Source organism: Aquibium sp. ELW1220, from assembly GCF_030398385.1.
GTDB lineage: Bacteria > Pseudomonadota > Alphaproteobacteria > Rhizobiales > Rhizobiaceae > Aquibium.
This window is the reverse complement of the sequence record NZ_JAOAOQ010000041.1, coordinates 1-50,407: the sequence shown is the minus strand read 5'-3', so window position 1 is coordinate 50,407 and position 50,407 is coordinate 1. Positions and strand designations below refer to the sequence as shown.

General features: G+C 68.0%; 52 protein-coding genes and 2 pseudogenes. 22 read left to right on the top strand and 32 right to left on the bottom strand.

From position 1 onward, the window contains the following. Positions 1-547: 547 nt before the first annotated feature. A complete protein-coding gene (locus tag N1F91_RS25490; protein WP_289996336.1) occupies positions 548-2,128 on the bottom strand; it encodes a FadD3 family acyl-CoA ligase in 1,581 nt (526 codons plus the stop codon). 233 nt (positions 2,129-2,361) lie between these two features. Between N1F91_RS25490 and N1F91_RS25485 the strand changes: the two genes are divergently transcribed. From N1F91_RS25485 to N1F91_RS25460, 6 genes are all read left to right on the top strand, one after another. Next, positions 2,362-3,177 (top strand): SDR family oxidoreductase, encoded by an 816-nt coding sequence (locus tag N1F91_RS25485; protein WP_289996335.1) that lies wholly within the window; start codon positions 2,362-2,364, stop codon positions 3,175-3,177. Then, positions 3,174-4,022: an SMP-30/gluconolactonase/LRE family protein gene (locus tag N1F91_RS25480; protein WP_289996334.1), complete on the top strand. Its 849-nt coding sequence runs from the start codon at positions 3,174-3,176 to the stop codon at positions 4,020-4,022. Before N1F91_RS25485 ends, N1F91_RS25480 begins: the two co-directional genes overlap by 4 nt. A gap of 65 nt (positions 4,023-4,087) precedes the next feature. Next, on the top strand, positions 4,088-4,993 hold the full coding sequence (locus N1F91_RS25475) for an NAD(P)-dependent oxidoreductase (RefSeq protein WP_289996333.1): 906 nt from the start codon (positions 4,088-4,090) through the stop codon (positions 4,991-4,993). 1 nt (position 4,994) lies between these two features. Beyond that, positions 4,995-5,432 (top strand): nuclear transport factor 2 family protein, encoded by a 438-nt coding sequence (locus N1F91_RS25470; RefSeq protein WP_289996332.1) that lies wholly within the window; start codon positions 4,995-4,997, stop codon positions 5,430-5,432. Between the two features lie 9 nt (positions 5,433-5,441). After that, on the top strand, positions 5,442-6,320 hold the full coding sequence (locus tag N1F91_RS25465) for an SDR family oxidoreductase (RefSeq protein WP_289996331.1): 879 nt from the start codon (positions 5,442-5,444) through the stop codon (positions 6,318-6,320). Further along, positions 6,317-7,039, top strand: coding sequence for a glutathione S-transferase C-terminal domain-containing protein (locus tag N1F91_RS25460; RefSeq protein ID WP_289996330.1), 723 nt, complete (start codon positions 6,317-6,319; stop codon positions 7,037-7,039). Before N1F91_RS25465 ends, N1F91_RS25460 begins: the two co-directional genes overlap by 4 nt. A gap of 13 nt (positions 7,040-7,052) precedes the next feature. Here the strand turns inward: N1F91_RS25460 and N1F91_RS25455 are convergent, their stop codons facing one another. Together N1F91_RS25455 and N1F91_RS25450 are read right to left on the bottom strand one after the other, a co-directional pair. Then, positions 7,053-7,535, bottom strand: coding sequence for an IS5 family transposase (locus N1F91_RS25455; RefSeq protein ID WP_289996338.1), 483 nt, complete (start codon positions 7,533-7,535; stop codon positions 7,053-7,055). Positions 7,536-7,599: 64 nt separating this feature from the next. Continuing rightward, positions 7,600-7,725: pseudogene (locus N1F91_RS25450) on the bottom strand (transposase); the annotation flags it as partial. A 194-nt stretch (positions 7,726-7,919) separates the two neighbouring features. On the opposite strand from N1F91_RS25450, the gene N1F91_RS25445 reads away from it, so the two are divergent. Then, positions 7,920-8,453 (top strand): GNAT family N-acetyltransferase, encoded by a 534-nt coding sequence (locus N1F91_RS25445; protein WP_289996328.1) that lies wholly within the window; start codon positions 7,920-7,922, stop codon positions 8,451-8,453. A 71-nt stretch (positions 8,454-8,524) separates the two neighbouring features. Here the strand turns inward: N1F91_RS25445 and N1F91_RS25440 are convergent, their stop codons facing one another. From N1F91_RS25440 to N1F91_RS25395, 10 genes are all read right to left on the bottom strand, one after another. Continuing rightward, positions 8,525-9,430 carry an SDR family oxidoreductase gene (locus tag N1F91_RS25440; RefSeq protein ID WP_289996327.1) on the bottom strand — a complete coding sequence of 302 codons (906 nt, stop codon included), beginning with the start codon at positions 9,428-9,430 and terminating at the stop codon, positions 8,525-8,527. Positions 9,431-9,433: 3 nt separating this feature from the next. Next, positions 9,434-10,033: a DapH/DapD/GlmU-related protein gene (locus N1F91_RS25435; RefSeq protein WP_289996325.1), complete on the bottom strand. Its 600-nt coding sequence runs from the start codon at positions 10,031-10,033 to the stop codon at positions 9,434-9,436. Positions 10,034-10,042: 9 nt separating this feature from the next. Next, entirely contained in the window at positions 10,043-11,194 is a 1,152-nt protein-coding gene (locus N1F91_RS25430) for an acetyl-CoA C-acetyltransferase (protein WP_289996324.1), read from the bottom strand. Next, positions 11,187-12,248 carry an acyl-CoA dehydrogenase family protein gene (locus N1F91_RS25425; protein WP_289996323.1) on the bottom strand — a complete coding sequence of 354 codons (1,062 nt, stop codon included), beginning with the start codon at positions 12,246-12,248 and terminating at the stop codon, positions 11,187-11,189. The genes N1F91_RS25430 and N1F91_RS25425 overlap by 8 nt, the downstream gene beginning before the upstream one ends. Before the next feature lie 17 nt (positions 12,249-12,265). Next, positions 12,266-13,426 carry an acyl-CoA dehydrogenase family protein gene (locus tag N1F91_RS25420; protein WP_289996322.1) on the bottom strand — a complete coding sequence of 387 codons (1,161 nt, stop codon included), beginning with the start codon at positions 13,424-13,426 and terminating at the stop codon, positions 12,266-12,268. Between the two features lie 6 nt (positions 13,427-13,432). Then, positions 13,433-14,329, bottom strand: a complete 897-nt coding sequence (locus N1F91_RS25415) for an enoyl-CoA hydratase (RefSeq protein ID WP_289996321.1) — start codon at positions 14,327-14,329, stop codon at positions 13,433-13,435. Positions 14,330-14,437: 108 nt separating this feature from the next. Next, positions 14,438-15,154 (bottom strand): ABC transporter ATP-binding protein, encoded by a 717-nt coding sequence (locus N1F91_RS25410; protein ID WP_289996320.1) that lies wholly within the window; start codon positions 15,152-15,154, stop codon positions 14,438-14,440. Then, a complete protein-coding gene (locus N1F91_RS25405; RefSeq protein ID WP_289996319.1) occupies positions 15,147-16,931 on the bottom strand; it encodes an ATP-binding cassette domain-containing protein in 1,785 nt (594 codons plus the stop codon). Before N1F91_RS25405 ends, N1F91_RS25410 begins: the two co-directional genes overlap by 8 nt. A gap of 8 nt (positions 16,932-16,939) precedes the next feature. Further along, positions 16,940-17,818: a branched-chain amino acid ABC transporter permease gene (locus tag N1F91_RS25400; RefSeq protein WP_289996318.1), complete on the bottom strand. Its 879-nt coding sequence runs from the start codon at positions 17,816-17,818 to the stop codon at positions 16,940-16,942. Between the two features lie 98 nt (positions 17,819-17,916). Continuing rightward, positions 17,917-18,732 (bottom strand): TIM barrel protein, encoded by an 816-nt coding sequence (locus N1F91_RS25395; RefSeq protein ID WP_289996315.1) that lies wholly within the window; start codon positions 18,730-18,732, stop codon positions 17,917-17,919. Between the two features lie 151 nt (positions 18,733-18,883). Here N1F91_RS25395 and N1F91_RS25390 point away from each other — a divergent pair, with 151 nt between their 5' ends. Continuing rightward, complete coding sequence (locus tag N1F91_RS25390; RefSeq protein ID WP_289996313.1) at positions 18,884-20,110, top strand: ABC transporter substrate-binding protein; 1,227 nt, start codon at positions 18,884-18,886, stop codon at positions 20,108-20,110. Between the two features lie 318 nt (positions 20,111-20,428). After that, entirely contained in the window at positions 20,429-21,484 is a 1,056-nt protein-coding gene (locus N1F91_RS25385) for a helix-turn-helix transcriptional regulator (protein ID WP_289996312.1), read from the top strand. 162 nt (positions 21,485-21,646) lie between these two features. On the opposite strand, the gene N1F91_RS25380 is transcribed toward N1F91_RS25385, so the two are convergent. The 10 genes from N1F91_RS25380 to N1F91_RS25335 all read right to left on the bottom strand — a co-directional run bounded on the left by N1F91_RS25380 (position 21,647) and on the right by N1F91_RS25335 (position 30,161). Continuing rightward, positions 21,647-22,765, bottom strand: coding sequence for an NADH:flavin oxidoreductase (locus N1F91_RS25380; protein WP_289996311.1), 1,119 nt, complete (start codon positions 22,763-22,765; stop codon positions 21,647-21,649). Then, positions 22,746-23,375, bottom strand: coding sequence for a nuclear transport factor 2 family protein (locus N1F91_RS25375; protein WP_289996310.1), 630 nt, complete (start codon positions 23,373-23,375; stop codon positions 22,746-22,748). Before N1F91_RS25375 ends, N1F91_RS25380 begins: the two co-directional genes overlap by 20 nt. 7 nt (positions 23,376-23,382) lie before the next feature. Continuing rightward, positions 23,383-23,847, bottom strand: a complete 465-nt coding sequence (locus tag N1F91_RS25370; protein ID WP_289996308.1) for a MaoC family dehydratase — start codon at positions 23,845-23,847, stop codon at positions 23,383-23,385. Further along, positions 23,844-24,632, bottom strand: a complete 789-nt coding sequence (locus tag N1F91_RS25365; RefSeq protein ID WP_289996307.1) for an SDR family oxidoreductase — start codon at positions 24,630-24,632, stop codon at positions 23,844-23,846. The genes N1F91_RS25370 and N1F91_RS25365 overlap by 4 nt, the downstream gene beginning before the upstream one ends. Positions 24,633-24,642: 10 nt before the next feature. Further along, positions 24,643-25,407: an enoyl-CoA hydratase family protein gene (locus N1F91_RS25360; protein WP_289996306.1), complete on the bottom strand. Its 765-nt coding sequence runs from the start codon at positions 25,405-25,407 to the stop codon at positions 24,643-24,645. Then, positions 25,404-26,498 (bottom strand): nitronate monooxygenase, encoded by a 1,095-nt coding sequence (locus N1F91_RS25355; protein WP_289996305.1) that lies wholly within the window; start codon positions 26,496-26,498, stop codon positions 25,404-25,406. The genes N1F91_RS25360 and N1F91_RS25355 overlap by 4 nt, the downstream gene beginning before the upstream one ends. 69 nt (positions 26,499-26,567) lie before the next feature. Next, a complete protein-coding gene (locus N1F91_RS25350; RefSeq protein WP_289996303.1) occupies positions 26,568-27,326 on the bottom strand; it encodes an SDR family oxidoreductase in 759 nt (252 codons plus the stop codon). A gap of 17 nt (positions 27,327-27,343) precedes the next feature. Then, positions 27,344-27,886 (bottom strand): nuclear transport factor 2 family protein, encoded by a 543-nt coding sequence (locus tag N1F91_RS25345; protein ID WP_289996301.1) that lies wholly within the window; start codon positions 27,884-27,886, stop codon positions 27,344-27,346. Then, entirely contained in the window at positions 27,886-29,070 is a 1,185-nt protein-coding gene (locus tag N1F91_RS25340) for an acyl-CoA dehydrogenase family protein (protein WP_289996300.1), read from the bottom strand. Before N1F91_RS25340 ends, N1F91_RS25345 begins: the two co-directional genes overlap by 1 nt. After that, on the bottom strand, positions 29,067-30,161 hold the full coding sequence (locus N1F91_RS25335; RefSeq protein WP_289996299.1) for an acyl-CoA dehydrogenase family protein: 1,095 nt from the start codon (positions 30,159-30,161) through the stop codon (positions 29,067-29,069). The genes N1F91_RS25340 and N1F91_RS25335 overlap by 4 nt, the downstream gene beginning before the upstream one ends. Before the next feature lie 115 nt (positions 30,162-30,276). Between N1F91_RS25335 and N1F91_RS25330 the strand changes: the two genes are divergently transcribed. From N1F91_RS25330 to N1F91_RS25315, 4 genes are all read left to right on the top strand, one after another. After that, entirely contained in the window at positions 30,277-31,029 is a 753-nt protein-coding gene (locus tag N1F91_RS25330; RefSeq protein WP_289996298.1) for an SDR family oxidoreductase, read from the top strand. 2 nt (positions 31,030-31,031) lie between these two features. Then, positions 31,032-31,505, top strand: coding sequence for a nuclear transport factor 2 family protein (locus N1F91_RS25325; protein ID WP_289996297.1), 474 nt, complete (start codon positions 31,032-31,034; stop codon positions 31,503-31,505). 59 nt (positions 31,506-31,564) lie between these two features. Further along, the gene (locus N1F91_RS25320) at positions 31,565-32,437 is read left to right on the top strand and encodes an SDR family oxidoreductase (protein ID WP_289996296.1); all 873 of its coding nucleotides are present in this window, start codon (positions 31,565-31,567) and stop codon (positions 32,435-32,437) included. A gap of 110 nt (positions 32,438-32,547) precedes the next feature. After that, positions 32,548-33,309, top strand: coding sequence for a TetR/AcrR family transcriptional regulator (locus N1F91_RS25315; RefSeq protein ID WP_289996295.1), 762 nt, complete (start codon positions 32,548-32,550; stop codon positions 33,307-33,309). Between the two features lie 16 nt (positions 33,310-33,325). Here the strand turns inward: N1F91_RS25315 and N1F91_RS25310 are convergent, their stop codons facing one another. From N1F91_RS25310 to N1F91_RS25270, 9 genes are all read right to left on the bottom strand, one after another. Further along, positions 33,326-33,901, bottom strand: a complete 576-nt coding sequence (locus tag N1F91_RS25310; RefSeq protein WP_289996337.1) for a VOC family protein — start codon at positions 33,899-33,901, stop codon at positions 33,326-33,328. Positions 33,902-33,903: 2 nt separating this feature from the next. Then, positions 33,904-35,109: an acetyl-CoA C-acyltransferase gene (locus N1F91_RS25305; protein ID WP_289996293.1), complete on the bottom strand. Its 1,206-nt coding sequence runs from the start codon at positions 35,107-35,109 to the stop codon at positions 33,904-33,906. Between the two features lie 84 nt (positions 35,110-35,193). Next, positions 35,194-35,976 carry an SDR family oxidoreductase gene (locus tag N1F91_RS25300; RefSeq protein WP_289996292.1) on the bottom strand — a complete coding sequence of 261 codons (783 nt, stop codon included), beginning with the start codon at positions 35,974-35,976 and terminating at the stop codon, positions 35,194-35,196. After that, entirely contained in the window at positions 35,973-37,049 is a 1,077-nt protein-coding gene (locus N1F91_RS25295) for a phosphotransferase family protein (protein ID WP_289996290.1), read from the bottom strand. The genes N1F91_RS25300 and N1F91_RS25295 overlap by 4 nt, the downstream gene beginning before the upstream one ends. A gap of 9 nt (positions 37,050-37,058) precedes the next feature. After that, the gene (locus N1F91_RS25290) at positions 37,059-38,264 is read right to left on the bottom strand and encodes an acyl-CoA dehydrogenase family protein (protein WP_289996286.1); all 1,206 of its coding nucleotides are present in this window, start codon (positions 38,262-38,264) and stop codon (positions 37,059-37,061) included. A 1-nt stretch (position 38,265) separates the two neighbouring features. Beyond that, positions 38,266-39,057 (bottom strand): ketoacid CoA transferase, encoded by a 792-nt coding sequence (locus N1F91_RS25285; RefSeq protein ID WP_289996284.1) that lies wholly within the window; start codon positions 39,055-39,057, stop codon positions 38,266-38,268. A 13-nt stretch (positions 39,058-39,070) separates the two neighbouring features. Then, positions 39,071-39,949, bottom strand: a complete 879-nt coding sequence (locus N1F91_RS25280; RefSeq protein WP_289996282.1) for a CoA-transferase — start codon at positions 39,947-39,949, stop codon at positions 39,071-39,073. 21 nt (positions 39,950-39,970) lie between these two features. Further along, the gene (locus tag N1F91_RS25275; protein WP_289996281.1) at positions 39,971-42,052 is read right to left on the bottom strand and encodes a 3-hydroxyacyl-CoA dehydrogenase NAD-binding domain-containing protein; all 2,082 of its coding nucleotides are present in this window, start codon (positions 42,050-42,052) and stop codon (positions 39,971-39,973) included. Further along, complete coding sequence (locus N1F91_RS25270) at positions 42,049-43,065, bottom strand: NADPH:quinone oxidoreductase family protein (RefSeq protein ID WP_354670563.1); 1,017 nt, start codon at positions 43,063-43,065, stop codon at positions 42,049-42,051. Before N1F91_RS25270 ends, N1F91_RS25275 begins: the two co-directional genes overlap by 4 nt. Positions 43,066-43,300: 235 nt before the next feature. Here N1F91_RS25270 and N1F91_RS25265 point away from each other — a divergent pair, with 235 nt between their 5' ends. From N1F91_RS25265 to N1F91_RS25230, 9 genes and pseudogenes are all read left to right on the top strand, one after another. After that, positions 43,301-44,488, top strand: coding sequence for an ABC transporter substrate-binding protein (locus N1F91_RS25265; RefSeq protein WP_289996278.1), 1,188 nt, complete (start codon positions 43,301-43,303; stop codon positions 44,486-44,488). An 86-nt stretch (positions 44,489-44,574) separates the two neighbouring features. Further along, complete coding sequence (locus tag N1F91_RS25260; RefSeq protein ID WP_289996275.1) at positions 44,575-44,865, top strand: DUF1330 domain-containing protein; 291 nt, start codon at positions 44,575-44,577, stop codon at positions 44,863-44,865. Next, the gene (locus tag N1F91_RS25255; protein WP_289996274.1) at positions 44,862-45,623 is read left to right on the top strand and encodes an ABC transporter ATP-binding protein; all 762 of its coding nucleotides are present in this window, start codon (positions 44,862-44,864) and stop codon (positions 45,621-45,623) included. Before N1F91_RS25260 ends, N1F91_RS25255 begins: the two co-directional genes overlap by 4 nt. Continuing rightward, positions 45,620-46,318: an ABC transporter ATP-binding protein gene (locus N1F91_RS25250; RefSeq protein ID WP_289996273.1), complete on the top strand. Its 699-nt coding sequence runs from the start codon at positions 45,620-45,622 to the stop codon at positions 46,316-46,318. The genes N1F91_RS25255 and N1F91_RS25250 overlap by 4 nt, the downstream gene beginning before the upstream one ends. A 7-nt stretch (positions 46,319-46,325) precedes the next feature. Beyond that, positions 46,326-47,231, top strand: a pseudogene (locus N1F91_RS31185) (branched-chain amino acid ABC transporter permease); the annotation flags it as partial. A 27-nt stretch (positions 47,232-47,258) separates the two neighbouring features. After that, positions 47,259-48,266 carry a branched-chain amino acid ABC transporter permease gene (locus N1F91_RS31180; protein ID WP_354670562.1) on the top strand — a complete coding sequence of 336 codons (1,008 nt, stop codon included), beginning with the start codon at positions 47,259-47,261 and terminating at the stop codon, positions 48,264-48,266. After that, positions 48,263-49,018 (top strand): SDR family NAD(P)-dependent oxidoreductase, encoded by a 756-nt coding sequence (locus tag N1F91_RS25240; RefSeq protein ID WP_289996270.1) that lies wholly within the window; start codon positions 48,263-48,265, stop codon positions 49,016-49,018. Before N1F91_RS31180 ends, N1F91_RS25240 begins: the two co-directional genes overlap by 4 nt. Continuing rightward, complete coding sequence (locus N1F91_RS25235) at positions 49,015-49,812, top strand: SDR family oxidoreductase (RefSeq protein ID WP_289996268.1); 798 nt, start codon at positions 49,015-49,017, stop codon at positions 49,810-49,812. Before N1F91_RS25240 ends, N1F91_RS25235 begins: the two co-directional genes overlap by 4 nt. 93 nt (positions 49,813-49,905) lie before the next feature. After that, a partial coding sequence (locus tag N1F91_RS25230) for an ISAs1 family transposase (protein ID WP_289996267.1) occupies positions 49,906-50,407 on the top strand: 502 nt, incomplete at its 3' end.

Below are 50,407 nucleotides of genomic sequence, written 5' to 3'. Positions count from 1 at the left end.
TCTTCCGATATCTCGGCGATCGCCTCGGCATACCCGCCCACCAGCCGATACCGCGACTCCCCGATCTCGTCAGGCAAGCCGCTCAAGCCTGATCGCCCGGAAATCTGCCCCGGTTACGGTGTGCATTATGAGACCCGACCGGTGACGGCGAAGGATGCCTGGTTGGCGCGCGGAATTGTGGTGCGGGTTGTTGATGGTCCGGTCGCTGTGTCTCACGTTGCCGGCTTGGCCGACTCGTCCTTGGTGTCGCGGGCCAGGAATTGCCGATCCGACGCCCGTGGGGTCCGGTGTGAAGGGAGCGGCGATAGTAAAGTCGGCCACGTAGCGGCGGGATGATCCCGCTGCGGGCGGCGCAGCAGTCATCGACTTTTTCCCTCTCTGGAGATGGAGGGAGGGCTGGAGGGTTTTCGCTGTGGACATACATCGGAAGGCTCGTCTGGCCTTCGCGGAGGGATGACCCACCGCGAGGCGTCGCGGCGTTTCGACATCCCGTGCGACAGCGTCAGTAAGACGATGGCGTGTTTGGTTCCGTGCCCCTGCGATGGGCTCAGCAGGCCTCGGCCCTGAGCTGGGTCTTTTGCACCTTGCCCTGCGGGCTCGTAGGCAGGATCTCGCGAAACTCGACCGATCGAGGCACCTTGAAGTTCGCGATGTTGGTGCGCGCCCATGCTATGAGTTCGGCTTCCGTCGCGGTCTGGCCCGGCCGAAGCACGACATAGGCCTTGCCGACCTCGCCGAGGCGCTCGTCCGGCACACCGATAACGGCGATCTGGCCTATGGCGGGGTGTGCGCTCATCAGCCGCTCGATTTCCGCCGGATAGCAGTTGAAGCCGCCGGTGATGTACATGTCCTTCAGGCGATCCTCGATCCGCAGGTCGCCGTTCTCGTCGAAATAGCCGATGTCGCCCGAATGCAGCCATCCGTCCTGGTCTATGGTTTTCGCCGTCGCGTCCGGATCGTTGAAATAGCCCTTCATGACGATGTAACCGCGCAGCACCACCTCGCCGCGCTCGCCGTCGGGCAGAAGGCGCCCTTCGCTGTCCATGATCCGCACCTCCGTGTCCGGGAAGGGCTTGCCTGCGGTATTGGCGATCCGGTCGTCGGTGTCGTCGGCGCTGCACATGGTGCCGTAGCCGCCGCATTCGGTAAGGCCATAGCCGTTGACGACGCCTGCGAAGCCCAGGTCCTCGCGCATGCGGCGGATCAGGGTCGCGGGCACGACGGCGCCGCCGGTGATGCCGAGGCGAAGGCTGGAGCGGTCGAACGCCGCCATCCCCGGATGCTGCAGCATCGAGTGGAAGATGGCCGGCGGGCCGGGGATGACGGACACCTTCTCGCGCTCCACCCGCCGCAGGATTTCCTCCGCATCGAAGGCCTGGTGCGGCAGGAGCAACGCCCCGCGCATCAGCGACACGATCGCTCCGGAACGATAGCCGAAGGCGTGGAAGAAGGGCGGGATGACCAGCACCCGGTCGTGGCGCCTGATGCCGACGCGTGTCGCCCACGCGTCGATCGCCATCAGGCACTGGCGGTGCCCGTACATGACACCCTTGGGATGTCCCGTGGTCCCGGAGGTGAATAGCATGTCGCAGAGATCGTCCGGGCCGACGCTCGCCTGTCGCTGCGAAAGTTCGGCATCGCTGACACCCTCCCCGCCCGCCAGAAAATCCTGCCAGGCCGTCTCGGTCGCGCGGGCGCCGTCGAACACGACGATCGTGTGCAGGAGCCGGCGTGCCTCCGTTCCGAGTTGATCAGGATAGTAGGCGCCGAGGAACTCGCCGCACGAGAACATCATGGTCGCGCCGCTGCGCCGCATCAGTTCCTCGACTTCCGTCCCCCTGAACCGGGTGGACGTCGGGATGAGCACCCCGCCCACGCTGGCGATGCCCAGGGCGGCGACGAACCACTTCCAGCCGTTCGGGGCCCAGATCATCACCCTGTCGCCCTTCTTCACACCGGCCGCCATCGCCGCCTTGGCGGCCTGCCGCCGCGCGGCGTCGAGTTCGATGAACGTCATCCGGACGGTGCCGTCCTCGATTGCGACCTCGTCGCGATATGTTTGCGCGGCGCGCTGAGCGAGTGCGGGAATTGTGGTGAACTGCCAGCCGGAATCGAAGATGCTGTCCATGGGAACCTGACGAGCGACGCGCTGCCGCGAAGGATGCGCGGACACTAAAGTGCCCCGGGGCAAGGGCATCGTCCGAAAGGACGAATGCCGCAGGACGGCCGCGGGCTAGACGGTATGGCGCCCGACACCGCCCGCCTGCGGCCGAACCTTTCTGGCAGGTCGTCCCGCCATGCGTCAAACGGTAGGAGCAGGACCGGGAGCCACGGTCCCGGCGTGCAGAAGCGGAGGAGCCGATGACAGAAGACGTCCATGTGCCGATCGACCTGTCGATGAAGGGCATGGTGGCGCTCGTGACCGGCGGCACCAGGGGAATCGGAAAGGCCATCGCCGAGCGCCTGCTGGAGGCGGGCGCCGAGGTGGCGGTCTGCGCGCGGAGCGAGCCGGAGACGCTTCCGGGTTTTGCCGGGCGGGACGCCGTCTTCTTTGCCGGCGACGTGCGCAGGGCCGACCAGTGCAGGACCATCGTGGACCAGGCGGCGGCGCATTTCGGCCGTCTCGACCTGCTCGTCAACAATGCCGGCGGCTCGCCAGCGGCGGACGCCGCGACCGCTTCGCCGCGCTTCTCGGAATCGATCGTCGCGCTGAACCTGCTGGCGCCGATCCACCTGTCCCAGGCGGCGCACGGCGTCATGGCGGGCCAGCCCGGAGGCGGCTCCATCATCAACATCGCCAGCGTCGCTGCCCGGCGTCCGGCTCCCGGCACGGCGGTCTACGGCGCCGCCAAGGCGGGGCTGCTGGGGCTGACGGTCAGCCTGGCGCAGGAATGGGGGCCGCGCGTGCGGGTCAATGCCATCGTCGTCGGCCTTGTCGAAACCGAAAACGCGGAGCAGACCTACGGGTCCGCCGCAGCGCTGCACGAGATCGCGGCGGCGACGCCGATGGGCCGGATGGGACGCGGAGCCGACGTCGCCGATGCGGTGCTCTACCTTGCCAGCCCGCTGGCGCGGTTCGTTTCCGGTGCGTCCCTCGAAGTGCACGGCGGCGGCGAGAAGCCGCATTTCCTCGACATCGTCGCCCGCAGCATGTCGAAGTCCCGGGGCGGCTCATGAAGCGGTTCGCGGCGCGGACGCTGGCGACGGGGTTCGCCTATCCCGAAGGCCCGCGCTGGCACGACGGCGCCCTATGGTTCTCCGACCAGCATGCGGGCGTGGTCCACAAGCTGTCGCCCGCCGGCGCGCACCTGGACAGCTTCGTCGTGGAAGGCGGCCCGTCCGGGCTCGGCTGGATGCAGGACGGGTGCCTGCTGGTGGTGTCCATGGATGGGCGCAAGGTGCTGCGCCGCAGCGCTGGACGGCTCGAGGTCCACGCCGACCTGTCGGCGCTCCATCGCGCCCAGAGCAACGACATGGTCGTTCTGCCGTCCGGCCGCGCCTATGTCGGCAACATCGGCTTCGACTTCGACCACGGCGAGGCGCCGGCCGCGACGATGCTGCTGCTTGTCGAAGCCGACGGGACGGTGCGAAACGTCGCCGACGGCCTCTCCTGCCCGAACGGGATGGTGGTGACGCCGGACGGGAAGGTCCTGATCGTCGCCGAATCGCTGGCGAGCCGGCTCACTGCGTTCGACATCGCGGCCGACGGAGGGCTCTGCAACCGGCGGGTCTTCGCCGACCTGCCCGGCCATGTTCCGGATGGCATCTGCCTCGACGCGGAGGGGCAGGTCTGGTGCGCATCGCCCTTCACCCGTTCGGCGGTGCGGGTCCGGCGGAGCGGCGACATCACCGCCAGGGTCGATGTCGACGCCGGCGTGTTCGCCTGCATGCTCGGCGGCGCCGACGGGCTGGATCTCTTCCTCTGCTGTTCCTCCAGTCACGCCCGGCACGAAACCGTCCACCTGATGACGGGCCGGATCGACGTCGCGCGCGTAGACGTCGCGCGCGCCGGCTGGCCGTAGTCGCAACGGACGATGCCGCGGGATGGCGCGCGCCTAAGCTGCGCCTCCCGATTGGAGGAAAGCGCGTGAAGATACTCATCGTCGGCGGAACGGGCATGATCGGCGGCCATGCCGCCATGTACCTGCGATCGCTTGGCCACGACGTGACGCTCGCCGCGCGCAAGCCCGCGCCCGAGGGCACGCCGATGGCGGATATGCCGACGATTCTGGGCGACTATTCGCAGGGCACCTTCACGGAGCGCGACCTCGAACCCTTCGACGGGATCGTGTTCGCCGCGGGGCAGGATATACGCCACATCCCGAAGGGCACGGACGAAGGCGCATTCTGGCGCACGATGCAGATCGAGGGCGTGCCGAGCTTTGCCCGGCTGGCGAAGAGCGCCGGCGTCGGGCGGTTCGTCCAGCTCGGCAGCTACTACCACCAGGTCATGCCGCATCTGATCGACAAAGTTCCCTATGTCCGTGCGCGCGCGCTGGCCGACCAGGGCGCGCGGGCGCTGGCTGATGCGAGCTTTTCGCCGGTGACGCTCAATCCGCCCTCCATCGTCGGGGCGGTTCCGGGCGTTCCGGCGCGGCGTTACGAGACGCTCGTCGCCTGGGCCAAAGGGCTGCGGCCGGACATTGCCGACTACGCGCCGGCGGGCGGCACCAACTACATGTCGGTGCGGTCGCTGGCACAGGCCATCGCCGGCGCGTTGGAGCGAGGCGAGGCCGGCAAGGCCTACCTGATCGGCGACGCGAACCTCTCGTTCCGGGATTTCTTCCAGAAGATCTTCGACGCCGTCGGTTCGCCGCGCAGGCTGGTCGAGCTCGACAGGGAGCACCCGCTCCTGCCGGATGCCTTCATCGTGCCCGGACGGGGAGTGCGGCTGGCTTACGAGCCGGACACGGCCGGGACGGCGCTGCTCGGCTACCGACGCGGCGAAGTGGACCGGGCGGTGGCGGACGTCATCGCGGCGGTCGGCGGCTGACATGACGCTGGGCGCCGATGACCTCGTCGCGATCCGTCGGACAGCCGATCTCTATGCGGTGGCGGTGGACCGGGGCGACGCGGAGCTGTTCGTGACCCAGTTTACGCCGGACGGGGTGCTCCTGGCACCGCGCGGCCGCTTCGAGACGAGGGACGCGCTGGCGGGCGTGCCGCCGATGATGAAGCAGCTCTACGAACGCACGTTCCATGCCGTGCTGACCCAGGCCCTGAACGGGGACGGCGACCGGGCGGCGGGCGAGACCTACTGCATCGCGCGCCACTGGTCTACCGACAGCTCCGGCCAGCGAACCTGCTTCGAGATGACGATCCGCTACCAGGATCGTTTCGAACGCCGCGACGGACGCTGGCTGATCGCGACGCGCGGACTCGTGGTCGACGCCACGCATAGCTATCACGTGGACATGCCGAGAACCGCCTGAGGAGGAGACATGACGGACGAAATTTCGATACTGGGCCTGTCGGGCAAGGTAGCCCTGGTCACCGGGGGCGGCGCGGGCATCGGACGCGCGACGGCCGGGCTGTTCCGGACGGCGGGCATGCGCGTCGCGGTGGCCGAGATCGACGCGGCGCGCGCCGAGGATGTGCGCGCCGCGCTCGGCGCCGAGCATCTCGTCGTTGCGGCGGACGTGCGCAAGGCCGGCGACGTCGCCCGGCTGGCGAAGGCCGTAGACGAACGCTTCGGACGCCTCGACGTGCTGGTCAACAACGTCGGCGACTATCTCGGCTACAAGAAGCCCTTCGAGGAGTCGACCGAGGCGGAGTGGGACGCGCTCTACGCCGTCAACCTGCTCCACATGTTCCACGTCACGAAGGCGGCGATCCCGCTGATCCGGCGCGGAGGCAAGGGCGGCGCGATCATCAACGTCTCAACCATCGAGGCCTTCCGGGGGATCCCGCACACGGTGGTCTACGCGGCCTTCAAGGCGGCGGTCACCGGCTTCACGCAGAGCCTTTCGGTGGAGCTCGGCGCGGACAACATCCGCGTCAACGCGGTGGCGCCGGAGACGACCGACACCGCTCAGATCGTCGCGACGCCTCGCGTACCGCCCGAGAACCGCGACTACCTCAAACGCTGGTTCCCGATCGGCCGCTTCGGCGAGGGCGAGGATTCGGCCGGCGCGGCGCTGTTCCTCGCGTCCGAACGACTGTCGGGATGGGTGACCGGCTCCACCATCGTCGTCGATGGCGGGGCGCTCGCGGCCGGGGCATGGATGCGCCTGCCGGACGGCCGCAACTTCACCCACCTCCCGATCATCGTCGCCGACGGATACACGCCGCGGCCCGACGCGAGGAACGCCGGCGAATGATCGACCTCTACGCCTCGACGACGCCCAACGTGATGAAGGTGACGCTGGCGCTGTGCGAACTGGATCTCGAATTCCGGTTCCTGCCGATCAACGTGTGGAAGGGCGAGCAGTTCACCGCCCGGTTCGAGGCGCTCAACCCCAACGCGAAGGTGCCCGTGCTGGTGGACCGCGCCGATGCGGCGAACCCGGTCACGGTCTTCGAATCCGTGGCCATCCTGATCTACCTCGCCGAGAAGACCGGCAGCCTCCTGCCGCGATCGGGATCGGCGCGGTACGAGGCGATCGAGTGGGCGGTCTGGCAGGCGGCCAATCTCGGGCCGGCGAGCGGCCAGCTCAATCATTTCCTGCTCTATGCGCCGGCGGGACAGGACTATGCCCTGAGCCGGCATCTGACCGAGCTGCGGCGCTGCTACGGCGTCATGGAAAGGCGGCTCTCGCGGACGCCCTATCTCGGCGGAGACGAGTTCTCGGTCGCCGACCTCGCCTGCTTCCCGTGGGTCTGGTCAAGCTCGAACCGGCTGCGCGAGCGGTTTGCCTTCCTCGACCGGGATTCGCCGGAGGCTCCTGGGATTGCCGCCTGGTTCGAACGTTGCGCCTCGCGCGCCGGCGTCCTCCGCGGCATCGAGCGGCATGCTCAACTGACGCCGCTGCTCGCGACCGCCTCGCCCGACGACCTCGACCGGATCTTCGGCCGCGGGCGATACGCCTACGGACCCTAGGGTTCAGACTCATTCAGACCCAGAATGCGACGAGGGTTGCAAGCGCAACGGCCGAGAGGAAGTTTCTGGCGAGCTTGTCGTAGCGGGTGGCGATGCGGCGGAAGTCCTTCAGCCTGCAGAAGGCGGCCTCGATGCGCCATCGGCCCTTGTAGCGGGCTTCGTCGTAGTCGATCGGCACCTTTCGGTTCGAGCGCCCAGGGATGACGACCTCGGCGCCTTCGGCCTTCAGTCGTTTGCGTGGCGCGTTGGCGTCGTAGCCTTTGTCGGCGATCAGGCAGCGCACCCGGCCGGCCGCGTCCAACAGCGGCCCGGCCACGGTGACATCGACGACGTTGCCGGCCGTGAGCCGCAGAATGGCCGGACGCCAGAGAAGGTCAGTTACGGCATGGATCCTGGTGGTCTGGCCGCCGCGCGAGGGTCCGATTGCCTGCGCCTTCGCCCCCCTTTTCCGCCATGGGCGGAGCGATGGGCCTTCGCGTAGCTGGAGTCGATCGATGCTGACTGCGCGAGCACGCCCTTGGCAACAAGAGCATCAAGGACGCGGCTCCAGAGCTGGGGCGGGACCAACGGTTGAAGCGGTTGTAGATCGTCGTGGGCGGACCGTATTCGGCCGGGCAGTCCTGCCAGCGGCAGCCTGTCTTCAGCACATGCAGGATACCGCTGATGACGCGGCGATCATCGACCCTGCGCGCGCGCCTGGCTGGTTCTTCGGAAGGTGCGGCTCGATCGCCGCCCACGCCTCGTCGTCCAGCCAGAAAAGCCTGCTCGTCCTCGCCTCCGTCGCAAAACGACGCCAGGGAATCTGATTTACGGCATGGCTTCAATGCAATATCCTCTCGGCAGCGCAGCGGGATACCATCCACGGCGGCACACATCCACCATGACGCAAGTTCTTCAGACTGACCGCATACTACTGCGACGCTTCGTCGAATCCGATCTCGACGACCTCTGCCGGCTCTACGCCGACCAAGAGGTTCGGCGCTTCTTTCCACAAGTCTTCCTTTCACGCGCGGAAGCCGAGGAAGAACTTGCCTGGTCGATCCACGGAAGTGACGATTTGCACCCGAACCTCCGGCTGTATGCAGCGATAGATCGGCGGACGGGATCCTTCATAGGTCGTGGCGGATTCGTGCGGTGGGAATTCGACGGAACTGTTGAAGTCGAGATCGCCTACATGATCGACAAGGATTTGTGGCGTAGGGGAATGGGGTCAGAGTTGGCGCATGCGCTCTTATGCTATGGATTTTCCACGCTCCCCGTTCAGCACCTCATCGCGGTGATCGATGCCTCGAACACCGCTTCAATCAAGACCGCCGAGAAGATCGGCATGTCTCGACGGCGCTCGATCTTTCATGCTGAACGGGAGTGCAGCGTCTTCGCCGTATCGGCGACTGATCACAAGCCGTCTACGTGAACCCATGCCACCCCATCCCAGGGTGAGCGGTCTCGACGCTCACCGCTGATTGGGTTTTGACCTAGGCTCCGTCAGGCCGTGCCGTAGACCTTTTTGGGCGCGGGACGGTCGGCGAGAAGTTCGATGATCTTGTCGCCGATCGCCGCCGGCTCCCAGCGCCGGCCGAGATCGTATTCCGGTCCGTCGGTCCAGCCGAGGCAGACGCGAACCAGCCCGCCGATCAGCTCGAAGATCTGCCCCGTCACGTCGCGGGAGCGCTCGCTGACGAGCCAGGCCACCAGCGGCGCGGTGTTTTCGGGCGCGAAGACGTCCATCTCGCCCTGCTTTGCCTGCATCGCCTCTCCGAACGCCTGCTCGGTCATGCGGGTGCGCGCGTTAGGCGCCAGGCCGTTGACGGAGATGCGGTAGCGCGCAAGTTCGGCCGCCTGCACCAGGGTCAGCGCGGCGATGCCGGCCTTGGCCGCCGAATAGGCGCTCTGGCCGACCGAGCCCTGGAGACCGGCGCCCGACGAGGTGTTGACGATGCGCGCGTCGACGGGCCGCCCGGCCTTGGCTTCGGCGCGCCAATGGTCGACGGCATGGCGCGACACGCAGAAATGGCCGCGCATGTGGACACGGATGACCGCGTCCCATTCCTCCGGCGTGCACGAGACGAACATGCGGTCGCGGACGAAGCCGGCATTGTTGACCACGGCATCGAGCCGGCCGAAGGCGTCGATCGCCGTCCGGACGATGCGTCCGCCGCCATCCCAGTCGGCCACGTCGTCGAAGCTGGCGACGGCCTCGCCGCCGGCCTTGCGGATTTCGGCGACCACTTCGTCGGCGGGGCGCTCCGTCGTCGCGTCGCCATGGGTGCCGACGCCGAGATCGTTGACGACGACCCTGGCGCCCTCGGCGGCAAGCCCGAGCGCGTAGGCCCGTCCAAGCCCCCTACCCGCTCCGGTGACGATGACGACACGGCCTTCACAGATACCCATTCGCTAGCTCCTCACGCTCAGCCGCACCGCCCGGGCCTGACCCGACACGCGCCTGCGGTCGGGCTCGGGCGCGGTCAGCGGCTCGCATTCCTCGAAATCGGCGACCGACTGGCGGGCCAGCCGCTGGTATTCGCCGTCGCCGTCGTTCTTCCAGACGATCGCTTCGGGCGGAAGCTGGCGCACGATTTTCGCCGGGTTGCCGGCGATCAGGCTGCGTTCCGGCGCACGCATGTCGGACTTCACGAGCGACAGCGCGCCGATCAGGCTCTCGTCGCCGATGACGGCTTCGTCCAGCACGACAGCGTTCATGCCGACGAGCGCGTTCACGCCGATGGTCGCGCCGTGCACGATGGAACCATGGCCGACGGTCGCGCCGCGGCCGATGACGCAGTCGGAGCCGGCGCCGGTGTGCAGGGTGCAGTTGTCCTGGATGGAACTGTCGCCCTCGACGACGACGCGCCCGAAATCGCCGCGCAGCGCGGCCCCGGCGCCGATGTAGCAGCCCGGCCCCACCTGCACGTCGCCGATCAGGGAGGCGGTCGGGTGGAGGAAGCTGGTCGGGTGCACGACCGGGCGGATCCCCTCGAAAGCGTAGCAGGGCATGGCCGTCTCCTAAAGCCGCTCGATGATGGTCACGTTGGCCTGGCCGCCGCCCTCGCACATCGTCTGCAGGCCGTAGCGGCCGCCGCGCCGCTCGAGCTCGTGGAGCAGCGTGGTCATCAGGCGCGCGCCGGTGGCGCCGAGCGGATGGCCGAGCGCGATGGCGCCGCCGTTGACGTTGACCCTGTCGTGCGGGATGTCGAGTTCCTTCATCCAGGCCATCGGAACCGAGGCGAAGGCCTCGTTGCACTCGAAGAGGTCGATGTCGGCGATCCCGAGCCCGGTCTTTTCCAGGGCGTGCCGCGTTGCGGCGATCGGCGCCGTCAGCATCCAGACCGGGTCGTCGGCCCGCACCGTCAGGTGATGGATCCGGGCGCGCGGCGCGAGACCGTGATCCTTCACCGCCTTCTCCGACGCGATCAGCAGCGCGGCGGAGGCGTCGGCGTTCTGGCTCGACACGCCGGCGGTCACGCGCCCGCCTTCGACCATCGGCTTGAGCGTCGCCATCTTCTCCCGCGACGTGTCCCGGCGCGGGGTCTCGTCCTCGGCGAAGTCGCCCACGGGAGCGATCTCGGCGCCGAAGCGGCCCTCGTCGATCGCCGCGATGGCGCGGCTATGCGATTCGAAGGCGAAGGCCTCCATCTCGTCGCGGCTGATCCGCCACTTCTGCGCGATCATCTCGGCGGAGCGGAACTGGCCGACCTCCTGGTCGCCATAGCGGGCCTGCCAGCCGGGCGAGGTCGAGAACGGGTCGGGAAAGCCGAAATGCTGCCCCACGATCATGGCGGCGGAAATCGGCAGGGCGTTCATGTTCTGCACGCCGCCAGCCACGACCAGGTCCTGGACGCCGCTCATCACGCCCATGGCCGCGAAATGCACCGCCTGCTGCGAGGAGCCGCACTGGCGATCGATGGTGACGCCCGGCACGTGCTGCGGCAGGCCGGCGACCAGCCATGCGGTGCGCGCGATGTCGCCCGCCTGCGAGCCGATCGTGTCGACGCAGCCGAAGACGACGTCGTCCACCGCTCCCGGATCGATACCCGTCCGTTCGATCAGCGCCCTGATGGCGTGGCCCGCGAGGTCGGCGGAATGCATCGCGGCGAGCGCGCCCTTCTTGCGGCCGACCGGCGTGCGGACCGCGTCGATGATGTAGGCTTCAGTCATGGGCGGCCTCGCTGGCAAAAGTCTGGTCCGCGCCGAGCGGACGATCGAAAACGCGCGCGGCGACCCGCTCGCGGTGGAACCGCGCATCGCCCCACCAGGAGGCCAGCGCCAGCGCGCGCTTCAGGAAGAAGTGCACGTCGACTTCCCAGGAATATCCCATTGCGCCATGAACCTGCACGGCCGTGCGGCAGGCGAGGTCGGCCGCCTCGCCTGCGGCGAGCCTGGCGTGCGAGATGCGCGCGCGGGAAAACGCGTCGGCATTCGCGAGCTGCGCCGCGGCCGCGTGCACGACCGGCCTTGCGAACTCGATCCTGACCTGCACCGTCGACAGCATGTGCTTGACGGCCTGGTAGGAGCCGATCGGCTTGCCGAACTGCTGGCGTTCCTTCGCATAGGCGACGGCCAGATCGACCGCCCGCTGGGCGATGCCGAGCAGTTGCGCGGCGGTGAACAGCGCGCCGCGATCGAAGGCCAGGTCGACGGCGGCGCGGGCGTCGGAGGCGCCGGCGACCGGGGCGGCCGCCGGCATGGCGGCCAGGGTGAAGAGCCGGCGGAAGGGATCGACGGAATCCTGGCGGACGAGCCCGACAGAACCGGCTTCGAGCAGGGAGACGCCGTCGTCGCGCACGACGAGAAGCGCGCCTGCGTTATCGGCTTCGGCGACGAAAAGGTTTGCCGGATGAGCGGTCGCGACGGTGACGTCGCCGGCCAGCGCGCGATCCAGGAGTGTCGCCGCCCGGCGATCGGCGGCCAGCGCGGCGAGCAGCGGCAGGGATATGCCGGCATTCTCGACCAGCGGCTCGGGCAGTCCCGCGTAGCCGCAGGCTTCGGCCACCAGAACGAAATCGACCGCTCCGAGCCCCAGGCCGCCCATCTCCTCCGGCACGAGCGCCCCGGCCAGTCCCATCCCGGTCAAGGCGGTCCAGCGCCTGTCGTCACGCGCCGCGCCGACCTGCATCAGCCGTCGCAGGTCGGCCGGTTGGCACAGATCCGCCAGCAGGCCCTTCACGGCTTCGGCTGTCATCGTCTGCTCTTCGGTGAACCGGAAATCCATGGCGTCGACCGCGGCCCCTACCTCGGCAGGCCGAGCATGCGCTCGGCGATGATGTTCTTCTGGATCTCGTTGGAGCCCGCGTAGATCGGTCCGGCGAGCGAGAAGAAATAGCCGTCGAGCCAGCGGCCGACATCGCCCGCCGCCGGTGCGCTTCGCATCAGTTCGGCGCGCGCGCCGAGGATGGACAGCGCCGTGCGGTGGAGCTGGATGTCCAGTTCCGACCAGAAGATCTTGTTGGTGGACGCCTCGGCGCCGATGTGCCCGCCGGCGATGAGCCGGGACGCCGTCGCATGGATCGACAGCGCATAGGCCTCGGCGTCCATGAAGGATTGCAGCACGGCGGCGCGCGTCTCGGGCGCGCATTCGGGCTCATGGGCGCGATAGAGGTCGACGAGCCGCTTTGCCGCCATCTGGAACCGGGCGGGGCTGCGCAGCATCAGACCGCGCTCGAAGCCGGCCGTCGCCATGCAGATGGACCAGCCCTGCCCGTCCTCGCCGAGCCGGTTGAAGGCCGGTACGCGAACGTCGTCCAGGAAGATCTCGGCAAAGCCCGTCTCGCCGTCGATCTGCGGAATCGGCTGGACGCGTACGCCCGCCGCGTCAAGGGGAAAGAAGATGAGCGACAGGCCCTTGTGCCGGCCCGAAGCGGGGTCGGTGCGGAACAGGCCGAAGGCCCAGTCGGCGAAGACCGCGCGCGAGGACCAGATCTTGTGGCCGTCGAGGACGTAGTCGTCACCCTCGCGGCGGCCGGTGGCCCGGACCGCGGCCAGGTCGCTGCCCGCCTGCGGCTCCGACCAGGCCTGCGCCCAGATCTCGTCGCCCGATGCCATGCGGGAGAGGAAGCGCGTCTTCTGCTCCTCCGTGCCGTATTCCATCAGGGTCGGGCCGAGCAGGAAGATGCCGTTCTGGTTGACGCGTAGCGGCGCGCCCGCCCGCCAGTACTCCTCCTCGAAGATCAGCCACTGGATGAGGTTCAGCGCCCGCCCGCCATAGGCCTGCGGCCAGGTCACCATGCCCCAGCGGCCCTCGGCCAGCTTCCGCTCCCACGCACGATGCGCCTCGAAGCCCTCGCGGGACGCGTCGAAGGACGGCAGCGGCGCGGAGGGCACGTTGGCCTCCATCCACGCCCGTACCTCCGCCCGGAAGGCTTTCTCCGTGTGGCTGTAGGTGAGATCCACGTCCGCTCAGCCCTCGCCGGCCTGCTTCTTGTTGGCGGCCACCATCGTCCTGGCATCCTGGCCGCCGAGCGAGTCGCCCCGCGTGAGGTCGCTCTGCGCGTGGGCGAAATGATGCATGTGGAACACGGCGTCCATCGCCGCGCGCTTGCCGCGCAGTTCCTCGACATGGTTGACCGCCTGCTTGGTCAGCCAGAGGCCGAGCCTCGGCTGCTCCGCGAGTTTTTCCGCCATGGCCTGCACGTCGGCCTTCAGGGCGTCGCGGGTCGAAAGCCGGTTGACCATCCCGAAATGGTGCGCCCGCTCCGCGCTCATGCGTTCGCCCAGCATCAGGAATTCCTTGGCGACGCGCGGCGGCAGTTCGAACGCGTGGGCGAAGTATTCCACGCCCGGAATGCCCATCCGCACCACCGGGTCCTGGAAGAAGGCATCGTCGGTCGCGACGATGAAGTCGCACACCCAGGCGAGCATGAGGCCGCCGGCGATGCAGGCGCCCTGCACGGCGGCGATGGTCGGCTTGGGCGCGTCGCGCCAGCGCCGGCACATGCCGAGATAGACCTCCTGCTCGCGTGTGTAGAGCATCTCCGCGCCGGGCTTGTTGACGTGATCGGCCCACAGGAGCCGGCGCTCGAAGCTCTTCGCCACGTCCCGACCCGGCGTGCCGATGTCGTGGCCGGCGGAGAAGTGCTTGCCCTCGCCCGCGAGCACGATGACCTTGATCGCGTCGTCGTCGATCGCCCGCCGGAACGCGTCGTCGAGCGCGTAGGTCATCTGCGAGTTCTGCGCATTGTTGTATTTGGGCCGGTCCATGACGATCCACGCGACCGGCCCCGCCGTCTCGTAGCGGACGGGGTGCTCGGTCTCGTAGGAGATGTCCGCCTGGCGCGGGGGGACGAGATCGTCCATGACGGTGGCCTTTCCTGGTTGCCGGGACGCTATGCTTCTCATGTTGCAGCGCAATCGTCCAAAGGGACTAACGGCGCCACCCGCGCCGCCGCCCCACCGTCGCGCCGCTCACGCCGAAGCGGCGGCCGGCGCCGCTTCGGGAGCCGAAAGCCTTGCCTCGAGTTCCGACGCGGCGCAGGCGAACTTCACGCTACCGCGTTCGATGATCATGGCGCGGTCGGCATAGGGCGCCGTGACCTTCAGGTGCTGCTCGACGATGACGACGGCGGTTCCGGTCTCGGCCCATTTGCGCAGGAAGGCGAGGATCTGGGGAAGCAGCGCCTGCGCCAGGCCCATGGACGGCTCGTCGCAGAGCAGCACCTTGGGCTGCGCGACGAAGGCCTGGCCGAGCGCCAGCATCTGCTGCTGGCCGCCGGAGAGGTCGCGCGCATATTTGCGGTACTTCTCCTTCAGGATCGGGAACACCGCATAGATCTCGTCGACGGCCGCGGCGAAACCGGCGCGGTCGCCCTTGCGGGCGGCGGCGCCCATGCGCAGGTTGTCGTAGACGGAGAGTTCCGGGAACACGCGGTGGCCGTCGAGCACCAGCCGCAGGCCGGCCTGCGCGATCGCCTCGGGCGCCATGCCGTGCAGCGGCCTGCCGTCGAGGAGCACTTCGCCTGCGGTCGGCTTGTTGAATCCGGCGATGGCACGCATCAGGGTCGACTTGCCGGCGCCGTTCTCACCTCCCACCAAAAGGATCTCGCCGGGGCGGGCCGTCAGCGACACGTCCTCGATCACGGGCACGTTGCCGTATCCGGCATGAAGGTTGCGGACCTCAAGCACGGCGGCCTCCGACGAACATGTGCTGAACCGCCGGGTCGTTCGACATGGCTTCCGGCGAACCGGAGGCGACGACGCGACCCTGCTCCATGACGGTGATCGTATCGGCGATGTCCCAGACGAGTTCGAGGTCGTGCTCGACCAGGATGATGGTCTTGCCCATCCGCCGCGCCAGGAAGCGGACGAGCTTTGCGAAATTGGCGCGCTCGCCCTGCGAAAGGCCGGCGGCGGGCTCGTCGAAGAAGATGATGTCCGCCTCCTTCAGGACCGCGCGCATCACCTCCACGAGGCGGCGCTGGCCGTGCGACAGGAGCTCGGCGCTGTCTTGCGCGAATTCGGCCTCAAGCGCGTCGGCGAGCCGGGCGATGTCGGCGCTGCCGTCGCCGACGCGGGCGTCGATGCCGAGCCTGAGATTGTCCCACAGCGAGAACTGCGGGAAGATCCGCGGCGTCTGGAAGGTCCGGCCGATGCCCATGTCGGCGATCCGGTCAGCGGACCGGCGCGTGGCGTCCTCGCCCTTGATCAGGAAGGAACCGGCGTTCAGGCGCGACAGGCCGGAGAGCACGTTGAGCAGGCTCGTCTTGCCCGAGCCGTTGGCGCCGATCAGGCCGTGGATCTCGCCCCGGCGCACCTTCAGATCGACGGCGTCGACGGCCACGACCTCGCCGAACTTCTTGGTGCCGCCGCGCACCTCGACGACGACCTCGTCGCCCGGCCGGGTCTCGCGCCCGCCCTCCAGCGTCTCCAGGAACCGGTCGACCCGGAAGGCCTGTTCACCGCGGCCGGTGACCCCGCGCCTGGCGCGCCAGCGCTCGATGGAGCCGACGATCCCGTCGGGAAACAGGATGACCGTCAGGAGCGTCAGCAGCCCGTAGATCAGCAGGCGGTACTCGACGAACTGCGCGAGCGCGATGTTGGGCAGGATGAAGACGATCCAGATGCCGATGATGGGGCCGAGCATCTGCCCGCGACCGCCGACGACCACGGCGAAGAAGAAGACGAAGGAGAGCTCGACGTTGAAGCCCTGCGGGCTGACGAAGGAAACCGCCGGCAGATAGAGGATGCCGCAGACGCCGGTTCCGATCGCCGCGATGATAAAGGCGATGAAGCGCATGACGCCTGGCCTGATGCCGAGCGAGCGCGCGGCCTCGGGGCTGAGCGCGGCCACGCGCATGTCGCGGCCGAGCCTGGAGCGGCGGATCGCGTAGTGGATGGCCAGCGCGATCATCGGATAGACCGCGATCATCAGGGTCAGCGGCGAAAGGCCGAGGAACCACTCCTGGTGCAGTCCGGGCATCGACACGGAGATGCCATTGATGCCGTTGGTCCATTTGTCGAGCGACATCAGCAGCTGCGGGAACACGATCGCCGCCGACAGCGTCACGAAGCCGAGGTGGAAATACTGGACGCGCAGCGCGGGGAAGGCGAAGAGCAGCCCGCCGGCGGTCGCAGCGCCCAGGCCGGCGAGCGCGGCCAGCAGGAACGGCCAGTCGTGCAGCCCGAAGAAGATCGCGGTGACGTAGGCGCCCAGTCCCAGAAGGACGCCCTGGCCGAACGATTTCTGCCCCGCGTCGACGAACAGGAAGTTCTGGAACACCGACGCGGCGATGTAGATGTTGACCAGCTGGAAGGTGTGCACCCAGTAGGAATTGCCGAGGATCGACGGCACGAAACCGGTGATCGCGATCAGCACGAAGCCGATCAGCATCTGCGGCAGGTCCGACGAGAAGCGCGGCTTGCCCCGCGCGCCGCCCTCCCGGGCTGCCATGGTCTCGCTCATGGCCATGGTCACACCCGTCGCGCCGAGGACCGGCCGAAGAGGCCCTGCGGCCGCAGCATCAGGATCGCGACCAGCAGCAGGAGCGATGCGAGATCCTGGTAGGCGCCGCCGATGCGGTAGGCCGTCAGCATGCCGATGATGCCGACCAGCGGTCCGCCGATGAGCGTGCCGAGATTGGAGCCGATGCCGCCGACGACGGCCGCGACGAAGCCGTTGAGGACATAGCGCAGGCCGGCGTCGGAGGCGACGGAGATCACCGGCGCGACGAGGAAGCCCGCGGTGCCGATGATCAGGCCGCTGATGGCGAAGGCAAGCAGCTGGAGCCTGCGGACGGGAAGCCCCGCCGCCCGGGCCGCGTCGAAATCCTGCGAAAGCGCCGAGATCGCGAGCCCAAGGAAGGTATGTCGCAGGAAGATGCGGAGCGCGAAGTACCAGAAGAACATGGCGCCGATGGCCAGCGCATAGGCGCCGGGCGTGCGCACGCCAAGAATGCGGAAGGACGGCACCGGCCCCTGCACCGTGTAGGCAAACGGACCCTGCGTGATCATCAGCAGGGCGGCGATGATGGTCGAGAACGCGACGGTCGATATCAGCCAGCTGTCCTGCTCGACCGAGGAGCGCAGCGGCGCCAGCGTGATCCAGCCCTGCACCGTCACGAGAACCGCGACGAGGATACCGGCGACCGGCAGCATCAGCAGCCACCAGGCGACGCCGGCTTCGTTGGCGAGGAAGAAGGCGGCGAAACCGCCCAGGACGAACATGTTGCCCTGGGCGAAGTTCAGGATCCCCGTCGCGCCGTGCACGATGTTGAAACTCATCGCGATAAGGGCGAAGATCGAGCCGATCGCACAGCCCCGTACCGCGATGATCAGTATCTCCGCAAGCATCAGACATTCCTCCGGGGCGCGCCGAAGCGCCATTCCTCTTCCCTTCGCATAGACCCGGCCGCGGCCCCGCGGGGCATCGTTCGAACGGACTAAACGCACTACCGCATCAACCGCCCCGCCGTCTCGCAGGAGATGCGCGCCGCTTCGGCGAGGGGCATTCGCGCCACCTCCGGCGAAATGATCTCGACGCTGACCGGGGTGCCGAAACGTTCGGTGGCCTTCAGGAAGCCAGTCAGGTCGAATACCCCGTCGCTGCAGAAAAGCCGGTGGCGCGTATCGTCGGCCAGCGTCCCCCGGACGGTTGCCGACGCGTCGCTCACCTGGACACAGGAGACACGGTCGGCCGGGATGCGCGCGAGATCCGGGAGCGGCAGGCCTGCGCGGAAGACGTGCCATGCATCGAGCACGAGCGCGGCATTGCGGGGCTTGAGGAAGCGGAGGGCCGTGCCGACGTCCGATACGTCGCTCCAGGCCACGAGTTCCAGCCCGATGCGCAGCCCACGGCCGGCGGCGCGGCCGCAGAGCGCGTCGAAACGCTCGACCATGTGCTCGAGGGAAAAGCCGCGGCCGGCGAAGTCGGCGCCCACGTTGACGGTGTCGGCGCCGATCGCTTGCGCGGCGTCGAAGGACCGCGACTCTGCGACGGCAGCCGCGGCATTGCCGTCGACGAACCAGTCCGAGAAGAACTCGATGCCCCGGTGCCGCTGGCAGTGGCGGTCGAACAGGGCGCGAATCGCGCCGTCCGACATGCCTGCCAGGCGTTGTTCCGCATAGTCGCGCCAGTGCAGCCAGTAGCCTCGATAGCCGGCGCCCGTGCAGGCGGCGAGCCGCTCGGCAAGCCCGTGCCGCGAGGCGACCGGACCGCCGGGCATGACGCCGCTCGTCGTATGGAAGCTGCAGATCAGATCACGCATGACGACCGGATGCCGATATGCGAGCCTGAGCGCAACGTCCGGCGAGACTAGGCCCGGCCCCGTGGCGGCTCGGGGCCGTAGTCCACACGGACGATGACCGGGCGGCCGGAGTCACGTCCATTTCCGCTCGGCTTTCACGGAGGAGAAACGCATGAGCCTTCCACGAAACACTAAATGGGGCATGGTCGCGCGCCATCTCTCGATAGGTCTGGCATCCGCTGCCGCGCTCGCCGTTTCCGGCGGCGCCTCGTTCGCGCAAGAGACTTTCAAGCTCGGCGGCATCACGTCGATCACCGGGGGCGGTGCATCCGTCGGCCGCTCGTCCACCGAGGCCTGGAAGCTCGCGGTCGAGGACATCAATGCCGCCGGCGGGATTCTGGGCAAGAAGGTCGAGCTGATCATGGCCGACACCATGACCGATCCGACGCACGGCGTGAGCGAGGCACGGCGACTGATCGAGAACGAGAAGATCGAAGCCCTGGTCGGTCCCGTCACCAGCCAGGAGACGATCCCGATCGTCGCGGTGACGACCGAAAAGAGGATCGTCCAGGCGACGACGGCCGCGTCGTCGCAGCTGACCCCCGAGGTGGGCCCCTATCACTTCTCGACCTCCGTGACCGCCGCCAACCAGATGATCCCCAACATCGACTTCGCCATCGACAGGCTCGGCACGACGAAGTTCGCGATCATTTCCGACAACGGCGGCATGTCGAAGGCCGGCGTCAGCGATCTCCTCGTCTACCTGAAGGAAAAGAAGGGGCTCGAGCCGGTCGCGATCCAGGAATTCGCGTTTCGCACCGAGGACATGACGCCGCAGCTGCTGTCGCTCCGGGGCGCGGGCGCCGAGGCGATCCTGTTCATGGCCTCGCTCGGCGACGATGCCCGCAAGCTGCTCGAGAACCGCGAGGATCTCGGCTGGGACGTGCCGGTGCTGGCCAACCAGACCATGACCAACTACGCGGTCGGCAATGCCTCCGTGCTCGGCGAGGAGGCCTTCGAGGGCGTCTACTCGACGCAGTTCGTCGGCATGACCTATTGCGAGGAGCCGGTCGGCGGATCGCCGTTCGCGAAGTTCGTCGAGCGCGCGAGAGCGGCCGTCCCGGAGGTGGACAAGCTCGGCGGCGCGGCGTCGCTCACGCCGTTCTATATCGAACCGGTGATCCTGGCGGCTGCGATCAATGGCGCCGGAACGGCCGACGGCGAGGCCGTGGCGAAGTGGCTTGAGGCCAATTCCGACAAGGTGGAGCCGATCATCGGCCCGATCTCCGTATCCGACACCAACCACTTCATGCCGGCGCCGGAAGCCATCAAGGTGGTGGCCGCGCCGCACAAGGTACGGGAGGACGGCCTGATCAAGCGCGCGGACTGCGCGAGCTGATTCCTACGCCGGACCGTTGCGCAGTGCAAAAAGCCGGGGCATCCGCTCCGGCTTTTTTTACGTTTTCAATGCTGCAATGCGGTAGAGCAAGTATCTGTATTAAAAGGACATTTTCCCCCGGACGCGCGTCTGCCTTCGGCATTTCGCTGACGCAGCGGCAAAAATTTGACGCGGCGTTAATGTATTTGACAGTCGCGTCGAAATAGTGACATTCTGTCAATACCGAAGCGGGAGGAGCCCTTCTGGGGAAGCGCCGGCGGCGGCTTTCGCCAGCGGGTCCGCATCGGACAATCAGAAGCCTTCCGGGAGGACTTTGGCATGACGTTCCAGTCTCGTTCCGTCGTCGAGTTCGGCTTGCTGTTCTCCCGGATCTCCGAGAGCCTCATCGGCGGAGGACCTCTGCATCAGCCGCTGGATCTCGTGCGCAACCATCTCGGCGCGACGGCGGTGGCTCTCAGGATCGAGGACCGGGCGGGCGGCAACAGCGCGGCCTTCGTGTCCGAGAACGGCTGCGAGGCGGATGAGGAGCCGTCACTGGCGCTGGCGCGTCTCGGGCTGCTTCTCGACCGCCACCGCTGCGTCCAGGCAGGCGCTGTCGACGAGACCCAGAACCATCGGCTCACGCTCCTCGTCTTCCGGGCGGCCGGAGAACAGGCCGGCGAATCCGACGAGACATCCCTGTGCGAGATCCTGGCAGGCCAGTTTCTGCGCGGGCTTCAGATCGCTCGCCGCATCGGGGCCAGCGAGGTCGAGCGCAGCCTCTATTCGACCGTGATGGAGCGGCTGTCGGTTGGCATCCTGATCCTCGACATGCAGGGGCGGATCGTCAAATGCTCCTCCCGCGCCGAGGAGGCGCTTTCGGCGCGCGACGGCATCCAGATGCAGGCGGGACGGTTTCGTGCCGCCTGCGCGAAGGAAGACCGCGAACTGCAGGCGGCGATCAAGGCGGCCATGCAGCGCGCCCAGTCCGGCGAGGGCCGCGAGGCGCGCGGACTGGCGCTGACCAGACCGTCCGGCAGCCGCAGCCTCGGCGTCATCGTGCAGCCGGTGCCGGCCGTGCGCAGCGGCGGCGTTTCGACCGAGCCGACCGTGGCCATCTACCTGCGCGATCCCGAGGCCAATGCCGACGTCGGCAGCGACCTGGTGCGCCAGCTCTTCGATCTGACCCCGGCCGAGGCTGCCGTCGCCCGCCGCCTGACGGCCGGGCTGTCGCTCGAGGACGTCGCGACCGCGCTCGACATCTCGCGCAACACGGCGCGTGCGCACCTGCGCTCGATCTTTTCCAAGAGCGGCATCACCCGGCAGACCGAACTCGTGCGGCTGATGCTCAACAGCGCCGCCGTGCTCGGTGGCCCGCAGAACCAAGCAGCCTGAGCCCTTCGTTCGCACCTCCCGGCGAGCACATGCGGCCCGTACGACGATCGTGCGGGCCGCTTTTTTTAGGCTCGCCCAGCGCGTCCATGCAAACGGCGTCCGATGATGCGGGCGGACCACAGCAGCGGGGAAAAGCGGGATTTCAAATTCCCGCCCGGCTATTCAGCCGAGGCTATCCAAAAGGTCCCTGGAATAGGGGCGGCAGTCGCCGATCCTTCCCTCGCCAACCTTGCGCGCCCATTCGGGGTCGGCGAGCAGCGCCCGGCCGACCGCGAGGATATCGAACTCGTCGCCCCGAAGCGGCTTTTCCAGCACGTCGAGCGAGGCAACCTGCGTGACCACGTCGATGCCGGCGCGGTCGAGCCCAGCCCCGCCGACCATGATGACGGGAAGCCCGGTCAGCTTCTTCGTCCAGCCCGCGAGCGTCAGGTCGCCCTCGTCGGAAAAGCCGGGGCTCCAGAAACGCCGCGTCGAGGTGTGCAGGATGGACACGCCGGCTTCGACCAGGGGCTCGAGGATCTCGGCCAGTTGCGTCGGCGTGTCGGCGAGCTTCGCCTGATAATCCTGCTGCTTCCACAGCGACCAGCGGAGCGACACCGGGAAATCGGGGCCGACGCGGCCGCGGATCGCCCTCACGATCTCGACGGCGAAGCGCGTGCGGCCGCGCCTGTCGCCACCCCATCGGTCGGTCCGGCGGTTGGTCCGGTCCCAGAGGAATTCGTCGATCAGGTAGCCATGCGCGGCATGCAGTTCCACGCCGTCGAAGCCCAGCGCCTGCGCGTCCGCCGCGGCCCGCGCATAGGCGCCGATCACCTCCTCCACGTCGGCCTCGGTCATCGCGCGCGTCGGTTCGGGGTGCATGGTGAAAGCGTTGAAGTTCTCGGACGGGCCGAATCCCGGCACGCCTTTCACGGGGCCCATCCAGGACTGGCGAAACGAGCCGGTGTGCCACAGCTGCGGGAAGATGCGGCCGCCGGCTGCGTGCACGGCCTGCAGGACCCGCGCCCAGCCCGCCAGCGCCTCGCCATGGAAATGCGGCACGCCGGCGTAGCTCGCGGCACTCGGGTGGCCGATATAGGTGCCCTCGGTGATGATGAGACCGACATCCGCCTCGGCGCGGCGGCGGTAGTAGTCGACTACTCCCTGGTGGGGAACGTCGTCCGGGCAGAGATAGCGCGACATCGGCGCCATCGCGATGCGGTTGCGCAATTCCAGCGAACCCAGCCGCACCGGCCGGAACAGGCCCGCGGCGATCGCCTTGTCAGCGGACGCGGTTTGCATGGACCTCGCTTCCGCGCCGCATGGCCTCGATGAAGCCGTCGAGCGGCGCCGGTTCGCAGATCGGCGCGTCGGAGGCTCCCTGACGTGCCCAGAACTCCTTCCAGGACGGGAACAGCGCGTGGAAGGCGCCCTCGTAGGGCTCGCGGCCGGGCCAGCGCATCTTGCGGCTTCCGACGGGCGGCTTGTTGAGGTCGGTCGCGTACCAGTAGAGCGGCTGGCGGCGACGGAAGCACCAACGGCCGTCCACGCGGGCATAGGTGTCGTAGTACATCATCTGCATGATGACCCACTCGGCGCCCGTCTCGTGTTCGTTCTTCGAGTAGACGACGCCTACGGCGTTGTCGGGGTCGACGAGCTCGACGATCGTCGTGCCGACGTGGTGCGACGTCCCGTCGAACTGCTTGCGCATAGTGTCGTCGAGCCAGTCTCGCAGCGCCTGGCGGCCGGACCTGCCCTGCCCGACCTTCACGTCCGGCACGAACAGGTTCGCCATCGCGTCCATGTCGCGCATGTCGAGCGCCAGGGCATACTTCGAGGCCAGCTGACGGATTTCTTCCAGCGCTTCCAACCGCCGGAGACGCTCGCTTATGTCCGTGGGTTCGTTCGCCATGGAAGCCTCAGAAGGAATAGCGGCCGATGATGTCGGCCACGCAGGCGGGCTTCTGCCCGCCCTCGACCTCGATCGAGACGCGGACCGTCGTCTGGACGGCGCCGTCGCCGATCGGTTCTGCCTTGACGAGTTCGCCGACGGCGCGGACGCGGCTGCCCACCTTCACCGGGGCCGGGAAACGCAGCCTCTCGGCGCCGTAGTTCACGCCCATCTTCATGCCCCGCGCCTCGAACAGCTGCGGCAGGAACATGTTGACGAGCGAGAACGTCAGGTAGCCGTGCGCGATGGTCATGCCGAACGGACCGTGCCTTGCCCGCTCCGGATCGACGTGGATCCATTGGTGGTCGCCGGTCGCCTCGGCGAACAGGTCGACGCGCTGCTGGTCGATCAGCAGCCAGTCGCTCGGCCCGAGCCTGGCGCCAACGCCGGCGACCGCTTCGGCGGGCGAGCTGAAGACGAACGGCGCAGTCATGCGCGCTGGCTCGACACCGAAACGACCTCGCCGACCATGTAGCCGGCATAGTCCGAGGCGAGGAACATCATCACGTTGGCGACCTCCCAGACCTCGGCCGCGCGGCCGAAGGCCTCGACCTTCGAAAGCTGGGCAAGCTCCTCTTCCGTCGACGCCTTCTTGAGGAAATCATGCATGGCTATCGACGGCGAGACGGCGTTGATGCGGATGCCGTGCTCGGCGGCTTCCAGAGCCGAGCAGCGCGTGAAGGCCATGACGCCAGCCTTGGCGGCGGCATAGTGGGACTGGCCTTTCTGCGCGCGCCATCCGAGCACCGATGCATTGTTGACGATGGCGCCGGCCTTCCGCGGGATCATCGCCTTCAACACGGCGCGCGTCATGCGCATGGTACCGGTCAAGGTGATGTCGAGCACGCGCGACCATTCCTCGTCGGTCATGTCGACGACGCTCTTCAGTCCGCCCAGGCCGGCATTGTTGATCAGCACGTCGACGCCGCCGAGCCTATCCTCCGCGGCCGCGACCAGGGCCTGCACCTGCGCCTCGTCGGTGACGTTGCACAGCTGGTGAAAGACCGGCGTGGATGGCGACAGCGCCTTGAGCTTCTCCGCCGCCTCGCCAAGCCGGCGCTCGTGGATGTCCGAGATGAAGATCGCGGCACAGCCTTCCTCGACCGCCTTCCTGGCTGCCGCGAAGCCGATGCCGACACCGGCGGCGGCGGTGATGAGAACGCCTCGGCCCCTCAGCAGGCCATGACCTTCGACATAGGGCGGCACAGCTACGGCCATTCTGCGTTCCTCACTTCTTGCCGGCGAAACCGGCGTCGCGCTTCTGGACGAAGGCGTCGCGCGCCTCCTGGCTTTCCTTCGTCAGGTAGGCCTGCGCGGTAAAGCCCTGCTCCCAGCGGTAGTGACGTTCGAGGTCGCCGTCCTCGACGCCGTTCAGCGCTTCCTTGGCGAGGCGGATCATGGTCGGGCTCTTGGCCGCGATCTTCCCGGCCAGTTCGAAGGCGGCGGCGCGGAGTTCTTCCCTTGGCACGATGCGCTCGATGGCGCCGAGCCGGTAGGCCTCCTGGGCGTCGATCATCTCGCCGGTGAAATACATCTGCCGCACCTTCTGGAGCGGGAACATGCGCTGGAGATGCGCGCCCGCGCCAAGCGCGCCGCGATCCACCTCCGGCACGCCGAACCGCGCATCAGGCGAGCACAGGATGATGTCGACCGAGCCGCAGATGCCGATGCCGCCGCCCAGGACATAGCCGTGCGCGGCGGCGATGGCCGGCTTCAGGCCGCGGTGCAGCGCCCGGAAAGTCTCGTAGTTTCCGGCATTCACCTCCACGATCCGGTCCGGATGGGCCTGCAATTCCTTGATATCGACGCCGCCGCAGAAGCCCCGTCCCTCGGCGCGCACGATGATCACGCGGACGGAGTCGTCGGCGTTCAGCCGGTCGATCTCCTGCGACAGTCCGCGCCAGCCCTTCGAATCGAGCGCGTTGACCGGCGGATTCTCGATGACGAGTTCCGCGATCCCGTCCTCGATCCGGCTCCAGAACTGGCGGCTCATGTGGGGCTCCCTTGCTTCGAATTTCCGGCCGCCAGCTCTGCCAGCGCCGCCAGGCGGTCTCCAGCCTCGCGCATGATGCGCACGATCAGGTCCTCGCAGCTCTCCAGCCGTTCGATGACCGCGGCCACCTGTCCGGACGGTAGCAGACCGTTGACCGGGTCGCCGGCGACCACGCCCCGCTGCACCAGCGTGGGCAGGTTGGCGGCCATCACGGTCGTGCGGAATCCGCCTTCGTCGCCAGCCATGACTTTCAGCCCGAGCCTTGCCATGCCGAGCGGGCCGAGGCCTGCCTCCCGGCCCCAGTGGCGGGCATATCTCGCGGACATCGCCAGACGCGCCGGCAGGCTCATGCCTTCCAGTCGCTTCAGCTCCTCGTTCTCGACGAAGCGCTGCGGCAGGCCGTCGACCGCCGTCGAGACCTTGATCAGCGTCGGATCCCTGGTTTCGAGGTAGCGCTTCAGCGACGCCGACGGCACCGGCGAATCCGTCGTCAGCAGGAAGCGCGTGCCCATGGCGATGCCGGATGCGCCCCAGGCAAGCGCCGCGACGAGGCCGCGTCCATCCGAGAAACCACCGGCGGCCACCACCGGCACCTTGACCGCGTCCAGCACCTGCGGCAGCAGGATCGTGGTCGGAACCGCGCCGGTGTGCCCGCCGCCCTCGCCGCCCTGCACCGTGACGATGTCGGCGCCGAGCTCCACGGCCTTGACCGCGTGCTTCAGGGCGCCGACGGTCGGCATGCAGACAACGCCGGCGTCCTTCAGGCGCCTGATGGTGGCCGCGTCCGGACCGCGGCCGTAGGACACCGCCCTCACGCCGTGCCGGATGACGGCTTCCAGCACTTCCTCCGCATTCGGCTGGAACATATGAAAATTTACGCCGAAAGGCCGGCCCGTGCGCGACTTCACGTCGCGGATGGCCGCGTCCACCTGGCCCGGCTCGATGGTCGCGCCTGCGAGGAAGCCGAAGCCCCCCGCGTTGCATGTCGCGGCCGTGAGCCGGGCGTCGGCGACCCACCCCATCGCGGTCTGCACGATGGGAAAGGTGCAACCCAGCCTGTCCGTCAGCGCGGTTCGAAGCGTCGTGGCCATTTCGTGTTCCTGCTATGGGACTGAGGATGCTGCACCGCACGCGGCGCGGCATCGTCCGAACGCAGTAGCTCAGTAGAACACCCGCCCGCCGTTCACCATCAGCGTCTGGCCGGTGATGAAGCGCGACTTGCCGGACGACAGGAAGATCACCGCGTTGGCGATGTCATCCGGCTCGCAGAGCTCGCCGAGCGGGATCATGTTCCTTGCACGTTCGTAGGCGTCCTTCGGGATGCGCTGCATGGCGCGGGTGTTGGTCGGGCCGGGGCAGACCGCGTTGACGTTCACCTTGAACGGCCCGAGTTCGCGCGCCAGCGCCCGAGTGAAGCCGAGAACGCCCGACTTGGCGGCGGCGTAGTCGACCGTGCCGACATCGCCGTTCATCGCCGAATCCGAGGAAATGGAGACGATCTTGCCGAATTTCCGTTCGCGCATGTCGCTTACGACCTGGCGAGTGCACATGAGGGTGGTCATCAGCGACACGCCGACCACGAACTCCAGTGTCTCCGGCCTCGCCAGGTAGAACTCCGAGTAGTTCTCCCGCGCGGTCTGGCCGATGTTGTTGGTCAGGATGTCGACGGAACCGAAATCGGCCTTCACCCTCGCGAAACTTTCGGCAACCACGGTCTTGTCGGTCATGTCGCCGACGAGAGGAAGAACCTTGACGCCGAGCCGGCGCGCCTCCTCGGCGGTTTCGCCCAGCGGTCCTTCCTCGCGGTCCATGATGGCGACGTTGGCGCCTTCGGCGGCGAAGGCGAGCGAAATGGCGCGTCCGATGCCATTGGCGCCCCCCGTGACGACCGCGACGCGGCCCGCGAAATCCGTCGACATGAATTCCTCCCGAATTGTCAGATCGTTTGCGTGTCCCCGCGCCCGAACAGGGTCAGGCGGCGATAGGAAGGGTCGCCCGCGCCCGCGGTCCCGAGGGGGCTCGACGCCGCGAAGCTGTCATAAGCGCCGCGGTCGACCGGACGCCTGCCGGCCCAGTCGAGCGTCACGCAGCGGCCAAGGAAGCGCCACTCGCCGGATCGGCGGGCGAAGCGGTCGAGGCTGCGGCTGCCGGTGACGATTTCCTCGGTCCCGTCGAGCGTGCGATGGTGATTGAGCTTGTATGTCTCGCCCTCGGCATAGTCGCCGTCGATCTCGAAGAGCGCGTTGGCGACGTAGTGGGCGGTGGCCTGCCAGTTGGCCAGCGCCTTCTCCACCCAGGCGACGTAGGCGTCCGGCGAACCGGTGAACATGTCGCCATGCTCCTCGAGCGCGTCGTCGTGATAGAGCGAGCGCAGCAGGACGAAATCGCGCCGGTCGCAGGCGCGCGAATAGGTGTTGACCAGCCGCCACAGGCAGTCCCTCGCCGCGAGTTCCGTCCCGCGGGGCTCGCGAAATCCCATCAGGCGCCCTTTCCCGACGGACCGCGCGGCTCCCTGGGCATTCCCAGGCCGCGCTCGGCGATGATGTTGAGCTGGATTTCGTTCGTGCCGCCGTAGACGGTGTCGGCGCGGGTGAAGAAGAAGAGCCGGCGCAGCTTCTCGACGCGCGGGTCGGCGCTGGCCGCCGCGCCGGAAAAACCGAGCACGTCCATGCCCAGCCGTCCGAGATCGCGATGCCAGTTCGACCACTGGTACTTGTAGCCGAGGCTTTCGAGCTGCACCTGCGGCTCGGGATGGTCGGCGAGCATGCGCATCGCCATGTGGCGCATCGCCCGCAATCCCGCCCATGCCCGCGCTATGCGCGCGCGGATCGCCGGGCGCGCCGCCGCGCCGTTCTCCGTTGCGATCTCGATGATCAGGTCGAGTTCGCGGGCAAAGCCCATCTGCTGCCCGAGGGTGGACAGGCCCCGCTCGAAGCCGAGCAGCGCCATCGCGATCCTCCAGCCGTCGCCGGGGACGCCGACGATGTCCCCGGCCTTGACACGTGCGCCGTCGAAGAAGGTGGCGTTGAACTCGCTGCCGCCGCCGATCTGCCGGATCGGCCTGATCTCCACGCCGGGCTGGTCGAGCCGCATCATGAGAAAGATCAGTCCCTTCGGGCCGATGGAGCCTTCCTCGCCGCGGGCAAGCACGAAGATCCAGTCGGACAGGTGGGCAAGCGAGGTCCAGACCTTCTGGCCGGTGACCAGCCAGTCGCCGCTCTCCGGATCGCGCCGGGCCCGGGTGCGGATGCTGGCGAGATCGGAGCCGGCGTCGGGTTCGGAGTATCCCTGCGCCCAAAACTCCCGTCCCTCGCGGATGGCAGGCAGGAAGCGTCGCTTCTGGTCGTCGTCGCCGAACGCGATCAGCGTCGGGCCGAGCAGGCCTTCGCCGATGTGGCCGAGACGCCCCGGCCCGCCGGCGCGCGCATACTCCTCCTGGAAGACGACCTGTTCGGCGACCGGCAGGCCGCGACCGCCGTGCTCGCGAGGCCAGCCGATGCAGGTCCAGCCGCCCTCGGCGAGCTTTCGCTCCCAGTCCTTGCGCAGTTCCGGAAGCGCATCGCCGTCGCCGGCATGGCCGCGATCGAACAGCGGCGCGAACCGGCCGGTGAGATTGGCCGCCATCCAGCCGGCGACCTCGGCGCGGAAAGCCTCGATGCTCATGCCGCGTCTCCCAGCAGCGCGTCCGCGATGATCGCGAGCTTCTCGTCGGTCGAACCGAAAACGGCCGCCGTCGCCTGCGCGCGGCGCAGATAGAGATGCGGATCATACTCCCAGGTGTTGCCGACGCCGCCGTGGAGCTGGATCGCCTCCTCGGCTGCCCGGAACAGCGCCTGCGTGGCGAGGACGCCAGCCGCGGCGACCTCCAGCGGGTCGAGACTTCGCGCCGCGCCGTGGACGAGGGAGCGGGCTTCCGAGATTTCCACCAGCAGGGCCGCGCAGCGATGCTTCACCGCCTGGAAGGACGCGATCGTCCGGCCGAACTGCACGCGCTCGGCGACATAGGCGAGCGTCAGGTCGAGCGCTCCCTGCGCGGCGCCGACCTGTTCCGCCGCCTCGGCCAGGCGTGCCGTCATGAGCGCATCGTCGAAATCCCGGGCGCTGAAGCCCGCAGAATCGATGCGCGAGGCAGCGGCGCCGTCGAGGACCAGCCGCGCCGCCGGGCGCATCAGGTCGATGCCCTCCAGCGGTTCGACGGCCGCGGCCGGTCGCTCCACCGCGAAAAGGCCCAATCCGCCGTCCGCCGAAGCGGGCACGAGGAAGAACGCCGCCGAACTGGCGTCGAGCACGGCGGCAATGGTGGCGGAGACTGTCCAGCCCCCGCCCGCGCGGCGCGCGACGGGGATCGTGCCGCAGAGCGGATCGGCGCCGCCGATGCCCGGCCATGCGCAGGCCGCGGCTTCGCCGGCCGCGATCCTGCCCAGCAGGGCGGCGCCCGCCTCTCCCGCGCCAAGCGCGGCGACCAGCGGCGCGGCGAGGCAGGCGCTCGACCAGAAAGGCACCGGCGCGAGCCGCCGGCCGCACTCCTCGGCCAGCAGCGCGAGTTCGGGTGCCCCGAGGCCGAGGCCGCCGGCCTCCTCCGGCACCGCCACCGCGCACCAGGCGAGCTCGCCGCCGATGGTTGACCATAGCGCGGCGTCGAAGCCGCCGGCCCCGATGGCGCGTCGCAGCTGTTCGCTTCCGGAACGCTCCGCCAGCAGGCGCCGAGCCTCGTCGCGCATGAAGATCTGGTCGGGTGAGAGCTGGAGGTCCATGGGTCCGCGCCTGGTTGTCGCATCTATCGAAGCCTGCCGCCGAGACAGCATCGTCCGAACGAATGATGCCGGGAGCCGAAAGAGGCTGCCAACATGATGGCCTTAAGGAGATGCCATGGCCGGCCGATTCGACGACAGGGTAGCCCTCGTGACCGGCGCCGCAAGCGGCATTGGCCTCGCCACCGCCCTTCGTCTTCACGGCGAAGGTGCGCGCGTCATCGCGGCCGACCGCGACGAGGCGGGGCTCAAGGCGCTAGCCGACCGGATCTCAGGCCTCCGCACCCTCAATTATGACGCGGCGGATGGCGACGCTTCCGCGGCGATGGCGGCAAGAGCCACGGAGATGTTCGGTGGCCTGGATCACGTCGTGTGCAACGCCGGGATCTACCGCAGGGCGCACTTCAAGGACATTTCGGCGGAGGACTGGGCGACCATGCTTTCGGTCAACCTGACCAGCGTCTTCCGCATCGTGCAGGCGCTGGTGCCCGCGCTGCGCGAAAGCCGGGGCAGCTTGGTGACGCTGGCGTCCACGGCGGCCGTCCAGGGCATCGCCTATGCAGCGCACTACGCGGCCGCGAAGGCGGCGGTCGTCGCGCTGACGAAGTCGCTGGCGATCGAATACGCGTCCGCCGGCATCCGCTTCAACGCCGTCGCGCCGGGGCGGGTCAAGACGCCCATCGGCGCAGGGCTCGCGCCGCTGGGCGACCAGGACGACCGCCTGCTGACGCGTCCCGTCAAGCTCGTCGGGCGACCGGAAGGCGGCGAACCGGCGGAGATCGCGGGCGTCATCGCCTTTCTCCTGTCCGCGGACGCCAGCTTCGTGACCGGCAGTCTGGTCGTGGCAGACGGCGCGCAGAACCTTGGATGAGCATGGCGACGATCGAGGACCTGGAAAACCGCATTGCCGCGCTGGAGGATCGCCTGGCGATCCTCCAGCTCGTCGCCTCGTACGGTCCGGCCGTGGACAGCCTGGATCGGGACGGGGTCGGAGCGCTCTGGGCGGAGGACGGGCGCTACGATTTCGGCGGCGACCCGTTGCAAGGACGCGACGCAGTCGCTTCCCTGATCGACCTGGAGACCCACCGGAACTACGTCGGCCAGGGTTCGTCTCACATCCTGTCGCTGCCGCGCATCGAGATCGACGGCGACCGGGCCGTGGTGGTGAACTATTCGCAGGTGTTCGTGAGGGACCCTTCGTCGCCCCGGGCCGGCTGGCACGCCGACCGCTGCAGCGCCAACCGCTGGGAGCTGGTGAGGACGGCGGAGGGCTGGCGGGCGACCGCGCGCACGAATCGGCTGCTAGACGGTTCGCAACCGGCGCGCGACCTGCTTCGACGCGATTAGGTCGCCATCGTCCGAACGGGGTATGAAGCGCGCCCCCCGATGCCGCAATGTTCCGTCCCATGAAACGAATACTCGAAGGCAAGTCCATCGTCATCACAGGGGCCGGTGCGGGGCTGGGCGCCGCCTATGCGCGGCATGCGGCGCGGCTCGGCGCGCGCGTCGTCGTGAACGACGTCCGGGGGGAAGCGGCGGAAACGACGGCCGAAGCCATTCGCAGCGCGGGCGGCGAAGCGGTGGCGTCGGCCGGCAGCGTTGCGTCATGGGACTATTGCGGCGCCCTCGTCGATGCCTGCCTGACACGTTTCGGGCGGATCGACGGACTGGTCGCGAATGCCGGCATTCTCATGCACGGACGACTGGAGGAGATGCGGGAAGGCGAGCTGCGGGCCATGCTCGAGGTGAACACGCTGGGCACGGCGGCCTGCGCCAGTCATGCGGTGAAGGCGATGCTGAAGCAGGACGGACCGGCGGCCATCGTCAATGTCGCCTCCGGATCGCAGGCCGGCGACATCGCGATCGGCGGCTATGGAGCCAGCAAGGCGGCCGTCGCCTCGCTCACCTACACCTGGGCGATGGAACTGCGCGACACCAACGTGCGGGTCAACGCCGTGTCGCCGCTCGCGCATACCGCAATGGCGGAGACGAACATGAAGTTCCTTGCCCAGCAGTCGGCGAGCCGGGAGGTCGTCTACACGACGTTGCCGCAGGCCGACGTCAATGCACCCGTGATCGCCTTCCTGCTTTCGGATTCCTCGGTCGGGATCAATGGCCAGATCGTGCGCATCGCGGGCGACGAGCTCTCCTACGTCACTCATCCGATGATCGCCGAGCCCGTTCTGAAGGGCCGCTGGGACGACGGAAGCGTCGCCGCGGCCTTCCGCGATGCCTTGCTGTCGCGGCAGCACCGGCTGGGACTGACCTATGCGCGCTGATGCCGTTTCGGAAGCATGGGCAGGGGCTGCAAGTCGCGGCCATGGCTTGAAAGCCGCACGTGGCGCGGGGTATTGCGGACGGGCACCCTTCCGGCAGGCGAGAGGCTGACATGGCGCTGCGCAAGGTCGAGACTGAAGCAACGGCGCGCAGGACGAGCGGCCGGGCTGTGCTGGAGGATGAGCAACCGCGACCGCTCACCAATCCGCGCAAGGAACTGGTGCGCGACCAGTTGCTCGACATCGCCGCCAAGACCTTCGACGAGAAGGGCTATTCGCGGACTGGGATGGGCGATATCGCGCAGGCGCTGGGGCTCGGCCGTTCCGCCGTCTACCACTACTTCCGCAACAAGGAGGAGATCCTCGCCGCGCTGGTGGAGGCCGAGGCTTTGACGCCGTCGCACATGCTCGACGCGTTGAGCCAGGATCGCAGCATGAGCGCCAGCGAGCGGCTTCGCACGGCGGTGACCGACGGCATCGTGCGGCGGCTGTCTTCGGGGTCGCGGTTCCTGTTCTTCACCCGGCTCGAAGCCCAGATCCCGCCTCACATGAGCGCCCTGTACAACCAGAGCCGGCGCCACATCTACGATTTTTACGTCAATTGCATCCGCGACGGCATCGCCGCGGGCGAATTCAGGGACGTGGACCCCAAGATCGCGGCCTTCGCCGTGATCGGCGCGGCCAACTGGACATCGCGCTGGTATTCGCCGAATGGCCCGAAATCGCCGGCCGAGATCGCCGAGGTGATCGCCGACTTCGCCATGCAGGGCTTGCGCAGGATGGACGTTGCCGGCGCATCCGATCTTGCTGCGGTGCGCTCGACGATCGCGTCGCTGCGCGACAAGATCGATTCCCTGGAACAGTTGTTGCCCTGAGGACCGCATTCGGCTTTCAGTCGAAGGTGACGCCGCGGTCGGCCAGGAACGCCGCGTAGGTCTCGTAGCGGATCACCGGATCGCCTCCCCGCCATTGCGAGGTCAGCGTCCTGATCGCCTCGCGCGAACGGCGCCATTTCGGCGGCACGAGTTCCAGCATCGGACCGTAGAGCGACGGCGAGTCGTAATAGATGATCGGCAGGTCCTGCCCCTGCACCCTGATCTCGTATACAGGCCGGTACCCCGCCGCCTCCACCACGCGCGTCGCCTCGGCATGGTCGTGGACCCAGAAGCCGAGATGCTGCAATCCCTCCCGTCCGGCCGTCAGGAACTCCGTGTAGGGCGACGGCGCATCGTTGCGCTGTTCGATCAGTTCGACCTGCACGTCGCCCATGAAGCCGAAGGCAAGCTTGAGTTCGACCGACACGGCCTGCCCTCGCATCCAGGTGACGGGCGGCGGCTGGGACGTCCCATGCTCCATGCAGACGAATGGACCGACGCCGAACACGTCGATCCAGTGCCGCATCGCCGTCTCGACGTCGCGGACGACGAAGCCGAGCTGGGTTGCCGGACCGAGCAGCGGCGGACGCATGATCACGCGAATATCTCGAACAGGCCGGCAGCGCCCATGCCGCCGCCGACGCACATCGTCACAACGCCGTACTTCGCCCCGCGACGGCGGCCCTCGATCAGGATGTGCCCCGTGGTGCGCGCTCCGGTCATGCCGAAAGGATGTCCGACGGCGATGGCTCCGCCATCGACGTTCAGCTTATCGGGATCGATGCCGAGGGCATCGCGGCAGTAGAGCGCCTGGCTGGCGAAGGCTTCGTTGAGTTCCCACAGGTCGATGTCGTCAGCCGTCAGTCCAGCCTGCCTCAGGAGCTTCGGCACGGCGAGCACGGGACCGATGCCCATCTCCTCGGGCGCCACGCCCGCGACCGCCATGCCGCGATAGGCGCCGAGCGGCTTCAGGCCCCGTCGTGCGGCTTGCCCCGCCTCCATCAAGACCAGGGCCGCCGCGCCATCGGACAGTTGCGAGGCGTTGCCCGCCGTCACGTGTTCGCCGGTCTTGACCACTTCGCCATCCGCGAACACGGGCGCCAGCCTGGCGAGACCTTCGAGCGTGGTGTCGCCGCGGATGCCCTCGTCGGACGCCAGAGTGGCCTCCTCCGGCCTCTGCTCCTTCGTCTCCCGGTCGGTCACGAGCTTGATCGTCCTCAGGGGAACGACCTCGTCGTCGAAGCGGCCAGCCTCGAGCGCGCGCGCGGCGCGTTGCTGGCTGGCCAGCGAGAACTCGTCCTGCCTCTCGCGCGTCACGCCATACCTGCGCGCGACGATCTCGGCGGTCTCGATCATCGTCATGTACTCGTGCGGCCAATGCGCAAGGACGGCCCGCGAGCGGCTGCGGTAGCTGTTCTTGTGCTTGTTCTGGGTCAGGCTTATCGATTCGACGCCGCCCGCTACGGCGATTTCCATTCCGTCGAGGATGATCTGCTTGGCGGCCGTCGCGATGGCCATCAGGCCGGACGAACACATCCGGTCGATCGTCATGCCGGCCACGCTGGTCGGAAGGCCGGCGGCTGCGGCGGTGAGACGGCCGATGTTGTAGCCCTGCGTGCCCTGCTGCGCCGAGCAGCCGAGGACGATGTCCTCCACTTCGGCCGGGTCGACGCCGGCGCGCTCGATCGCGTGGCGGGCGACATGCCCGGACAGGACCGGCGCCTCGGTGTCGTTGAAGGCGCCGCGAAACGCCTTGGCGACGGGGGTGCGGGCCACGGATACGATGACGGCTTCGCGCAAGGGGAAGGCTCCTGCAGGTTTCGAAACCCGGAGGTTAGGGACGCGCTCCCGCCGCAACATCGTCCGGGCGGACTACGGTCCGGGTCAGATCGCGTAGCCTCCGTCGACGCAGATCACCTGCCCCGAAACGAAACCGGCGCGCGACGACGCCAGGAAGGTCACCGCCTCCGCCACGTCGATCGGCTTGCCGTTGCGCCGCAGGGGCGTGTTGCGGGCGGCGGCCGCCATGTACGTCTCGTCGATGTAGCCGAGCCGTGTCAGTTCGGGATGCTGGCCGGCCTCGATGATGCCCAGCGCCACGCCGTTGGCACGGATGCCGTAGCGGCCTTCCTCTTTCGCCAGTCCCTTCATCAGCGCGTTGACACCGGCTTTCGGCACGACGGAGAGGCCATCGGCCGCGGCGTAGCGGTAGTGCGCCGCGGTCTGAACCGCGACGATCGAGCCGCGCGTGGCGCGAAGCGCCGGCAGGCAGGCCCGCGCGACGTTGAAGAAGCCGAACGTGTCCTGCAGCAGGTGCTTCCTCATCAGCTCGGGTTCGACTTTCGAGAGATGGATGAGCGGAACCAGCGGGCCGGCGGCATAGACCAGCGTGTGAATGGCGCCGTGCTCCGCGATCACCGTCTCGACGAACGTGCGCACCGCTTCGGTCTGTTCGATGTCGAGCCGGTGCACGCTTGCGGCGCGGCCCTCGCCCCTCACCATCGAGGCGGCGAGCTTCGCCCGTTCCTCGTTGCCGAAATAGGTCAGCGCCACGTTGCAGCCGTCGCGCGCCAGGACACGGCAGATATCGGCGCCGACGCCCCCGGAACCGCCGATGACGACGGCCGCGCCGCTGAGCGGGTAGAGGGTGGAGACAGGTTCGGTCATCGGTCGCTCCGTTCTGCTCGTTGCGCGAAACCCAGCGCCAGTTCGGCGACGGGTGCCGCCAGGGCTCCGGCGGCGCGGGCATGCGGGCTGGAGGCGGTGCCGTCGACGACGCGCTTCATGATGCCCTGCCTGATGGCGGCGACGCGAAAGAGGCTGTAGGCGAGATAGGTGTTCCACTCGCGCGCGGTCGTTGCGGGCAAGCCCGTCGCCGCGAAGTATGCGGACCTGTAGCGGGGCTCCTCGGGTATCCCGAGCGCCCGCAGATCGCGGCCGCCGAGACCGCGGAACGGGTCCGGCGGCAGATGCCAGGTCAAGGTGTGATAGGCGAAGTCGGCGACCGGGTCGCCGAGCGTCGAGAGTTCCCAGTCGAGTACGGCCAGGATGCGCGGCTCGGTCGGATGGAAGATCACGTTGTCGAGCCGGTAGTCGCCGTGCAGCAACGCCGGCGCGCGCTCGGCCGGCATGTTTCGCGGCAGCCACTCGATCAGGCCGTCCATCGCCGGGATCGGCTGCGTCTCCGAGGCGCGATACTGCCTCGACCAGCGCGCGACCTGCCTGGCGAAGTAACTGCCGGGCCTGCCGAAATCGGCAAGGCCCAGCGCCTCGTGGTCGAGGGCGTGAAGCGCTGAGATCACGCGGCGCATTTCCGCGTAGATCTGGCCGCGGTCCGCCGCGGCCATGTCGGGCAGCGAGGGATCCCAGAAGCTGCGACCCGCGACATGCTCCATGACGTAGAACATGGCGCCAGTCAGGCTCTCGTCTTCGCAGAGCAAGTGCGCCGCCGGCACCGGAACGTCGCTGCCGCGCAGCGCCGATATGACCCGGTATTCACGATCGACAGCATGGGCCGACGGCAGCAGAACGCCGTCGGGCTTCTTGCGCAGCACCACCCCGCGGCCGTTGGCGAAGCTGACGAGCAGGGTGGGGTTCGACTGGCCGCCGCGGAAGCGGGCGAGACTCATCTCGCCTGCGCAGCCCGGGATCGTATCGCGCAGGAAGGCCGCCAGGCGGCGGACGTCGATCCGCCCGGCCTCGGAAAGCGGCTCGGTTCCGGCCAGGCTCCCGGCGTCCATCACGCGGGCTCAGCCATCGTACCGAGCCAGTTCGAGCCGGCCGATCTGGTTGCGGTGCACTTCATCGGGTCCGTCCGCGAAGCGCAGCTTGCGGGCGTGGGCATAGTAGTTGGCGAGCACGAAGTCGTCGGACAGGCCGGCCGCGCCGTGCGCCTGGATCGCCCAGTCGATGACCCGGCAGGCCATGTTGGGCGCGGCGACCTTGATCATGGCGATCTCGGCCTTCGCCGCCTTGTTGCCGACCGTGTCCATCATCCAGGCGGCCTTGAGGGTGAGGAGCCGCGCCTGGTCGATCAGGATGCGCGATTCGGCGATTCGCTCGAGCGTGACGGACTGCTCTGCGATGGCGCGCCCGAAGGCGACGCGCTTCTTCACGCGCCGGCACATCAGTTCGAGACACCGTTCGGCCAGTCCGATCAGCCGCATGCAATGGTGGATGCGTCCCGGACCGAGCCGACCCTGCGCGATCTCGAACCCCCGGCCCTCGCCGAGCAGCATGTTGTCCGCCGGCACCCGCACGTTCTCGAACAGGATTTCCATGTGGCCATGCGGGGCGTCGTCATAGCCGAACACGGTCAGCGGCCGCAGCACGGTGATGCCGGGCGTGTCGCGCGGGACGAGGATCATCGAATGGCGCCGGTGCTTCGGGACGTCTTCGCCGCCGGAGCGGCCGAGGAAGATCATCATCTCGCAGTTCTGGTCGCCGACGCCGGAGATCCACCATTTGCGGCCGTCGAGGACGTAGTGGTCGCCGTCGCGCCGGATGGTGGCGGCGATGTTGGTGGCGTCGGACGACGCGACGTCCGGCTCGGTCATCGCGAAGGCGGAACGGATCGATCCGTCGAGCAGGCCGGGCAGCCAACGCGCCTTCTGCTCCTCCGTACCATAGCGGATCAGCGTCTCCATGTTGCCCGTATCCGGCGCCGAGCAGTTGAAGACCTGGGACGAGAAGTGGACGCGCCCCATCACCTCGCAAAGCGGCGCGTACTCGACGTTGCTCAGCCCGGCGCCGTGCACCGGTTCCGGCAAGAACAGGTTCCACAGGCCCGCGGCCCGCGCCCTCGCCTTGAGGTCGTCCAGGATCGGCGGATGCCCCCACCGGTCGGCGGCGACCTGCTCGTGATAGAGGCGCTCGTTGGGATAGACGTGCTCGTCCATGAACGCCTGCAGGCGTCCGACCAGCTCGCGCGTGCGTTCGCCGTGGCCGAAGTCCATCTCAGGCCGCCCGCAGGCCGGGCGGGTTGCCCTTGATGACCGAGGCGCGGATCCCGGTCGGATCGAGCTTGCGGATGATCGCCAGCTGCTCCTCGGTCGGAGCCAGGCTGGTCCTGACGTCGTCGGCGCGGATCAACGGGAACCCGGTCTCGGCCTGCACCTCCTCGAAGGTCACGCCCGGATGCATCGCGATGACCCGCGCCCCATGGTCGGGACCGTTGAAGTCCATGACGCACAGGTTGGTCACCACGATGCCGATGTCGACGGGCAGCTTCCTGACGCCCGCCGGCCAGCGCTTGTCCGAGAAGCCGACCGAGGCCACCACGTCCACCTCGCCCTCGATGAAGGTGCGCCGGGTGTGCGAAGGCAGGAACATCGAATTCTTGTGGCAGACGGAATTGCCCGGAAACCCGCGTACGCCAAGCAGTTGGACCTTCGGCTTGCGCAGATCGCCGAGCGCGGCGATGTTGCCCTGGGCCCAGCGGTCGACCTGCACCGGGGTGACCATGGCATGGCGGCGGCCGGACCAGACGGAATCGAACACGCGTCCATAAGGCATCCAGCCCGAATGCCTGGGCTGGTAGCCGTTGCGCGGCCCGAGCGGGACCGGCTCTTCGACCAGATAGGCTTCCCCATCGGTCATGAGAAGCTCGGGCGCGAAGGTGAGCTTCGCCAGGCCGACCGCGATGCGCGGCAAGGGACCGATGCCGGTTGCCAGCAGTTCACCCCCGTCGCGGAACGCTTCCGCCGCGGCGACGATGACGAGTTCGGCGAGCGAAAATTCGGATGCCATGGTTCGCTCCCGGTCAGAAGGTGGGGATGGGCAGGTTGCGGATGCGGTCGGCGCCGCCGGCGCGGTCGGCGTAGGAGCTCTCGCCGCCCGCGACATACTTTTGGAAATAGGAGTTCCAGCCGCCCTCCGCGGCCGCGAGCGTCGCGTATTCCTTGAAGTGATCGACGTCCCAGCCATAAAGGTCGTGCGCCGTCGTAGGGTGTGCGCCGAGCGGGGCCTCGACCACGCCCGTCACGCAGTAGCGCGGGAAGAGGTTCGACGTCGCCGTCTCGGGGTGCGTATGATCGAGGCGGTCGAAGAGTTCCTCGGTCGTGACGTAGCAACGTTCGGCGGCGCCCGCGAAGAGCGCGTCGAAGAACGGGTCCGGGCCATCGGTCTGGGTGTTGCCGAGGCGGTCGGCGCGAGTGACGTGGATCAGCGCCACGTCGAGCTTGATCGCCGGCATGGCGAGCAGCGTCTCGCCGTCCTCGTAGGGCGACCGGACCGTCCGGAACTCGGGATTGATCGTGGTCACGTCCGAGCCGAGGCCGACCCGGGTCGGCAGGAAAGGCAGCCGATGGCCCGCCGCCTGAAGTCCGAGCAGGAGCAGGCCCTCGTCCAGTTCGCTCGCCTGGACGCCGCCGGTCTCGCGGGTCTTGCGGAAGAAAGGCTCGATCGGGATGAAGTCGAGCGACACGAAGCCATAGATCACGCGCCTCGCCTTGCCGGCCGCGCACAGCATCCCAACTTCCGGCCCGCCAAAGGCGACGATGGTCAGGTCCTTGAGATCAGACCGCAGGATCTCGCGCACCAGGGCCATCGGCTTGCGCCGCGGCCCCCAGCCGCCAAAACCGATCGTCATGCCGTCGCGCAACGACGCGACGACCTCATCGAGCTTCATCTGCTTGTTCATGGTCTCAGGTCCGTTCGCATTTCACTCAAATCTTCCGTCGTTCGCCGCGAGTTTCCGCACCAGGTCAGCGGGCGCGAAGAACGCGTCGCCGACCAGCCGCGCGTAGTGCTCCAGCCGTTCCAGCACATTCGGGAGGCCCATCTCCGAGGCCCAGAACATCGGCCCGCCGAGATGCGCGGGAAATCCGAGGCCGGTCGTCCAGATCACGTCGATGTCGGATGCGCGCTCCACCGCCCCCTCGTCCACCAGCTTCGCGCCCTCGTTGGCGAGGGCGAGCAGGCATCGCTCGAGCACTTCCTCGTCGGCGACGGAACGGGTCGCGATGCCGCGGCTGGCGCGGTGGGCGGCAAGCAGGTCGGCGACGGCCGGATCGTCCGTCGGGCGGCCGTCTTCGCCATAGGCGTAGTAGCCGCGGCCGTTCTTGCGGCCGAGCCGGCCAGCCGCGACCAGGGCCTCGGCGATGTCGGCGCCGCGCTCGCGCTCGCTCATCCCGTCGGCGCGGGCGGCGCGCGTCGCGACCATCAGGTCGAGCCCCGCCATGTCGGCCAGCGTGAACGGTCCGACCGGGAAGCCGAAGCCTGACAGGAGGCGGTCGACCTGCGCTGGACTGGCGCCTTCCTGGAGCAGGAACAGTGCCTCCCGGGTGCGCTTCGACAGCATCCGGTTGGCGACGAAGCCTTCGGAAGGACCGACGAGGACCGCCGTCTTGCCAAGACGCTTGCCGAACGCCATCAATGTGGCGAGGACGTCGGGCGCGGCGTCCTTCGTTCGCACGGTCTCGACCAGCTTCATGACGTTGGCCGGATTGAAGAAATGCATGCCGGCGAAGTTCGCCCGACGGGATGTCGCGCTCGCCAGGTCCGCGACGTCGAGATAGGACGTGTTGGTGACCAGGATGGCGCGATCGCCGATCACCTCGTCGATCGCGGCGATGACCTCGCGCTTGGCCGCCAGGGCCTCCGAGACGGTTTCAACGACGAGCCCGCAGCCGGAGAGCGCGGACATCGCGGTCGTCGCCACCAGGCGCGACAGCCGTTCCGCCCTTGCCTCCTCCGTCAGTGTTCCGCGCCGGACGAGGCCCTCGTAGTGCCTGCCGATCAGCCCGACCGCCGAATCGGGCGATGACAGGGCGCGGCCGACGAGAATGACCGGCAGCCCCGCATCGAGCATCGCGATGGCGATGCCGCGGCCCATGACGCCTGGACCCACGACGCCGACCTTGGCGACCGGCCGAGGCGCGGCGCCAGCCGGAATGGCGGCCGGCCGCGCCACCGCTCTCTCGGCGGCGAAGACATGGCGAAGTGCCCGCGATTGTGGCGAAGCGACGAGAGCGCGGCAGGCCTCGTGCTCCAGCGGGACGGCATCCGCGAAGGGCGTGGCGGACGCCATCACGAAGAGGTCGACCGCGCGCTGGGGAGCCTCGCGCCCACGAGCCTTCTTCGCCAGAGCTTTCCTGGCTTCGGCTTGCTCGGCCTCGCCGAACGGGGGAAAGGGTCTGCTGCTGGCCCTTGGAAGGGCATTCTCGCTGGCGAGCCTCATGACGACCGCGCAGGCCACATCGATCGGATCGCCGTCGGTGATCTCCTCCAGAAGCCCCAGTTCGACGGCCTTATCCGCTGTAAGCTCCCTGCCTTCCGCGATGACCTCCAGCGCGGCCGGCACACCCACGAGGCGCGGCAGACGCAGGATGCCGCCCGAACCCGGCAGAAGGCCGAGTTTCACTTCCGGCAGTCCGAGCTTCGCGCCCGGCGACGCGACCCGCGCATGCGAGGCGAGCGCGAGTTCCAGTCCTCCGCCGAGAGCCGAGCCATGAATGGCGGCGACGACCGGTTTCGGAAAGGCGTCAAGCCGCGCCACGATTCCGCCGAGCCGTGGCTCGCGCAGCGGCTGGCCGAATTCCGTGACGTCCGCGCCGGCGCTGAACATCCGCCCCTGCCCGGCAATGACGAGCCCCGCGATCGATACATCGCGCTCCGCCTCGTCCAGCGCCTCGCTCAGCCCGGTGCGCACGGCGTGCGAAAGCGCGTTGACCGGCGGATTGGCGAGATGCGCGACGAGGATGGAGCCGCGCCGGGAGGTGACGACCACCGGTGTCGAGGTCATTGCGCCGTCTCCCCTGCCGAGGCGGCCGTCGCGATGGCCGGCATCCGGATCACCACCTTTCCGGTCGCGCGCCGGTTCATCACGCTGTCAAGCGCCCGGTCGAAGTGTTCGAGCGGATGACTCTCCGAGACATGCGAACGCAGCCGTCCCTCGGCGTGCCATTCGAGCAGTTCCGCGACATTGATGGCCGCGCGATCCGGGTCGGTGCGGGCGAAGTTGCCCCACAGGACGCCGGTGACCGAGACCTGCCTCAGCAGCAACTGGTTGAACGCGACGCCGGGGATGTCGCCGCTGGCGAAGCCGATCACCAGATGGCGCCCGTTGACGGCCAGCGACTTGAATGCGGCCTCGCCCTGCCGGCCGCCGACCGGGTCATAGACGACGTCGACGCCGCGCCCGCCCGTCAACGCCTTCACCCGTTCGCGCAGGTCTTCCTTCGAATAGTCGATGCCCGATTCGGCGCCGAAGGCGCGGGCCAGTTCGAGTTTTCCGGGGCTCGACGCGGCGGCGATGACCCGCGCCCCCATCTCGCGGCCGATTTCGACAGCGGTGAGCCCGACCCCGCCCGCGGCGCCGAGCACCAGCAGCGTTTCGCCGTCGCGGAGCCCCGCGCGGTCCTTCAGGGCGTGGTGCGAGGTGGCGCTGGCGATCAGGAATGACGCCGCGTCGTCGAACGACATCCCGTCCGGCATCGGGAACACCCGCGATTCGTGGACCGCGACCATTTCGGCGTAGCCGCCGAATCCCGTGAAGGCGATGACCTTCTGCCCCGGCCGAAAGCGGGACACGGCGGCGCCGACACCGGTGACGGTGCCAGCCACCTCGCCACCCGGGGCGAAGGGAAAGGGAGGCTTCGTCTGGTACCGGCCCTCGGCCGCGAGGCCGTCGTAGTAGTTCACGCCGCACGCCGCGACGTGGATCGCGACCTCGTCCTCGGCCGCGTCGGGCGCGGGGACATCCTCGATCCGGAGGTCCGTCCAGGGACCAAATGCGTGACACAGAACCGCTTTCATCTCGACCTTCGGCGCCGTGAGGGCGCTCGTCCTGCTGATGCGGCAGAAGTGCCGGGAGGGGCATCGTCTGATTTGACTATTGGGAGCGGACCGTCCGGCCAGGCGCCATAGTCTGTTAGGACGATGACTGGAGGGGCCTGCCCGGCGAACGTCCGTCAGGCTGCGGCGAGAGCACCATCCCGACCGGGAGACGGCGCGGTTCTGGCCGGATGCCGGACAACCCGGGAGGAAATCAATGAAGAAGCTGCTGCTGGCGACCACCATTCTGACCACCGCGACATTCGCCGCGAACGCACAGGACAACGCCGTCAAGATCGGCGTGCTCAACGACCAGAGCAGTTCGTTCTCCGCGATCGGCGGCATCGAGACCGTCAGGGCCGTGGAACTCGCTATCAAGGACTTTGGCGGGCAGGTGCTGGGCAAGCCGATCGAACTTGTGTCGGCCGACCACCAGAACAAGCCCGACGTCGGCCTCGCCATCGCCCGCGAATGGTTCGAGCAGGACAATGTCGACGTGATCGCCGACATGGCGAACTCGGCGATCTCGCTCGGCGTCAACACTCTGATCGGCGAGAAGAAGAAGGTCGGCCTGTTCGTCTCGCCGCTGACCGACCGCCCGACCGAGGCCGACTGCAACGGCCACGTCGTGGCCTGGGCGTACGACGCGTATTCGACCGTCGGCACCACGGTGCAGGCGCTGCTCGGCGAAGGCCGCAAGAGCTTCTTCGTCCTGTCGCCGGACTACGAGGCCGGCAAGGTGCAGGAATCCTGGGTCGAGGCGGCGGTGACCGAGGGCGGCGGCGAGATCAAGGGCAAGATCCGTGCCCCGCTCGGCACGACGGACTTCTCCTCGTTCCTGCTCCAGGCTCAGTCCTCCGGCGCCGAGGCGATCATCATGAATCTGAACGGACCCGAACTCATCAACGCGATGAAGCAGGTCCAGGAGTTCGGCATCATCGAGGCCGGACAGAAGATCGCGGTGACCTTCCTGCACCAGGCCGACGCACGGTCGATCGGCGTCGAGGCACTGAAGGGCGTGCGCGCCTCGACCCCGTGGTTCTGGAAGAAGGACGCGGAATCGGAGGCGTTCGGCCGGCGCATGATGGAGATCACCGGCAACGCGCCGGGCTGGATCGCCGCCGGCACCTACTCGGCAGTGACCAACTACCTGAAGGCGGTGGAGAAGGCCGGCACCGACGAGTCCGAAGCGGTGCTCAAGGCGTTGCGCGGGATCGAGATCAAGGACTTCTTCGTGCAGAACGGAACGCTCTACCCGAACGGCCGCCTGGTCCACGACATGTACCTGCTCGAGGTCAACGCGCCGGCGGACGTCAAGGAGAAGGACGACCTGTTCAAGCTGATCGCCACAGTGCCGGCGGACAAGGCATTCAAGCCCTACTCCGAGAGTGCCTGCAAGCTCTAGCGGCGTCCTTCGATCCTCCGCCGAGCGGTCGCCGCCTGCGTGGCGACCGCTCGTGCATTCCCATATCGCACGGAGGAACGTCCGTCTTGCGTGGCTATGTTATATTCGAACTCGAGATCACCGACCCCGACGCGTGGGCCGAATACCGGCGGGTTGCCGGGCCGCTGATGGATGCGGCCGGGGGAAGGCTCGTGGTCCGCAGCGACCGGATCGAGCCGCTGGAGGGCGGCTGGAACCCCATCGGCATCTCGGTGGTCGAGTTCCCGAGCTTCGAAGCCGCTCACGACTACTATCATTCGGAGGCCTACCAGGCGACGGTGCCGTTGCGGGAGAAGGCGTCGCGAGGCCGCGGCATTCTGGTGGGCAGCGACACATGACGACGCCAGCGGGGGACAACATCATCGAGGCGCGCGGCCTCACCAAGCGCTTTCACGGCTTCTCGGCGGTGTCGGGCGTTGACCTCGACGTGCGCCGGCATTCGATCCATGCGCTGATCGGCCCGAACGGCGCCGGCAAGACCACCTTCTTCAACCTCATCACCAAAGTCCTCCAGCCCAGCGAGGGCACGATCCGGTTCAACGGCGAGGACATCACCGACGAGAGCCCCGCCCGCGTGGCGCGGCGCGGCATCGTGCGGTCCTTCCAGATCTCGGCGATCTTTCCACGCATGACGGTCGCGGAGAACGTGCGTATCGCATTGCAGCGGCCAACCGGCGTCTCGTTCCGCTTCTGGCAAAGCGAGCGGACGCTGTCCCTGCTCGAATCGAGGGTGGACGAGTTGCTCGATGCCGTCGGGCTGCTGCCGCTGCGCGACCAGACGGCGGCCGGGCTGCCCTACGGACGCAAGCGCGCCCTGGAACTGGCGACGACGCTCGCCCTGGAGCCGGAGCTTCTGTTGCTCGACGAACCCACATCCGGCCTGGGCGGCGAGGATGTCGAGCGGATTTCCGCACTCATACGCCAGGTCGCGGCCAACCGCACGATCCTCATGGTGGAGCACAATCTCTCGGTGGTCGCGCGGCTCGCCGACAAGATCACGGTCCTGGCACGCGGCAAGGTACTGGCCGAGGGTCCCTATTCGGACGTGTCGACCGACCCTCGCGTGATCGAAGCCTATATCGGAGGCGACGAATGAGCGGCCTGAGCGTACGCGATCTGCAGGGCTGGTACGGCGAGAGCCAGGCGTTGCACGGCATGAACTTCGAAGTCGCGCGCGGCGAGGTGGTGACGCTTCTCGGCCGCAACGGCGCGGGAAAGACGACGACGCTGCGCGCCATCATGGGCTTGCTGCGGAAACGCTCCGGGGAAGTCCGCTTCGGCGGCGAGAACCTGATCGGGCGCATGCCGGAGTACATCGCCCGCCGGGGTATCGCCTATTGCCCCGAGGAACGAGGCATCTTCGCCAGCCTGACTGTCGAGGAAAACCTGTTCCTGCCGCCGGTCGTGGCGGAAGGCGGCATGGCGCTGGACGACATCTACACGCTGTTTCCCAACATCGCCGAGCGACGCAACAGCCAGGGAACCAAGCTTTCCGGCGGCGAGCAGCAGATGCTCGCGATCGCGCGGATCCTGCGAACCGGTGCGACGCTGCTGCTGCTCGACGAGCCGACGGAGGGTCTCGCCCCCGTCATCGTGCAGCAGATCGGCACGGTGATCCGCAAGCTCAAGGAGCGCGGCTTCACCGTGCTGCTCGTCGAGCAGAACGTGCGCTTCGCCTCCAGGCTCGCCGACCGTCACTACGTGGTGGAGCATGGCACCGTGATCGACACGCTGACGGCGGCCGATGTCGCGGGCGACTTCGAGCGCATCCAGAATTACCTGAAGGTGTGAGCCGGCCATGATGACGCTCCTCGGCATTTCTCCGCAGCTGCTGTTCGGACAGGTCCTGATCGGCCTCATCAACGGCGTGTTCTATGCCATGATGAGCCTCGGCGTGGCGATCATCTTCGGCATGCTGCGCATCGGCAATTTCGTGCACGGCGCGCAATACATGCTGGGCGCGTTCGGCGCCTGGTACCTGATGCACCTGCCGGACCTGTTTCCCGGCCTCGGCCTCCCGTCGCTCGGCTACTGGTGGGCGCTGATCCTGGTACCGCTGGCCGTAGGCGCGATCGGCGCGATCATGGAGCGCCTGTTCATCCGCCGGGTCTACGACCTCGAACACGCCTACGGCCTCCTGCTCACCGTCGGCCTGGCGATGGTCATCGAAGGACTTTTCAACGTGGGGTACGGCGCAGCCGGCCAGCAATACGACATCCCCGGTTCACTCCGGGGGGGCGTCAATCTCGGCTTCATGTTCCTGCCCAACTACCGGCTCTGGGTCATCGTGGCCGGCATCTCGGTCTGCATCGCGACCTGGTACACGATCGAGCGCACCAGGCTCGGCGCCTACCTGCGCGCCGCGACCGAAAACCCGGACCTCGTCCGCGCCTTCGGCATCAACGTGCCGCGCATGCTGATGCTGACCTACGCCTTCGGCGTCGGGCTGGCGGGTCTGGCAGGCGTCATGGCGGCGCCGATCTACCAGGTCAGCCCGCAGATGGGCCAGTCGATCATCATCACCATCTTCGCGGTCGTGGTCATCGGCGGCATGGGATCGATCTCGGGCGCGATCTTCACCGGGCTGATGCTGGGCATGATCGAAGGGCTGACCAAGGTGTTCTGGCCACAGGCGTCGACCACTGTCATCTTCGTCATCATGGCGATCGTGCTGGTGTTCCGACCCGCGGGCCTGTTCGGCAAGGAGACGGTCGCCGCACACGCCGCCGACATGTCGACGGCACGGCCCGACGGCATCCTTGAAAACGGCCGCCTGTGGCTCGTCATCCTCGGCATCGGCGGTGCGGTCCTGCCATTCCTGGTCTATCCGGTCTTCGGCATGAAGATCCTGTGCCTGGCCCTTTTCGCCTGTGCCTACAACCTGATCTTCGGCTATGTCGGACTGCTCGCCTTCGGCCACGCCGCGTTCTACGGCTCTTCCGCCTACGTCGCCGCCTATACGGCCGCATCGTGGGGATTCCCGACGGAACTCGCGATCCTGTCGGGCGTCGCCATGGCGACCCTGATCGGGGCGCTGTTCGGCTGGCTGGCGATCCGCCGGCAGGGCCTTTACTTCGCGATGATCACGCTTGCGTTGGCACAGCTGGTCTATTTCTACGCGATCCAGGCTCCCTGGACCCATGGCGAGGACGGCATCCAGTCGGTTCCGCGCGGCTATCTGTTCGGCTTCATCGACCTTAGCCAGCCCTTGAACATGTACTATTTCGTGCTGACCGTCTTCCTGATCGGCTTTGCCGCTATCTACCGGATCGTCCGTTCGCCGTTCGGGCAGGTTCTGAAGTCGATCCGCGAAAACGAGCCACGCGCCGTCTCGCTCGGCTACTCCACCGACCGGTTCAAGCTGATCGCCTTCACGCTGTCGGCGATGCTGGCCGGCCTGGCAGGGGGCACCAAGGCGATCGTCTTCCAGATCGCCTCGCTGGCCGACCTCTACTTCATGACCTCGGCCGATGCGCTGCTGATGACCCTGATCGGTGGCGTCGGCACGTTGCTCGGTCCGGTCGTCGGCGCCGTCATCGTGGTGACGATGCAGAAGGAGTTCGCGACCCTCGGATCGTGGGTCATCGTCGTGCAAGGGTCCGCGTTCGTGCTGTGCGTGCTCTTCCTGCGCAAGGGCGTGGTCGGCACACTGGAGGACTGGCTGGCGGCACGCGCCGAGCGCAGGCGCATCGCCTCCGGCGGCGCTCCTGCCCCCGTGGCGAAGGGAGTGCACTCGTGAGCCGTCCCCTGGCGGTCGTCATCGGCGCGGGACCCGGCCTCGGCATCGCGCTCATCCGCCGTTTCGCGAAAGGCGGAATGACCGTCGGCTTCATGGCACGGCGCACCGACGCCGTAGCGGCCTATCAGCGCGAACTGGACGCCGAGGGACTGGAGACGAGGGGCTTCGTCGCCGATGCCGGCGATCCGGCGGCGGTCTCGGCCGCGCTCGCGGACCTGTCCGTGACGAATGGCGACCCCGAGGTGCTCATCTACAATGCCGCGATCATCGAGCCGTCGCGCTTCGTGACGCGTTCCGGCATATCGGAGGCCCAGTATTCCAGCGCTCGCGGCTGGAAGGCGCGCGGCGAGCCCGTCGACTTCAACTATCTGATGGACAGCTTCCGCTCGAACGTGGCGGGCGCGCACCACGCCGCCCGAGAGGTCGCACCGGCGATGATCGCGCGCGGTCGTGGCACCATACTGCTCACCGGCGGCGTGCTCGCCTTCGGCCCCTGGATCGAATGGGGCGTGACGTCCCTCGGCAAGGCGGCGCTGCGTTCGCTCGGGCACTCGCTCTTCAGGGAACTCACGCCGCACGGCGTGCAGGTCGCGACGGTCGCGATCCACGGCACGATGGCCAGGGACACGCCCTACGATCACGATCGCGTGGCGGACGCCTACTGGCGGGTTCATCTGCGGCCGAGGGACGAATGGGAGCCAGACTTTCACTTCAAGCCGCACCAGGACGATGGCAAGGATCCCGACGCATGACGCAGCCGATCGACTTTTCCGGGCGCAAGGCACTGGTCACGGGCGGTGCCAGCGGCATCGGCGAAGTGACGGCGAAGCTCCTGGCCGAGCTGGGCGCGACGGTTGCGCTCGCGGACATCAACGGCAATGCTCTGCCCCCTGCGCGGGAGCGCACGGGCGCGCACGCCACGGTCGTCGGCGATGTCGCCGTGGAGGCGGATGCGGAGCGCATCGTTGCCGAATCCGCGCACGCGCTCGGTGGCCTCGACCTCCTGTTCAACTCGGCCGGCATCGGCGACGATCTGGTGCCGCTGCACGAGCAGTCGACCGAACGCTGGCGGCGCGTTTTCGACGTTAACTTCTGGGGCACTCTGCTCGTCGCGCGCGCGGCCGGACGGACCATGATCGCGCAGAGCCGGGGTGCGATCGTCAACGTGTCGTCCATCGTCGGACTCGACGCCTTTCCGGGCCGGTCGGCCTACGGCGTCGCCAAGGCGGGCATCGGTCACCTGACCAGGACGCTGGCCTGCGAATGGGGCCATCACGGCATCCGCGTCAACGCCATTGCGCCAGCCTACACGAAGACGCCGATGGTCCGCGACCTGCTCGAACGGAACATCTTCGATCCCGGCATGATCGAGCGTCGCACGCCGCTCGGCCGGATGGCCGAGACCGAGGAGATGGCGAAGGCGGCGGCTTTCCTGCTGTCGGACTGGGCGAGCTACATCACCGGCGTGGTCCTGCCGGTGGATGGCGGATGGACCGCCTATGGCGCTGCGGGCGACGTCGTGAAGATCAGGCACGGAGACGGCTGACCGTTACCCCTAGGGGAATCGCATTTGAGAAATAGGACTGGCGTGGAGGTTTGATCTGGATTCTTTGGATGGCTCCGTTTTTGGAGTTTTCGGATGCCTTCCCTGATCACGATCTTCCGCGACATTCCCGACCCGCGCAGTGGCAATGCGCAGCGCCACGAGCTGCTGGACATTCTGACGATTGCGCTCGTCGCCTCGGTTTGCGGGGCGGANGAGAATGGCTTGCCTAGCCACGACACTTTCAGCCGGGTGTTCCGCCTGCTCGATCCGGCGGCCTTCGGGCGCGCCTTCGAGGCGTTCCTGGGTGACCTCGGCGCGGCCGGCGGCGGAGTGCTGGCAATCGATGGCAAGACGCTCCGGCGATCCTTCGATCGCGCGGCCGGACGCTCGGCGCTGCATGTGGTGACCGCCTTCGGGGCGGACGCGCGGCTGAGCATCGGCCAGCGCGCCGTCGCGCCGGGGGAAAACGAGATCACAGCCGCCCGGGCTCTGCTCGAGACACTGGCGCTCGACGGCGCGCTGGTGACGGGCGATGCCATCCATGCCCAGGCCGAGACGGCGCAACTCGTCCTCGACCGTGGCGGCGATTACCTGT

Excerpts from the sequence above, each read along its gene's own strand:
- N1F91_RS25415 (WP_289996321.1), bottom strand. The coding sequence starts at position 14,329 with ATGGACGATCTCGTCCCCCCGCGCCAGGCGGACATCTCCTACGAGACC.
- N1F91_RS25235 (WP_289996268.1), top strand. The coding sequence starts at position 49,015 with ATGACGCAGCCGATCGACTTTTCCGGGCGCAAGGCACTGGTCACGGGC.
- N1F91_RS25370 (WP_289996308.1), bottom strand. The coding sequence starts at position 23,847 with ATGACTGCGCCGTTCGTCTTCAGCTCGCCCGCCGAAGCGGTCGCCGGC.
- N1F91_RS25300 (WP_289996292.1), bottom strand. The coding sequence starts at position 35,976 with ATGACCGAACCTGTCTCCACCCTCTACCCGCTCAGCGGCGCGGCCGTC.
- N1F91_RS25460 (WP_289996330.1), top strand. The coding sequence starts at position 6,317 with ATGATCGACCTCTACGCCTCGACGACGCCCAACGTGATGAAGGTGACG.
- N1F91_RS25360 (WP_289996306.1), bottom strand. The coding sequence starts at position 25,407 with ATGAGCCGCCAGTTCTGGAGCCGGATCGAGGACGGGATCGCGGAACTC.
- N1F91_RS25275 (WP_289996281.1), bottom strand. The coding sequence starts at position 42,052 with ATGACCTCGACACCGGTGGTCGTCACCTCCCGGCGCGGCTCCATCCTC.
- N1F91_RS25440 (WP_289996327.1), bottom strand. The coding sequence starts at position 9,430 with ATGGGTATCTGTGAAGGCCGTGTCGTCATCGTCACCGGAGCGGGTAGG.
- N1F91_RS25345 (WP_289996301.1), bottom strand. The coding sequence starts at position 27,886 with ATGGGATTTCGCGAGCCCCGCGGGACGGAACTCGCGGCGAGGGACTGC.
- N1F91_RS25445 (WP_289996328.1), top strand. The coding sequence starts at position 7,920 with ATGACGCAAGTTCTTCAGACTGACCGCATACTACTGCGACGCTTCGTC.
- N1F91_RS25310 (WP_289996337.1), bottom strand. The coding sequence starts at position 33,901 with ATGCGTCCGCCGCTGCTCGGTCCGGCAACCCAGCTCGGCTTCGTCGTC.
- N1F91_RS25355 (WP_289996305.1), bottom strand. The coding sequence starts at position 26,498 with ATGGCCACGACGCTTCGAACCGCGCTGACGGACAGGCTGGGTTGCACC.
- N1F91_RS25480 (WP_289996334.1), top strand. The coding sequence starts at position 3,174 with ATGAAGCGGTTCGCGGCGCGGACGCTGGCGACGGGGTTCGCCTATCCC.
- N1F91_RS25380 (WP_289996311.1), bottom strand. The coding sequence starts at position 22,765 with ATGCAAACCGCGTCCGCTGACAAGGCGATCGCCGCGGGCCTGTTCCGG.
- N1F91_RS25325 (WP_289996297.1), top strand. The coding sequence starts at position 31,032 with ATGGCGACGATCGAGGACCTGGAAAACCGCATTGCCGCGCTGGAGGAT.
- N1F91_RS31180 (WP_354670562.1), top strand. The coding sequence starts at position 47,259 with ATGTCGACGGCACGGCCCGACGGCATCCTTGAAAACGGCCGCCTGTGG.
- N1F91_RS25315 (WP_289996295.1), top strand. The coding sequence starts at position 32,548 with ATGGCGCTGCGCAAGGTCGAGACTGAAGCAACGGCGCGCAGGACGAGC.
- N1F91_RS25490 (WP_289996336.1), bottom strand. The coding sequence starts at position 2,128 with ATGGACAGCATCTTCGATTCCGGCTGGCAGTTCACCACAATTCCCGCA.
- N1F91_RS25465 (WP_289996331.1), top strand. The coding sequence starts at position 5,442 with ATGACGGACGAAATTTCGATACTGGGCCTGTCGGGCAAGGTAGCCCTG.
- N1F91_RS25330 (WP_289996298.1), top strand. The coding sequence starts at position 30,277 with ATGGCCGGCCGATTCGACGACAGGGTAGCCCTCGTGACCGGCGCCGCA.
- N1F91_RS25340 (WP_289996300.1), bottom strand. The coding sequence starts at position 29,070 with ATGAGCATCGAGGCTTTCCGCGCCGAGGTCGCCGGCTGGATGGCGGCC.
- N1F91_RS25425 (WP_289996323.1), bottom strand. The coding sequence starts at position 12,248 with ATGGATTTCCGGTTCACCGAAGAGCAGACGATGACAGCCGAAGCCGTG.
- N1F91_RS25295 (WP_289996290.1), bottom strand. The coding sequence starts at position 37,049 with ATGGACGCCGGGAGCCTGGCCGGAACCGAGCCGCTTTCCGAGGCCGGG.
- N1F91_RS25270 (WP_354670563.1), bottom strand. The coding sequence starts at position 43,065 with ATGAAAGCGGTTCTGTGTCACGCATTTGGTCCCTGGACGGACCTCCGG.
- N1F91_RS25405 (WP_289996319.1), bottom strand. The coding sequence starts at position 16,931 with ATGAGCGAGACCATGGCAGCCCGGGAGGGCGGCGCGCGGGGCAAGCCG.
- N1F91_RS25470 (WP_289996332.1), top strand. The coding sequence starts at position 4,995 with ATGACGCTGGGCGCCGATGACCTCGTCGCGATCCGTCGGACAGCCGAT.
- N1F91_RS25485 (WP_289996335.1), top strand. The coding sequence starts at position 2,362 with ATGACAGAAGACGTCCATGTGCCGATCGACCTGTCGATGAAGGGCATG.
- N1F91_RS25250 (WP_289996273.1), top strand. The coding sequence starts at position 45,620 with ATGAGCGGCCTGAGCGTACGCGATCTGCAGGGCTGGTACGGCGAGAGC.
- N1F91_RS25290 (WP_289996286.1), bottom strand. The coding sequence starts at position 38,264 with ATGGACTTCGGCCACGGCGAACGCACGCGCGAGCTGGTCGGACGCCTG.
- N1F91_RS25390 (WP_289996313.1), top strand. The coding sequence starts at position 18,884 with ATGAGCCTTCCACGAAACACTAAATGGGGCATGGTCGCGCGCCATCTC.
- N1F91_RS25265 (WP_289996278.1), top strand. The coding sequence starts at position 43,301 with ATGAAGAAGCTGCTGCTGGCGACCACCATTCTGACCACCGCGACATTC.
- N1F91_RS25430 (WP_289996324.1), bottom strand. The coding sequence starts at position 11,194 with ATGACTGAAGCCTACATCATCGACGCGGTCCGCACGCCGGTCGGCCGC.
- N1F91_RS25285 (WP_289996284.1), bottom strand. The coding sequence starts at position 39,057 with ATGGCATCCGAATTTTCGCTCGCCGAACTCGTCATCGTCGCCGCGGCG.
- N1F91_RS25375 (WP_289996310.1), bottom strand. The coding sequence starts at position 23,375 with ATGGCGAACGAACCCACGGACATAAGCGAGCGTCTCCGGCGGTTGGAA.
- N1F91_RS25395 (WP_289996315.1), bottom strand. The coding sequence starts at position 18,732 with ATGCGTGATCTGATCTGCAGCTTCCATACGACGAGCGGCGTCATGCCC.
- N1F91_RS25280 (WP_289996282.1), bottom strand. The coding sequence starts at position 39,949 with ATGAACAAGCAGATGAAGCTCGATGAGGTCGTCGCGTCGTTGCGCGAC.
- N1F91_RS25320 (WP_289996296.1), top strand. The coding sequence starts at position 31,565 with ATGAAACGAATACTCGAAGGCAAGTCCATCGTCATCACAGGGGCCGGT.
- N1F91_RS25365 (WP_289996307.1), bottom strand. The coding sequence starts at position 24,632 with ATGGCCGTAGCTGTGCCGCCCTATGTCGAAGGTCATGGCCTGCTGAGG.
- N1F91_RS25400 (WP_289996318.1), bottom strand. The coding sequence starts at position 17,818 with ATGCTTGCGGAGATACTGATCATCGCGGTACGGGGCTGTGCGATCGGC.
- N1F91_RS25435 (WP_289996325.1), bottom strand. The coding sequence starts at position 10,033 with ATGCCCTGCTACGCTTTCGAGGGGATCCGCCCGGTCGTGCACCCGACC.
- N1F91_RS25350 (WP_289996303.1), bottom strand. The coding sequence starts at position 27,326 with ATGTCGACGGATTTCGCGGGCCGCGTCGCGGTCGTCACGGGGGGCGCC.
- N1F91_RS25255 (WP_289996274.1), top strand. The coding sequence starts at position 44,862 with ATGACGACGCCAGCGGGGGACAACATCATCGAGGCGCGCGGCCTCACC.
- N1F91_RS25385 (WP_289996312.1), top strand. The coding sequence starts at position 20,429 with ATGACGTTCCAGTCTCGTTCCGTCGTCGAGTTCGGCTTGCTGTTCTCC.
- N1F91_RS25335 (WP_289996299.1), bottom strand. The coding sequence starts at position 30,161 with ATGGACCTCCAGCTCTCACCCGACCAGATCTTCATGCGCGACGAGGCT.